This is a genomic window from Bradyrhizobium sp. AZCC 2262, assembly GCF_036924535.1.
Lineage (GTDB): Bacteria > Pseudomonadota > Alphaproteobacteria > Rhizobiales > Xanthobacteraceae > Bradyrhizobium.
The window spans coordinates 972,451-1,030,121 of sequence record NZ_JAZHRT010000001.1 but is presented as its reverse complement, the minus strand read 5'-3'; the positions used below and the strand labels follow the sequence as shown (position 1 = coordinate 1,030,121).

Here is a 57,671-nt window from a genome sequence, read left to right as displayed (position 1 = left end):
GAGAATGTAGAGAACGACGAGTTGTGGCGCGAAAAGCTGCTGTAGCATTTTCCGGTTCCTGTACCCGTGATGCGCGGATTTGATCCGCGGCCAGGAAATTCGGGGTTGGTGTTGGTTCCGCTTGGTTACATTTCGGCCTTATTTACCAATGCTCCCGCCCCGTCATCAAGGCTCCGGAAACGAGTTCAAGAAAACGTCAACGCGGCGGCTACACCGGGAAACGGCAAGCGCAGCCCGGATGAGCGAGCGTCCGCCGCAGCTCGAAGCGCGTCGGCGGAAGCGTAACCCACCGTTCGTTGCGCCAAGGCGGCGAATGACGCCTGCGCTCATCCGCGCTACGGACTGATTTGCTTCGCGCACAAGGGCAACTTCATGCGGCGGCATGCGACACAATGGCACGACGGGCAAATCACCGAAAACCTGTCCAGCCCTTCGCGCAAAAATATTCTGCTTTCGTTCTCACCCAAATCAGCCGCATAACTCCGCCCGTCTCACGGCGGATGAGGGGCGTTGGCCATCGTCACGAACGCGCAGTGAGATGCGATGGACGCGAGAGCCAAGACTGACGTGTGTGGCTCAAGCGTACGGCGAAGTCGTATGGTTCGGGCGCCGCGGTGCTGGCGTTAAGTTGGCGGGATCTGTCTCGCTGGCGACGGAGGCAAAAGAGCCGTTCTCCGGGAAGAGCACGAAGTAAGTCGTAAAGCCATTGCGCAGGGAAGGCCGGAATGCTCCCGCTGCCCTGTATGCTCGTGTGCACTTTTGTTTGCGCAAATCGCACGCGAGACCGCGGGTGCAGCAAGCACCCGGTCTTCCCTGCGCCCTCTGAACAAGAGGGCGGGAAGTTCACAAGCAAACCTCGGACGCAATGCGCCGCGAGGTCGCGAAACTATGTCCCCCGTCATTGCGCCCGCAATTGAACAGGCACGACAATTGAATCCGAAAATCGAAGAGGCGAGCTCCTCAGCCCCGCAGCGCCTGCAGGCCCTTGAAGGTCAGGCGCTTCGGGTCGCGGACGCCGGCCAGATAGAATTTGCGGATGAAGGCGGCGGCCGCCTCGCGGTCGCAATCGGTCAGCGCCACGATGGCATCGACGGCAATTCGCTGGGCGTCCATGGGCTTCCTCGTGCTGTCAGGGGCCACAAGCCACGCAGCGTAAGGGTGCGCCGGTTAATTCGGCGTTAACCGTGAGGACACCTTGAACGATTCGCGCTCGCATACGTATACGCGAAACGACGCATGGGGCGTCCGGACGCACCTCGCGCGGCGGAACCGCTCACGAATACTGCATTACCCCGTCGTCGACCTTGCCGTAGCGCAGGGTGACGATGTCGAGCGCGTAATTCTGGTACAGCCGCCACGGCCGCTTCGAGCCCTGCTTGGGCAGCTTGGCGATCGAGCGCTGCACATAGCCCGACGAGAAATCCAGCGACGGCAGTTCGGTGACGTCAGGATCGACATTATGCGGCATGCACTGCTTGTAGCCGTTGCGGTCCATGTAGTTGATCAGCCGGCAGACATATTCGCAGGTGAGATCGCATTTCAGCGTCCACGACGCGTTGGTGTAGCCGAACGCCGAGGCCATGTTCGGGATATCCGAATACATCATGCCCTTGTAGTTCAGCGTTCGCGCGAAATCGACCGTGCGGCCGTCGACGCTGACCTCGAGGCCGCCGAGCACCTGCAGGTTCAACCCCGTGGCGGTGACGATGATGTCGGCCTCGATCTCACTGCCGTCCTTCAGCTTGATACCACCCTTGGTGAAGGTGTCGATCTCATGGGTGACGACGGAGGCGCGCTTGTCGCGGATCGACTTGAACAGGTCGCCATCGGGCACCAGGCAGAGCCGCTGCTCCCACGGATTGTAGCGCGGCGTGAAGTGCTTGGCCACGTCGTATTCCGGCCCCAGCGCCATCTTGACGCCGCCGAGGATCAGTTCCTTGGCGCGATCCGGCTTGCGGCGGCAGAGCTGGAAGAAATACATGCCGAACAGCACGTTGCGCCAACGGATCATGTGATAGGCGAGTTTTGCCGAGAGATTCCTGCGGAGCTTGTTGGCGAGCGCATCTTCCGCCGGCCGCGCCACCACGTAAGTCGGCGAGCGCTGCAGCATGGTGACGTGCGAGGCGGTCTTCGCCATCTCCGGCACCAGCGTCACCGCCGTGGCGCCCGAGCCGATCACGACGACGCGCTTGCCGGCATAGTCGAGATCCCCAGGCCAATTCTGCGGATGCACGATCTGGCCGGCGAAGTCAGCCGTGCCGGAAAATTCCGGCGTGTAGCCTTCCTCGTATTTGTAATAGCCCGAGCACATGAACAGGAAATTGCAGGTGAAGCTGACGATTTCGGTCGCGCCCTCGCCCACCGTGCGTTCGGCTTCCACGGTCCAGCGCGAATCCGGCGACGACCACGACGCGCGCTTGACGCGATGGTGGAAGCGGATCTTGCTGTCGATGCCGTTGTCGACAGCGGTCTCGCAGACGTAGTTCAGAATCCGCGGCCCGTCGGCGATCGCCTTCGGCTCGGTCCACGGTTTGAACGAATAGCCGAGCGTATACATGTCCGAGTCGGAGCGGATGCCGGGATAGCGAAACAGATCCCAGGTGCCGCCGATGCAGTCGCGTCCCTCCAGGATCACGTAACTCTTGCCGGGACATTTCTCCTGCAGGTGATAGCCCGCGCCGATGCCGGACAAACCTGCGCCGACGATGAGGACGTCGAAATGTTCTGCCGTATCGGTCATGACGATCTCCCTGCTGCCCGATCTAATGGGCAGAGGAGAGAAATTGCAACTCGCATTGTCAGGTTGCCGCGACGATACAGGCTGTATCGAAATTCATTGCTGAAGCTCAACTATCGCAGGCTGTGCGACCGACCAGCAAAAAGCCCCGGATCGCTCCGGGGCTTGTTGAGGCTCTGCTGTTTGCTTCAGGGCGGCGTCCGCAGCGCGGACTGCCTGAAATCAATACCGGTAATGATCCGACTTGAACGGGCCTTCCTGCTTGACGCCGATATAGTCGGCCTGGTCCTTGCGCAGTTCGGTCAGCTTGACGCCGATCTTGGCGAGATGGAGCCGGGCTACCTTTTCGTCGAGCGACTTCGGCAGCACGTAGACTTCCTTCTTGTACTTGCCGTCCTTGTTGTTGGCCCAGAGTTCGATCTGCGCCAGCGTCTGGTTGGTGAACGACGCCGACATCACGAAGGACGGATGGCCCATGGCGTTGCCGAGGTTCACCAGGCGGCCTTCCGACAGCAGGATGATGCGGTGCTTGTCGGGGAATTCGATCTCGTCGACCTGCGGCTTGATGTTGGTCCACTTCAGGTTACGAAGGCCTGCGATCTGGATCTCGTTGTCGAAGTGGCCGATGTTGCAGACAATGGCGCGATCCTTCATCGCGCGCATGTGCTCGATGGTAATGATGTCCTTGTTGCCGGTCGCGGTGACGAAGATGTCGGCGCGCGGCGCGGCATCTTCCATGGTCACGACCTCATAGCCCTCCATCGCCGCCTGCAACGCGCAGATCGGATCGACTTCGGAGACCATGACGCGGCAGCCGGCCTGGCGCAGCGAGGCGGCCGACCCCTTGCCGACGTCGCCGAAGCCCGCGACCATCGCGGTCTTGCCGGACATCATGACGTCGGTGCCGCGACGGATGCCGTCGACCAGCGATTCACGGCAGCCATAGAGGTTGTCGAACTTCGACTTGGTGACGCTGTCGTTGACGTTGATCGCCGGCCACAGCAGCGTGCCCGCCTTCTGCATGTCATAGAGACGATGCACGCCCGTGGTCGTTTCTTCGGAAACGCCCTTGATGCTCTTGGCGATCTCGGCGAAGTAGCCCTTGGGCTTTTCCTTGAGCTGCTTCTTGAGCAGGGCGAAGAAGACTTCCTCTTCTTCCGAACCCGGCTTGTCCAGGAACTTGGTGTCGCCGTTCTCGGCGCGCAAACCGAGATGGACATACATCGTGGCGTCGCCGCCGTCGTCGAGGATCATGTTGGGGTGACCGCCGCCGTGCCAGTCGAACAGCTTTGCGGTGTAGTCCCAGTATTCGGCCAGTGTTTCGCCCTTGACGGCAAACACCGGAATGCCGGCAGCGGCAATCGCCGCCGCCGCATGGTCCTGTGTCGAATAAATGTTGCAGGACACCCAGCGGATGTCGGCACCGAGCGCGGCCAGCGTTTCGATCAGCACGCCGGTCTGGATCGTCATGTGAAGCGAGCCCGCGATACGCGCGCCCTTCAAAGGTTGTTTGGGGCCGTATTCCTCGCGTGTTGCCATCAGACCCGGCATCTCGGTTTCCGCCAGCGAGAGTTCCTTGCGGCCGAAATCGGCGAGCGAGATGTCCTTGACGATGTAGTCGGTGAAGGCGGGCTTCTTGGCGGCGGCTGTCATGCGAGGTTCCTGTTTTCTAGCTCGTCATTCCGGGTCGCCCAAAAGAGCCGAACCCGGAATCTCGAAATGATGGATAGGGATTCCGGGTTCGCTCGCTGTCGCGAGCGCCCCGGAATGACGCAGGGATTAGATCGCGCTCTTGAGCGCGTCGACCAGATCGGTTTTTTCCCAGGAGAACCCGCCGTCCTTGTCCGGCGTGCGGCCAAAATGACCGTAGGACGCGGTCCGCGCGTAGATCGGCTTGTTGAGATCGAGATGCTTGCGGATGCCGCGCGGCGTCAGATCCATCGCCTCGCGCACGGCCTCCTCCAGCTTGTCCTCCGGCACCTTTCCGGTGCCGTGGGTGTCGATATAGATCGACAGCGGCCGCGCCACGCCGATCGCATAAGCAAGCTGCAGCGTGCAGCGGTCGGCGAAGCCGGCAGCAACGATGTTCTTGGCGACATAGCGCGCGGCATACGCCGCCGAACGGTCCACCTTGGTCGGGTCCTTGCCGGAGAACGCGCCGCCGCCATGCGGGGCCGCGCCGCCATAGGTGTCGACGATGATCTTGCGGCCGGTCAGGCCGGCGTCGCCATCGGGACCGCCAATATAGAACTTGCCGGTCGGGTTGATGTGCCAGACGGTCTTGCCGTTGATCCAGCCTTCCGGCAGCGCCTGGCGCACATAAGGCTCGACGCGCTCGCGAACCTGGTTCGAGGTCATGTCCTCGACGAGGTGCTGATGCGAGACCACGATCTCGCGCACGCCGACCGGTTTGCCGTTCTCATATTGCACGGTGACCTGGCTCTTGGAGTCCGGACCCAGCACCTTCTCCTTGCCGGAGTGGCGTGCTTCCGAGATCAGCCGCAGGATCTTGTGGGCGTAGAAGATCGGCGCCGGCATCAGGTCCGGCGTTTCATTGGTGGCGTAGCCGAACATGATGCCCTGGTCGCCCGCGCCCTCTTCCTTGTTGGTGCCGGGCTGCAGCGCATCGACGCCCTGCGCGATGTCGGCGGATTGCGGATGCAGCAGGATTTCGATGTCGGCCTTCTCCCAGTGGAAGCCGTCCTGCTCGTAACCAATGTCCTTGATCGCAGCGCGAATGACGCTTTCGATCTGGTCGTTGGTGACGGATGCGGGTCCGCGGGTTTCACCGGCAACCACGACCTTGTTGGTGGTGGCAAGCGTTTCGCAGGCTGCGCGAATCGCCCAGGGGTCGATGCCGGCCTTGGGGCCTTCACGGAAAAACAAATCGACGATCTCGTCGGAAATCCGGTCGCAAACCTTGTCCGGGTGACCCTCGGAAACCGACTCGCTGGTGAACAGATAGGACGCGCGCATCAACCAACCCCTTGTTCCCGCCGGATCCCGGCGGCTGTCTGTGTTGTCTATCCCGGAATGTCAGTCGCGACGGCGCGAAATGACGTAGGATTCGTCGTAAAACCAAAGCCCATTGTGCTTGCGCAGAACCTCTCTGGTGGCATCGAGGGTTCGGCTGTTTTCAGTCATTTCCGTCAACCGGTCGTCTTCGATCTGGGCGACATACACCGCCGCATTCCACGCTGCAAAGGCCGTCGAGGTTCCGATCGAGCCGGTGACCTCGTTGGGCAGCGCTTCCATATCATAACGGAAGATCGAACGGTTATCGGCGTAGACATTAAAGTTGAGGTCGCGCCCGGCCGACCCCAGCTCGTATTTCACCGCGCGCAATAGCTCATGACGGCTCACCGCGAAAGGATTTTCTCCGGGCCAGACCGACTGGATGATTTCCAGGCCGGGATCCTGCCCGTGAGAGTGAATTCCAATCAAGCGGCCCCCTGCCCGCAAAGACCTAGCCAGCGGCGCAATGATCCGCTTGGCGCGGAAATTCACAGAGGATTTTGCCCGATAGGGCTGGGAAGCGATCACAAGGTCAAAATTGGCCTCGGTCCGGCCCGCCCGCGGGATGATCGAATCAAGCAGGAACCGGTGATCCTCCCGGTACACGACCAGCGCCACCGGGCGTTCATAGGTCGGCATGCCCGATTTGGGGCTGATATTGGCCCGCCAGTTTTGTTCCAGAAATGGCCCAAGTTCTGCGATCTGGGCCTCGAATTCGCCCGAAGAGGCCCCGCGCAGGGCGACCTCATGCCAGATCATGCCCGCCGCCGCGGCCGGCGAGGCCGGCGTCAGCCAGGGCGCCTCGGCGTAATACATGTTGGTGAGGACAAAGACGGTCGCCGGGTGCTCGAACAGCCGGTCCGGCACCTTGTCGAGCGTCAGCCGGACGTCCTCCAGGCTCAACTCCTTGCCAGCGATATAGAACGGCATGTGGGGAAAGCGGCCGTGCATCGAGCGCATCACCCGCGCCAGCACCGTGCCGTCGCCGACGCCGGCGTCGAACACCCGCAGCGCCGGCGGGCGGGGATGAAGGCTCGCGAGCTCCAGCCCCACTCGCTCCGCAATCACCCGCTTTTCGCTGCAGGTATGGACGAACAGCAGGTATTTCTGACGGTTCTCGAAAAACCTGAAATTGCCCCGCGGATCGCGCTTTTCTGGCGGCACTTCGAGGCCCCGTGGCGGCGGCAGCGCGCCGGTGGACGCCGCGATATAGGCCTGGATGCGGTCCAGCGTGTCGATCGTGATGCGCTTGCCCTCGCGCAACCGATGCACCAGCTTGCCGTCGTTGACCACCCGGCGGCCAAACGTCGTCTCCGCCATGTCGGACTGGCGGCAGAAGTCGGTGATCTGGCTGAGGATCTGGTCGTTCTTCATCGGGCAAGGGTTTTGGGAAACGTCGGTGGGCAGCTTCAGGCGACGGCCCCGTCCTACCACGATCTGCCCACCAAAGGAAAGCCCGCCGCTAGCAGTCAGCAGGCACTAGCGCCCGGCCTTGAACCCCCGCTCCGCGAGGGGCAACAAAGCGGTATCCGCCACTCGCGACCGCCATTCACGGGGACCTGATGCGCCGCGCAATCCTGATGCTTAGCCTGCTCGCCGCCGCGCTGTGGTCGGCGCCTTCCCTCGCCCAATCGCGCGCGCAACTCGGACCGCTCTGCACCACCGACACCACGCCGGCGGATCAGCAGATCGACGCCTGCAACAAGATCATCGCGCTGAAAGTGTTTGCCGGCGAGAAGCTCGCGACCATCTATTTCTGGCGCGCGGTCGGCTGGAACAAGAAGGGCAACTACAACCAGGTGATCGCGGACGCCTCCGAAGCGATCCGCCTGCATCCCAGCGTTGCCCTCTACAATTTGCGCGGCTCGGCCTATTACGACAAGGGCGAGGACGACATCGCCATCGCGGATTTCAACGACGCGCTGCGGATCGGGCCGCCGAGCGGCATCATCTTTCACAACCGCGGCAACGCCTGGCGCTCCAAGGGCGAATACGCCAAGGCGATCGCCGACTACGATCAATCGATCAAGCTCGGTCCGCCGTCAGCGTTCTCCTGGCAGAACCGCGGCATTTCGAAACGCGCACTCGGCGATCTCGATGGCGCGCTGGCCGACATCAACGAAGCGATCCGGCTTGATCCGACATTGCCGCAGCCGTTGACCAGCCGCGCGGTGATCTGGCGCGCCAAGGGCGATCTCGATCGCGCCATCGCCGACACGACCGAGGCGATCCGGCTCGCGAAAGCAAAAGCGCCGGCCAACATCATGACGCCGCCCGGCAGCGTGCTGATCTCGGCCTATAGCCATCGCGCGCTCGCCTATGAGGCCAAAGGCGATTTCGACCGCGCCAGGCAGGATTATGCCGCGGCACTCGAAGGCAAGGCCTCCGACGCCGGCAGCAAGGCCAACCAGGCAACCGCGAAGGTTCGACTGTCGCTATTGTCAGAGACGCCACCACCCGCGCCGCGAACGGCAACCGCAGCGCCAGTGCCGTCAGTCAGCAAAGCCGCGCCGGCTTCACCGGTGGGAGCGGCGAGCCGGTCGCCGCCTGCCGCGGCAGAGCAGCGCAAACGCGCAGATACCGGCAGAGAGACCGTCAGGCGCGTCGCGCTGGTGATCGGCAACAACGCCTATGCGCATGTCAGGCCGCTGCCCAATCCGGCCAATGATGCGCGCGCGATGGCAAAAAGCCTGCGCGACATCGGATTCGTGGTGACGGAAGGCACCGACCTCGACCGCACGGCGATGCAGGCGACGATCCGCGACTTTCTGCGCGATGCCGCGCGGTCGCAGGTGGCGGTGGTCTACTACGCCGGTCACGGCGTGCAGATCGACGGCCGCAACTACCTGGTGCCAATCGACATCGAGTTTCGCGCCGGCAGCGGCATGACGGAATCGATGATGGACATGGATACGATCATGGCCGGCCTCGACGATCAGGTCCGCACCAACATCCTGATCCTCGATGCCTGCCGCAACAACCCGATGGCGCCGAAGCTTGCTTCCGCAGGTCCAGCCCGTGACATCGAAGCCGGCTCGGGGCTCGCCGCGCCTGCTACGCTCGGGGCCGGCTCGACCTTGGGTGCGGGCACGCTGATCGCATTCGCAACAGCGCCCGGACAGGTCGCGCTCGACGGCGAAGGCCCCAACAGTCCGTTCTCGGCCGCGCTGACCCGCCATATCGGCACGCCCGGGCTGGAGGTGCAGCAGATGCTGACGCGGGTACGGGCCGAGGTGGTCGCGGCCACCAAGGGCAAGCAGGTGCCGTGGTCGAACTCGTCGCTGCTGGGCGAGGTTTATCTTGCGGAGAAGTGAGGGTGCGCTCGCGTATCGTCATTCCGGGATGGTGCGCAGCACCAGACCCGGAATCTCGAGATTCCGGGTTCGATGCTTTGCATCGCCCCGGAATGACGTGCCTTCAGTTGCTCTACTCCTCCACACGCTGCGCAACGAAGGTGCCGTTCGGCTGATGGAAGATCACCTCATCGATCGTGATCCCCTCGCCGCGAAATTCGACGACGAAGCCCTCCAGCTCGACGATGCGGAACCTTCTTCCCTGCTCGGGCGCGAGGCGATAGGCCGGCTGGTAGTCGGGCTTCAGCACAAGGCGGTTTTCGCTGTCCAGCGTGACACGATGCGTTATCGCGCCGCTCTTGAAGTGGCCGACGCATCGTGCGCGGAACGCGGGGTCGGTGCAGTCGCCAGCCGCAAGGCGTGCAAAAACGATGTCCTTTACCATCGGCTCCAGCGGCGTCGACAGGCTGACAATGTTGCCATCGCGATCGGTCAGGAAGGTGATGGCGAGCCGGTCCGGCAGCAGGCGGTCCGGCACCTCGGGCAGTTCGAACGTCTCGTAGTGGCGGTGCATCAAGGGCGCGAACATGCCGCGCCACGTCCAGCGCAGTGCGCCGTCCTGTTCCCTGACCGACATCACGCCGTAGGCAGGATGCTCGTAATCGCCGGCATAGGCCGCGAGTTCGTGCGCCGGCTGCGTGTTCTTGTGACGCGCCTTCTCCCGCGCGTCCTTGTCGGCCTGCATATGGGCGATGAATTCGTCGCGCTGCTTGCGAGAGCGTGCGCGCCACTCGACCGGCTCGCGGCCGCGCAGCCGGTCGATGATGTACCAGGTCAGCGTCGACGGCACTTCGCTTGGACTGCGATTGGTGAAGACGGCAATTCCGATGCCGAAGTCCGGCACCAGCGTCATCAGCGTCCCCCAGCCGGGCCAGCCGCCGCCGTGAAACACCAGCCGGTCACCGCGATAGCTGTTCAACTGGAAACCAAGGCCATAATGCGCATCGCCGAATTCAGCGTGGCCCGGCGCGGTGTTGTAGACTCGCGGCGCATGCAATTCGCCGATCAGCGCTGCCGGCAGCAGACGCTCGCCGTCGAACTCGCCTTTACCCAGATGCAGCCGCATCCAGTTCGCGAGGCCGGTGACCGAGGTGTTGATCGCGCCTGCCGCCGTGGTGCGGATCGGCAGACGCATGGCCGGCAGCCTCGTATCCTCGTGCATCATATACGGCCGCGCCGCTTCATCCGAGGCCTCAAGATCGTCCAGACCGAAGCCGACGGTCATGCCGAGCCGATCTGTCAGCCGTGTGCGGATGAACGCCTCAAAACTTCGTCCGCTGAGGCGTTCGATGAGCAGACCCGCGACGTTGTAGCAGAGGTTGTTGTATTGCCAGGCTGTGCGGATATCGCGGCTCAATTCAAGATGCCGCATGACACCGAGCATTTCGGACGGTGCCCGATCGCCTGCAAAATGCACCCAGTCATGGCGCGGCAACCCCGACTGATGGCAGAGCAGGTCGCGCACCGTGACCCGCTCGGTCGCGACCGTGTCGCTCAGGCGAAACTCGGGCATGTAGTCGCGCACCGGCCTGGTCCAGTCGAGCCGCCCCTCATGGTGCAGCAGCGCGATGGCGCTCGCGGTGAAAGATTTGGTGATCGAGCAGATCACGAACTGCGTCGCCGGCGTAACCGGCAGGCCCGCCTCGACATCGCGTTGACCATAGGCCCGCGTCAGCGCCACCTTGCCATCCTGCACCACGGCGAGCGCTACGCCCGGTACCTTCCAGTCGGCCATGACTTCGGCGGCGAGATGATCGAGATCGGAGACAATCGCGGAAATCGGCGTGGTGGGTGCCTCGGCAGATGAATGAGACATTGAAGCTTCTCGGCCTGAACAGCAGATGGCGCCTGTCCGGGATGAGGCGCGGCGACAGCATGGTGTTTGTCCAACCGGGTTGCTAGCGCGGAAGCTCGTTGAGGCAGGTCAGCATGTCGCTCATCCCATATGCTACAAATCGTAGTGCTACAAATTATAGCAGAAAACCAAGTTGCCGTCCAGATTGCAGATGGAGGAGCCCTTGATGAACCTGTCTATCCGGCGGAGAAATAATCAGGCCGCGCGCGCCACATAGGCCGTCGCGGCCTTCGCGATCCGCTGCGCCTCGATGCCGATTTCGCGCAATTGCCCGGTCGGCACCGTGATCTGGCCGCAGAAGTAAAGCCCCGGCACGTTGGTCGCCGATCCCGTGACCAGCGGCATGCCATGGCTATCGAACACGCCCTCGACACCAGGCACCAGCCGGCGCAGATCGGGACGGAATCCGGTTGCGAGGATGACGGCGTCGAATTTTTCGGTGCTTGCATCGCTGAATACGACACCCTCGGCCGTGAAGCGATCGACACCGCCGCGCACCTTGATCGAGCCGTCCCTGATTTTGGCGAGCGTGCCGATATCGATCAGCGGCACGCGCCCGTCCTCTTCAATCATCTGGCGCGGTCCCTTCGCGGCACGCCTGAGGCCGAGCTTCTCGAAATCGCCCACGGCCAGCCGCAGCACCGGCGCGTTGATGAAATCGACGAGACGCGCGGGCAACCGCCGGTACAGGATCGCCCACGACAGAATCGGAAAGCCGAGCAGATCGCGCGGGATGATCTGGACCGGACTGCGAACGGCCAAGGCGACATCGACGCCGCCATTAGCAAGATCGAGCGCGATCTCGCCGCCGGAATTGCCGAAACCGATGACGAGCACGCGCTGGCCGGAAAACGCCTCGGGATTTCGATAGTTGCTGCTGTGAACGACCGCGCCCGAATAGATATCCATTCCCGGCCAGGACGGACGGTAGGGCGCGCCCGCTATGCCGGTCGCCACCACCACGACCGGCGCCGAGATCGCATCAAGTGACGTATCGACAAGCCAGCGCACGCCATCGCGCCGGAGGCGCGAGACCTTGGTGCCGAAGACCGGCTTGATCTGAAACCGGGCCGCGTAGTTTTCGAGGTAGGAGACCATCTGCGCCCGCGACGGATAGGCCGGATAGTCCGGCGGCATCGGCATCCCCGGCAGGCCGGAATGGTTGCGGTCGGTGTGGAGATGAAGCCGGTCGTAATGCCGCCGCCACACCGCGCCGACCTGGCCGGCTTTCTCCAGCACCATCACGTCAAGCCCCGCCGCGCGCATCGTCACGGCGCAAGCGAGCCCCGCGGGGCCCGCACCGATAATGATGGCGTCACGGGTTGGCGTTATGAAATCCCTCCCGCCGTCGCGCAACGATGGAGAAGCGCTTACTTCCCCCACACCTCGTTCGCGACTTCGACCGCGAGGCTCAGCTTGGCCCATTGCTCTTCCTCGGACAGGATGTTGCCTTCCTCAGTCGATGCGAAGCCGCATTGCGGCGACACCGCGAGCTGGTCGAGCGGCGCGAATTTGGCGGCCTCTTCGAGGCGGCGCTTGATGTCGTCCTTCTTCTCCAACTCGCCGAACTTCGAGGTGATGACGCCGACCACGACGACCTTGTTGCCCTTCGGCAAATAGCGCAGCGGCTCGAAGCCGCCGGCACGGTCGGAATCATATTCGAGGAAATAGCCGTCGTAATTGGTGCCGACCAGCATGGTCTCGGCCACCGGCTCGTAGCCGCCGGACGAGATCCAGGTCGAGCGGAAATTGCCGCGGCAGACATGCGTGGTGACCACCATGTCGGCCGGCCGCTCGGCCAGCGCATAGTTGATGACGCGCGCGTAGATTTCCTGCAGGCCATCGGGGTTGTCGCCGCGCTCGCGCGCCTTCTGCAACTCGTCCTGCGAACAGAGATAGGCCCACACGGTATCGTCGAACTGCAGGTAGCGGCAGCCGGCGTCGTAGAACGCCTTTACCGCCTTGCGATAGGTCTTGCCGAGGTCGAGGTAGAACTCCTCGAGGTCGGGATAGACCTCCTTCGAGATCGCCTTGCGACCGCCGCGGAAATGCAGCACGGCGGGCGACGGGATCGTCATCTTCGCCGTGACGTGGGCCGTGTCGGTATGCTTCTTCAGGAAGCGGAAATGATCCAGCATCGGATGGTTGTCGGGGAAGTCGAGCTTGCCGATCACGCGGACGGCGTCGTGCCTCGTCTCCACGCCAGCGAACTGGATGCCCGTGTCGGGATGGAACAATTCGCAGCCGGTGAGCTTGGCCAGAAAATCGAAATGCCACCAGGAGCGGCGGAATTCGCCGTCGGTCGCGAGCTTCAGGCCGATGGAAGCCTGCTTGTGTACGACCTTTTCGATCTCGAGGTCCTCGGCCTTGCGCAGGTCCTCCGCGGTGATCTCGCCCTTCTCCAGTCTGGCGCGCGCTTCCTTGATGCGCGGTGGCCGCAACAGGCTGCCGACCTCGTCGGCGCGGAACGGGGCTTTGGTTCTCTGCATGGTCTCAACTCCCATCAAATCTAGTGCGCGGCGGCGCCGGCAACGCCGAGATAGCGTTCGAGCACCGCGGGATCGGCCTTCAACGCGTCGCTTGGCGCATCATGCACGATCGCGCCGCGTTCCAATATCACAACCCGATCGGCCAGCCCCAGAATCTTTCGCGCATTCTGCTCGACGATGATCGAACAGATGCCCCCCGAGCGGGTGATGGTGCCGAGCGCCCGGAGCAATTCCTCGACGATGATGGGCGCCAGCCCCTCGGTCGGCTCGTCGAGCAGCAAAACCCTGGGATTGAGGGTCAGCGCGCGGCCGATCGCCAGCATCTGCTGCTCGCCGCCGGAGAGCTGGTTGCCGAAATTGCTGCGGCGTTCCTTCAGCCGCGGAAACATTTCGTAAACCTTGTCCACGGTCCAGAGGCCCGGCTGGGCCACGGCGGTCATGTTTTCCTCGACTGTCAGCGAGCGAAAAATGTTGCGTTCCTGCGGCACCCAGCCGATCCCTGCCCGCGCCCGCTGGTCCGGGCGCATCGTGGTGATGTCCAGCCCGTCAAGCGCAAGGCTGCCGCCGAAGCGGCGGGTAATGCCGACGATCGAATTGATCAGCGTGGTCTTGCCGGTGCCGTTGCGGCCCAACAGTGCCAGCACCTGGCCTTCGCCGAGCGATAGCGACATCGAGGGCAGGACGACGGCCTCGCCGTAGCCGGCGCGCAGGGCATCGATGGCGAGAAGCTCAGACATCGGCAGCCTCACCGAGATAGACCGCCTTGACCTGCGGATCCCTGGCCACCTCGTCGGGCGGTCCCTCCACCAGCATGGCGCCGTTGACGAGGACGGAAATACGGTCGGCGAATGAGAACACCAGATCCATGTCGTGCTCGATCAGCAGCACGGTGACGTCGCGCGGCAGGGCGGCAACCGCGGCCAGAATATCGTGGCGCTCGCTCTCGGGCACGCCGGCGGCGGGCTCGTCGAGCAGTAGGACCCGCGGCCGGGTCGCAATCGCGACCGCGATCTCGAGCAGCCGCTGCTTGCCGTAAGGCAGCGTCGCGGTCAGTTCGTTCATCACGTCTAGCAGGTGAAAGCGCGCCAGCGTCTCCGCTATCTCCTCGTTGACATCGTCGCGCGTGCCCATCCGCCGCCACCAGTCGCCGCCGCGGCCGAGCCGTTCGGAAACCGCGAGCCCTACGGTTTCGAGCGGGGTCAGGTCGGCATAGAGCTGGTTGATCTGGAAAGTGCGCGAGAGCCCGCGCAGCACTCGCGTATGAACCGGCAGATCGGTGATGTCATTGCCCTCGAGCAGGATCCGTCCTCCATTCGGCTTGAGCACGCCGGTCAGGAGGTTGATGACGGTGGTCTTGCCGGCGCCGTTCGGCCCGATCAAGGCGTGGCGGGCGCCCTGCTTGACCTGCAGCGACAGCTCGCGCGTGACCCTCAAGCCGCCGAAGGATTTCTCCAGCCCCTTGGTTTCCAGCGCGATCGTCATGGCGCATCGCTTTCGGGAACGGCGACGCCGGCCTTGCGTCCGAAGACCTGACGGATCACGAGGTTCGGCCCCCAAAGCACCCAGCGATGGATGCGTTCGCGGCCGACCAGCACGATCACGACCAGGACGAGCCCGATCCAGAACAGCCAGTATTGCGGCGTAATGGTCTGAAACAGTTCCTGCAGCATCTTGAAGACAACCGCGCCGATCAGCCCACCGTAGAGATAGCCGGTGCCGCCGATCACGAGCACCAGCATCAGATCGGCCGAGCGCTCGAACGAGAACACGTCCAGCGATGCCAGCGCCGTGGTCTGGGTGAACAGCGCCCCGGCGATGCCGGCATAGAACGCTGCCACCGTATAGATCGCGATCAGGCGGCGGTTGACCGGAACGCCGATGGCTGATGCCCGCAAGGGATTGTTCTTGATCGCGCGCAATGACAGGCCGAACGGCGAATTCACGATCCGCCGCGCCAACAAGAACAGCAGGAACAGCACGATCAGCGAATAGAAGAAGCCGGTCTTGCCGAACATGTCGAACGCAAACAGGCCGAGGATCGGCTGCATCTCGATGCCCTGCAGCCCGTCGGTCCCGCCGGTGACGTTGGAGAAGCGCTCCGCCAGCGCTTCGAGTAACAATGCGATGCCGAGCGTCACCATCAGCCGGGTCAGGTCGACGCCGCGGATAACGAGGAAGCTGGTCAGAAAGCCGAGCGCCATCGCGATGAGGCCGGCGACGACCAGCGCGATCACCGGCTCATTGATGATGCCATGCAGGGCCAGTAGCCCCGCCAAATAGGCGCCGACGCCGAAGAAAGCGGCGTGCCCCAGCGAGACGATGCCGGCATAACCCAGGATCAGATCGAGCGACAGCGCGAACAATGCCAGCCGAATGATGTCGGTCATGATCAGGTAGCGGGACGGAAACAGGAACGCGCAGGAGGCCGCCAGAATCCAGAACGCGATCTCGCCCGGGCGCCAGCGGGCGCGGGCGATGGCATAAGATGAGACGTCGGTTGCTGCGGTCATCGCGGGCTCATCGCGCGGCGGCGCGGCCGAACAGGCCGTTCGGACGCCAGATCAGGATCGCGATCATGATGGTGTAGATGACGAACGGGCCCATCTTCGGCACGTAATACTTTCCGGCAACGTCGCCGATGCCGAGCAGAAGCGAAGCGAGGAACGGCCCAGTGATGCTGGAGGAGCCGCCGACGGTGACCACGATCAGGAAGTAGATCATGAATTTCAGCGGAAAATACGGATCGAGCCCGAGGATTTCGGCGCTGAGCGCCCCGCCCAGCCCCGCAAGGCCGCACCCGAAGGCGAAGGTGAACGCGAATACCTGCGGCACGTTGATGCCGAGGCCGCTTGCCGCGCGAGGATCATCGACGGCCGCGCGCAGCCGGCTGCCAAACCGGGTCTTCGCCAGGATCAATTGCAGCGCCACCGTGAGCAGGCCGCAGATCACGATGATCATCAGCCGGTAGCGGCCGATGCCGACGCCGAAGAAATCGAACTGGCCTTCGAGCGCCGCCGGCAGCTTGATGAAGATCCGCGACGATCCCATGATATAGTCCACCGCCGCCACCGACATGAAGGTCAGGCCGATGGTGAACAGCACCTGGTCGAGATGGCTGCGGGTGTAGAGATGACGGTACAGCGTGCGCTCCAGCACCACGCCGATCGCCGCGGCCGAGACAAAGGCGAGCGGAAGTGCTGCGAAGAACGGCCAGCCGGAATTGTTCACCAGCACCGCGCAGATATAGCCACCGGTCATGGCGAAGGCGCCATGGGCGAGGTTGACGAAATTCATCAGCCCGAGCGTCACCGCCAGCCCGCAGGCCAGCACGAACAGCAGCATGCCGTAGGCGACACCGTCGAACAGGATGGTGAAGAGCGTGGTCATGGGATGGGACGGACCTCTAATAGAAACTCGTCATTCCGGGATGGTCCAAAGGACCAGACCCGGAATCTCGAGATCCCGGGTTCGCGCTGACGCGCGCCCCGGGATGACGGCTTCGCCGTCACTTCTTGGTCTTGCCGGAATCCTTCACCGCCTCGAAGGTCGCGAATTCGACGTTGTAGAGTTCGCCGTCGACCTTCTCGACCTTGCGGATGTAGATGTTCTGCACGATGTCGCGGGTTTCCGGATCGATCGAGATCGGGCCGCGCGGGCTTTCCCACTTCATGCCCTTCATTGCCTCGATCAGCGCATCGCCGTCGGTCTTGCCGCCGGTCTTCTTCAGCGCCTCGTAGATCAGGCGGATGCCGTCATAGCCGCCGACCGCCATGAAGCCCGGGCGCGAGCCGAAAGCCTTCTTGTAGGCGGTGACGAAATCCTTATTGGCAGCCGAGGGATGCGCCGCGGAGTAAAGATGCGCTGTCACCGTGCCGAGCGCCGCATCACCCATCTGGTTGAGCAGGTCGTCGTCCATCACGTCGCCGGGGCCGATCACCTTGATGCCCGCCTTGTCGAGCCCGCGCTCGGCATATTGCTTCATGAAGTTACCGCCCTGTCCTGCCGGCACGAACACGAACACGGCGTCCGGCTTGGAGTCCTTCATGCGCTGCAGGAACGGAGCAAAATCAGGGTTTTGCAGCGGCACCTTCACCTCTTCCACGATCTCACCGCCGCCGGCGGTGAAGTTCTGCTTGAAGAAGTTCAAGGCGTCGTTGCCGGGCGCATAGTCGGAGGTCAGCGTCGCCACCTTCTTGATGCCGTTCTTGGCGGCCCAGTCCCCGATGATGGTCGACGACTGCGCCAGCGTGAAGGAAGTGCGCACGATATAGGGCGAACGCTCTGTGATGATCGAGGTGCCCGCCGCCATCACGATTTCCGGAACCTTGGCCTGCGTCGCCAAGGGTGCTGCGGCAAGGGCTGCCGGGGTCACGCCGAAACCCGCGATGAAATTGACCTTGTCGTTGACGATCAGTTCCTGCGCCATGCGCTTGGTATTGTCGGGAACCGCCGCGTCATCCTTCAGGATGACTTCGATCTTCCTGCCGGCGACGGTATCGCCGTTCTGCTGCATGTAGAGCTTGACCGCATTGTCGATCTGCTTGCCGGTCGACGCCTGGCCGCCGGTCATCGGCAGGATCAGGCCGATCTTGACGGTCTCCTGGGCGTGAGCCGGTGCGAACGCCAGCATCCCGGCGACGGCGCCTGCGGCCAGCAATATGTGACTGCGAATAGACATTAGCATTCCTCCCCCTGATCGGCCTTGTGTCCTCGAACCGAGTCCCCGGCCCTTGATCTCACCATAACCCAGATTTTTCGGCCGGGTAGCGCGGCAACATGGCGTACCTGGCCGCCCTTTTGTCAATCGGACCATTGGCGCGGCGAAGAGGCCAGGCCAGCCGGACTGTCGTGAAATACGCGACGGTACTATAATATGATCCAATCTCGCCGCCCGTCGCCCTCCCGTGCGAGGCCGCCTATTTGTACGATTGTACAAATGAAATGTCCCTGTCAACAAAGAAGCGCCCTCGCCGGTTCCTGGAGGCCGCGCCCTAAATCCATCATCCTTAAAGGGTCAGGTCGTAAGCTACTGCCGATGCCAACCTGCGCGCGCCATATTGTCACGATCGTCACCGTCGCCCTCGCGGGCTGCGGCCTGGGCAGTTGCGGCACGATCAACGAGAAACTCGCGGCCGGTGTCAGCGACGCCATTCCGGCTGCGATCGGAGGCATGCCCGCGGACGCGCCACCGCGCCCCGGCACTGCAAAGTACGATGAGTACATGCGGGAGCGCGAGCGGAAGCGCCTGCTGCCGGCATCCGAACGGGGCGAGGAAACCAAGCCCGCGCCCGCGTCGAAGGGCCCGGCTCGCTAGAGCCTGATCAATGATCAGGCTCTAGATCTTTTTTTGACGCGTTTTCTTCACGCGAACCGGTACCCGCCCCCGGATCAAGTCCGAGGGCATGCTTCGCTCGAAAACGCTATGTCAGTCCATGAACACGACAGTCTTGCGGCCATTGAGGATCACGCGGTCCTCGAGATGATGGCGCATGGCGCGCGCCAGCACGCGGCGCTCGATGTCGCGGCCCTTGCGCGAGAGGTCTTCCGGGGTGTCGCGGTGGCTGATGCGCTCGACGTCCTGGTCGATGATCGGGCCTTCGTCGAGGTCGCGCGTGACGTAATGCGCGGTGGCGCCGATCAGCTTGACGCCGCGCTCATGGGCCTGGTGATAGGGCCGCGCGCCCTTGAAGCCCGGCAGGAACGAGTGGTGGATGTTGATGCAGCGCCCCGACAGTCTTGCCGACATCTCATCCGACAGGATCTGCATGTAACGCGCCAGCACCACGAGATCGGTCCTGGTGTCCTGAGCCAGTTTCCAGACCGCCTCTTCCTGCTCGCGCTTGGTTTCCTTCGTCACCGGCATGTAGTGGAACGGGATCTCGCCAAAATCGAGATTGCCATAGGTCTCGCGCGGATGGTTGGAGACAACAGCGGTCGGGATCATCTCGAGTTCGCCGGTACGCCAGCGATAGAGGATATCGACCAGGCAATGATCCGATTTGGAGACCAGCAGCATCACCCGGCGGCGATTGGCGCGGTCGCGCATCTGCCATTCCATGCCGAAGCGGTCGGCGATCGCGGTGAAGCCGGTCTGCAGGGCCTGCAATTCGACCGCGAGATCGGCAGCGGTGAACACCACCCGCATGAAGAATTTTCCGGTTTCGATGTCGTCGAACTGCTGGGCGTCCAGGATGTTCTGCCCGTTATGGGCGAGAAAGGTCGACACCGCGGAAACGATGCCGGGACGATCCGGGCAGGACAGGGTCAGGACAAACTGGTGATCGGGCATGGCGAAGCTGACTACAATTCGGGCAAAAGGGTGAAGCGGCGATTTGCGGCCCTGCTCTATCACCGCGCATGCGCTTGCGCCAATCCCGAAACCGGAGTCAGGATGAACAAAGCGCGAAGCAGAAGCGTTGGAGCGATCTCATGGCTGACAGATTGAACGGTTACCGCATCCTGATCCTGGAAACGCGCGAGGAAGCGCAGTTTTCCCGCCTGCTCACCGAGCAGGGCGCCGACGTGCTGCAATGTCCGATGTTCACTATCCACGACGCGCCGGACCCGGCGCCGGTCGAAGCCTGGATCGGACGGTGCATTGAAAAGCCCTTCGACGATCTGGTGCTGATGACCGGCGAAGGCCTGCGCCGGCTGATGAAGGTCGTCCGGCGCATCGGCGTCGAACCGGAATTCATTGCCTCCCTCGGCAAGCCGCGCAAATTCGCGCGCGGCCCCAAGCCCGGCAAAGCGCTGCGCGAAATCGGTCTGGAACCGCAGATGACGACGGAGAAGCCGACCTCCGAAGGCGTCGCCGAGATGCTGTCGCGCCTCGATCTGCGCGGCCACCGCCTCGGACTGCAGCTTTATCCGGACAAGGATCACAGCGTCCTGATCGGCGCGATCAAGGCGCAAGGCGCCGAGGTCGATACCGTGCTGCCCTATGCCTATGACGCGCAGGCCGCCGACGCCAATATCATCACCGCGATCGACGAGATGGCGGCGGGCCGCATCGACGCGATCGCGCTGACCAATCTCGGCCAGATCCGCCGCCTGATCGAGGTCGCGCGCGCGCGAGGCTGCGAGGACCGACTACGTGAGGGGTTGGAGCATACGCCAATCGCTTCCGTCGGACCGGCCGTGTCGGACGAACTCAAGTCGCACGGGCTGCGCACCGATATCTATCCGGCGGAGGACGCTTTTTTCATGAGGCCGCTGATCTCGGCGATGGCGGCGGCGCTTGGCAAGAACCCGCCGCGTGCGGCCAGTTGATCTAAGCCGCCCAATGGCGAAGACGTCACGCCGCTAACCAAAGAACGGGAACGGAAGACACGATAATTCCGACGTGGAGATCGGCACGCGCGACACGCCATAACGCAAGCAGACAGCCGGCTTGTTATTTCTCCTTAGGCCTACAAAAGGTATAGGCAGAATAGGGAGGCATTATTTTCGCGGGAGCCGATGCCAAACGCTCTTGCGACAGGCCGAGCCCGTCCCCGGACAGGCCCTCACGGACACGAGATGTTGCGTTCGGGTCATCGCTCCCCGCACCATTAATACCCGAACTGACGCCAACGATCTCCCCGGCATGTCGATAGACCTGATGCCGATGAGCGGGCAAATTTTCTGGCTTTAGAGTGACGGTTTCCAATCCCCCAGTCTGGCCATACGGCCTGTCTTCCAGATCGGTTCCCTTGCCAGCACCAATAACGAACCTGCCTCGCAGCTCAGTTACTTCGCGCCAGTCGTCCGGACATTTCTCGGGTCCCAATGAAAAGCTACTATTGCGTTTGGCGGAAATTTCGAGGCCTCTTTTGCTATACGAACAACGCGCTCCTCAAGGAGTGTATAGAGATGCCACATCCCAATTGCGCCGAGCAAAACCAAGCCAAGCGCCAGCCAGATTTGGTTGTCCGCCAATACTTGCTTTAGGCTAGGTTTCGCTGGCTGTTCCTTATCTTTCGGGGCAGCGTTCTCGTGTTGCGCCATGATCCCTCCCCAAGTGATCACTCGGGACGACTATGCTGTCGCAGTTTTTTTCTGCACGTGGTACGTCTTGCATCAGACTTTATTGACAGAGCCTACATCAAACCCAAATAGCGGCCGATGCTCGTCCCGAATTTTACTTTTCCGTCTCAGTGGAAATCAGCCAAGAACGCTTTCGATAAGATATTGCGTTGAACAGCAATTAACTCGTGTCATTATGCATCGACACATCTAAAAATAGCAAGGCTCGGATCGAGATCAATGGCGGCGGCGCTCGGCAAGATGCCGCCGCGCGCGGCGGCGAGAAGCTAGTCCACCTTGGCGCCGGCGAACTTGACCACCTTGCCCCATTTCTCGGTTTCATCGGCCACCAGCTTGCCGAAGTCGGCGGGTGAGCCCGGCAACATCATTGCGCCGATCTCGGTAAAGCGCGCCTTTGCCTTCGGATCAGCCAGGATTTCATTGACCGCCTTGTTGAGCCTGTCGACGATTTCCGCCGGCGTGCCCTTTGGCGCGGCGAGGCCATACCAGGCGCTTGCCTCGTAGCCCGGCAGAAAATCGGCGACCAGCGGCAAATCCGGCAGCACTTCCGATCGTGTCGTGCTGGTGACTGCAAGGCCGCGCAGCTTGCCGGACTTGACGTGCTCGGCGCAGGTCGGGATGTTGTCGAACATCACATGCATCTGGCCGGACAGCATGTCGGTGAGCGCCGGCGCGCCGCCGCGGTACGGCACATGCTGCATGTTGATCCCAGTCAGCATCTTGAACAATTCGCCCGACATGTGGATCGTCGACCCATTGCCTGAAGACGCCATGTTGAGCTTGCCGGGATTGGCCTTGGCATAGGCGATCAATTCGGGAATCGATTTGATCGGCAGTGACGGGTGCACCACCACGACGTTGGGAAAGCGAATGATGCCGGCGATCGGCTCCATCTCCTTCATGAAATCGAACGGCAGCTTGTCGTAAAGCGTGGCGTTGATGGCGTTGGCCGGCGCGACCAGCAGCAGCGTGTAGCCATCCGGCGTGGCGCGCAGCGCCTGCTCGGTCGCTATGTTGGTGCCGCCGCCCGGCCGGTTCTCGATGATGAAGGACTGCCCGAGCTTTTCCGAGAGCCACTGTCCCATCAGGCGCGCCGTGAGGTCCGCCGAGCCGCCCGGGGTATAGCCGATGACGAGGCGAACCGGCCGCGCGGGATAGGCCTGCGCGCTCGCGCCTCCGGATGTGAGGGGAAGCGCAGCCGCACCGGCTGCGAGTTGCAAAAATTGACGACGCTGAAATTTCTTCATGTTTCCTCCAACGCACTGGCGGCTCTTGTGGCCACCTGGGCACGTGCATCCTAGAGCCTTTTCGGTTCTGATTGAATCAGAACCGAGCTCTAGATTCTTGTTTTGACGCGTTTTCTTGACGCGAACCGGTATCCACTTCGCTCAAAAACGCTATGACCGCGCAGCGTCGTGAAGCCGACAGATATTCTCAGTCCGGAGGCGGAGGGTTTACCGCGTCACTTCGTCTCGCCGAGGAACGCCTGATAGGCGAGCCCGATGCCCTTTTCCAGCGGCGTGCTGGCGCGCCAGCCGAGTTTCGCCAGCCGGCTGACATCGAGCAGCTTGCGCGGCGTGCCGTCCGGCCGCGAAGTGTCAAAGCTGATCTGGCCGGTATAGCCGACCGTCGCCGCGACCACGCGGGCGAATTCGGCGATCGTGATGTCCTCGCCGGTGCCGATATTGACCAGTTCGTCAGCGGAATAGGTCCTCATCAAATGGATGCAGGCATCCGCGAGATCATCGACATAGAGGAATTCGCGCCGTGGCGTGCCGGTGCCCCAGACCACGACCTCCTTGGCGCCAGACAGCTTCGCCTCGTGGAAACGGCGGATCAGCGCGGCCACGACATGGCTGTATTCGGGATGATAATTGTCGCCGCTGCCATACAGATTGGTCGGCATCACGTTGATGAAGTCGGCGCCGTACTGGCGGCGATAGGCCTCCACCATCTTGATCCCGGCGATCTTGGCAATCGCGTAGGGCTCGTTGGTCGGTTCCAGCGCCCCCGTCAGCATGGCATCCTCGCGCAACGGCTGCGGCGCCAGCTTGGGATAGATGCAGGACGAGCCCAGGAACATCAGCTTCTCGGCGCCGCTGGCATGCGCCGCGTGAATCACGTTCGTCGCAATCGCCAGATTGTCATAGAGGAATTCGGCGCGCAGCGTGTTGTTGGCGGCGATGCCGCCGACCTTGGCCGCGGCCAGAAACACCACCTGCGGGCGTTTGGCGGCGAACCATGCGTTGACTGCGGTTTGATCGCGCAGATCGACTTCGCTGCGGGTCGCGGTCAGCAACTCGATATTTTCGGCAGCCAGCCTGCGCACCAGCGCGGAGCCTACCATGCCGCGGTGACCGGCGACGTAGACGGTCTTGCCTTTCAGCTCAAACGGAAGGCTTGCCATTGGCGGCCTCCCGCCGGGCTTCTTCGAGATCGCTCGCGACCATCTCCTTGACCATCTGGGTGAAGGACGTTTTGGGCTTCCAGCCCAGCTTCTCCCGCGCCTTGCTGGCGTCACCGACCAGAAGATCGACTTCGGTCGGCCGGAAATAGATGGGATCGATCCTGACCAGGGTCTTGCCGGACTTCACATCGATAGCGGTCTCGTCGACCCCCTTGCCGCGCCATTCGATGCGGCGGCCGACTTCGGCAAATGCCAGCTCGACGAACTCGCGGACCGAACGGGTCTCGCCGGTCGCCAGCACGAAATCATCGGGGGCGTCCGCCTGCAGGATCTTGTGCATGCCCTCGACATAGTCCCGCGCGTGGCCCCAGTCGCGCTTGGCCTCCAGGTTGCCGAGATAGAGGGTGTCTTCCAGGCCGGTTTCGATGCGGGCGACGCTGCGCGTGATCTTGCGCGTGACGAAGGTCTCGCCGCGGATCGGGCTCTCATGATTGAACAGGATGCCGTTCGAGGCATACATGCCATAGGCCTCGCGGTAATTGACCGTGATCCAGTAGCCATACAGCTTGGCGACGCCGTAAGGAGAACGCGGGTAGAACGGCGTGGATTCCTTCTGCGGCACCTCCTGGGCGAGACCGTAGAGTTCGGAGGTCGAGGCCTGATAGAACCGCGTCTCCTTCTCCATGCCGAGAATGCGGATCGCTTCCAGGAGCCGCAACACGCCGATGGCGTCGGCGTTGGCGGTGTATTCCGGACTTTCGAAACTGACGCCGACATGGCTCTGGGCGGCGAGGTTGTAGATCTCGGTCGGCCTGATCTGCTGCATCAGCCGGATCAGATTGGTCGAATCGGTCATGTCGCCGTAATGCAGCAGGAACGGCATCTTGCGGGAATGCGGGTCCTGGTAGAGGTGATCGATGCGCGCGGTGTTGAACGAGGACGACCGTCGCTTGATGCCGTGGACTTCATAGCCGAGGCCGAGCAGATATTCGGCAAGATAGGCGCCGTCCTGGCCGGTGACGCCTGTGATCAGCGCCACGCGCTTTGGATTTTGAGCCGTCATAGTCTCTCCAAGAGCCTGCCAGGCCCGGGGGATAATAAACCCCCAGGCCTCAGGGCCCCCGCGTCTCGGCTACGCCGGAAGCGCCCTGCGCGGCGCAGGCCATAGCATCCGCGAGAGGCATAGTCTAATCCAAAAGCCGCTCAATTTCAGACCCTTAGGCCGAGCGCCGTCCGCATCGACTGATGGTAGTGGATCATGGCCGGCTCGTTGCGACCGTAGACGGTGTGCGTCTGCGCGCCCGAGGTCAGGCCGATCTGAATGCTGCGCCCGGTTGGGAAATCCTCGCCCGTAACAACATCGAGGACGAGCTGCATGTTCTTGTCCCAATGGATGCGCTCTTCCTCGGTGCTCGGCGCCTTCGGCACGTAAAGCCCAAGGTCCATGACAGAGAGATCCGCGCGCCCCTCGCGGGGAAACACCCGCGCGAGTTCGACATGGTCACCCTGCACGAGGACAACGGTATTGGGAAACAGCGAATAGACCAGCGTCGTATTCCACATCAAATCCCATTTGTCCTCGGGCTCGGCCTTGAGCCGCTCGAGCTTCCTGCGCGGAAACGTGAGGCGGTGGTTGAGACCGAACGCCTCGAAATCAGTCACGTTGCCATGCAGGATGTCGCGCAGGGAATCGCGGTGCAGGAAGCCGACGTGGTAGCCCTCGTTGAACGTATCGACGACAATCTTCCAGTTCATGGTCTCCGGGATCAGACGCCGGTCGTAGAACGACCAGGACGCAAATCCAAACGAAGCGAGCTCCTCGGCGAGACCCCCAAGCCAGGGATCGATGTCGAAATTCGTCGAACCGTCCGCGGTCGGGATCACCCACACCAGACCGTACTTTTCACACAGCGGCAGTTCGACAAGAGAAGCGCGTTCGCTGCGCACGTCAGGAAAGCAGCGCTCGTCGGGAATGCCCATCAGTTGGCCTGCGAGGTCGTAGGTCCAGGCATGATAGGGGCATGAGAACAGCCGCGCCTTGCCGCAGCCCTGGGCTACCTTGGCGCCGCGATGGCGACACACGTTCAGGAATGCGCGCAATTTGCCGTCGCGTCCCCGCACGATCAGAACGGGCAAGCCGGCATGGTCGTCGGTGCTGAAGCTGCCCGGCGCGGGCCAGTCCGAAGCAAAACCCATGACCAGCGGATGCCTGCGAAACAGAACCCGCTGTTCCTCGGCGAGGCGCTCGGCGTCCGTGTAGGCCGACACCTCGTTGCGCCAGGGGCTATCCGCCATCGCCGTGGTCCGGGTCTCCACGTAATGCAACAGCCGCTTCAAAAGGTTGATCTGATCCTGCCTGCTCATCGGACATCTCCGGCTGGCCGTGGTCTCAAAACCGATCATTAGTGATACGGTGCCGTATCAATATCACTTGCCGTTCCGACTTTCAATACGGTACCGTATCGCTCGCGAACACAACAACGAGAGCGACCGGCAACATGGCGCCCTCGCTCAATTTTGCGGGACGTCGAGGCTGGTCTTACTCGCCATGATGGCGCAAGCGTTCGAGCTCGATGATGGTGACGCCGCCATATTCGAGCCGCAGCAAGCCTTCCTTCTCCAGCCGCTTCAGGCACTGGTTGGCGTTTTGCCGCGAAATACCGGATAGCGCTCCGATTTCTTCCTGCGTGATCTCGAGATGGCGCGTCATGTCCGGATAGAGAATCGGGTTGAACAGCGAGGCGATCGAGCGCGCGACGCGGCTGGTGGCATCGAGCGTGCGGCCATGTTCCAGCGCCCCGATGAACTGGCCGACCCGCTCGTTGAGCTGCCGGACGAGAAAGCGGTTGAACGCGACGCTGTTCTCGAACAACCAGAAGAAGGTGCTACGATCCATCAGCGCCAGCCTTGTATCGCGCAACGCCACCACATCGTAACGGCGCAACTCGCTCTTGAGCATAGAGCCCTCCCCGAACCAGGCCCCCGCGGTCATGCCGGCCAAAGTCACAGCCTTGCCGCTGCTCGACACGGTACCCATTCGGGCAAGACCCGTGACAATGCCGGTCCAGTAGTCGAAGGGATCTCCCCGCATGAAAACATATTCGTTGGCGCGAAAGGATTTCTCCACGATGCCGGCGCGGGCGATCTCGATTTCCCGTTCGCTCAGTTCGCGCGACCAGGCCGCGATGCGCTTGAGGTAATCCGCAGCAATCATGATCGCATCGACCGTCGCGTCCTCAACATGTTGCACCGCAGCAGAAGTGCTGTCTTGCAAAATTTCCCGACGAATTGTCAGGCAAAAGACATTTCAAACTATCGCATTGCCCTAAGGAGGGCCACCTCGTCACGCGCCGCCTATGGCGCGCTGGCGGGGTGCGACACTACCACGCGTGAGGCGGGGCATCGGCCGGCACCCATAGTCGGATGGCCTGCCCGTCACTGCCGATGTAGGATCGCGCATGCGATTGCAAACGATAGATATTGCAAAACGATAGATAAAGAGCGCAACCCAAGCGCCATATCCGGAGGGAATGAGTGGCTTACACGTTGGAAGTGCGCGGGGTTTCGCTGCGCTTCGGTGGCGTTCGTGCGCTGACCGAGGTCTCATTCGGCGTGAACGAGGGCGAATTGTTCTCGATCATCGGCCCGAACGGCGCCGGCAAAACCTCAATCGTCAATTGCATTTCCGGACGTTACAAGCCGACCGAAGGCCAGCTGTTCTACCGCGGCAAGGACATCACCGGCCTCAATCCGAATGCACGGCCCCGGCTAGGCATCGGCCGGACCTTCCAGAACCTGGCGCTGTTCCACCATATGAGCGTGCTCGACAACATCATGGTCGGGCGGCACCACCTGTTGAAGAACAATTTCATCACGGGATCGCTGTACTGGCTGACGGGGGCGCGGCGCGAGGAACTCGAACACCGCCGCAAGGTGGAGGAGATCATCGACTTCCTCGACCTGCAGTCGGTGCGCAAGGCCACCGCCGGCACCCTGCCCTACGGCCTGCGCAAGCGCGTCGAGCTCGCCCGCGCGATGGCGCTGGAGCCGCAACTGATCCTGCTCGACGAGCCGATGGCCGGCATGAACTTCGAGGAAAAGGAGGACATGGCCCGCTACATCGTCGATCTCAACGAAGAGTTCGGCATGACCGTGATGATGATCGAGCATGACATGGGCGTGGTGATGGATATCTCTCACCGTGTCATGGTGCTGGATTTCGGCCGCAAGATCGCCGAGGGCGATCCGACGTCCGTGCTCGCCGATCCCCATGTGAAGCGCGCCTATCTCGGTGAAGAGGACGAGGCTCTCGTCGACCCCGACGACAAGCCCGCCACTCCGGAGTGCGCGGCATGATGGATTACGCCGGACGCGTCGCCCAGGCAGATACTTTTCCAAAACTGTTGCGCCTCAATGCCAGGGAGCACGGCGGCGAGATTGCGTTGCGCGAAAAGGATCTCGGGCTGTGGCGCGTCTTCACCTGGAACGACTACCAGACGCGCGTGCACGATTTCGCGCTCGGCCTGCTCGAACTGGGTCTTAAGCGCGGCGACGTCATCGGCATCATCGGCGACAACCGGCCGGACTGGGTGGCGGCGGAAATCGCAACGCACGCCATCGGCGCCATGAGCCTCGGCCTCTATCGCGACGTGCTGGACGAGGAAGCGGCCTACCTTCTCAGCTATGGCGACGCCAAACTGGTGTTCGCCGAAGACGAGGAGCAGGTCGACAAGCTGCTGGCGCTGGCCGACCGCGCGCCCAACCTCAAGCATATCGTCTATTCCGATCCGCGCGGCATGCGGAAATATGACGATCCGCGGCTGATGGAAGCCGAGAAGCTCGCCACGATGGGGCGCGACCGCGCCGCGCGCGAGGCCGGCCTTTACGACCGGCTGGTCGACGCGACAAGCAGCGAGGATGTCGCGATCCTCTGCACCACCTCTGGGACCACGGCCAACCCCAAGCTCGCGATGCTGGCGGCCGGGCGCGTGCTGAAACATTGCGCGACCTATCTGGCCTTTGACCCGAAGGGGCCGGACGATGAATACGTTTCGGTGCTGCCGCTGCCCTGGATCATGGAACAGATCTACGCGCTCGGCAAAGGGCTGCTGTGCCGGATGAAGGTCAACTTCGTCGAAGAGCCCGAGACCATGATGCACGATTTCCGCGAGATCGCGCCGACTTTCGTGCTGTTCGCGCCGCGGCTTTGGGAATCGATCGCCGCCGATGTGCGCGCCGGCGTGATGGATTCTTCGCCGCTGAAACAAAGGCTCTTCGACATCGGCATGAAGGCGGGACTTTCGGCGCTCGCCCAGGACAAGCGTTCGATGTTCGCCGACCAGTTGCTGTTCCGCGCGCTGCGCGACCGCCTGGGCTTCACGCGGCTGCGCTCGGCTGCGACCGGTGGCGCCGCGCTCGGACCGGATACCTTCAAGTTCTTCCAGGCCATGGGCGTGCCGCTCCGTACGCTTTACGGCCAAACCGAGATGCTGGGGGCGTACACGCTGCATCCATCCGGCAAGGTCGATCCGGATACGACCGGCGTGCCGATGGCCGACGACATCGAGCTCCGCGTCGACAATCCGGACGTCAACGGCGTCGGCGAAATCGTGGTGCGTCATCCCAACATGTTCCTGGGCTATTTCAAGAATCCGGAAGCATCAGTCGCCGACATCAAGGACGGCTGGATGCACTCCGGCGACGCCGGCTATTTCAACCGCGACAAACAGCTCGTGGTCATCGACCGCATCAAGGATCTCGCCGAGACCTCGCGCGGCGAGCGCTTCTCGCCGCAATATCTGGAAAACAAGCTGAAGTTCTCGCCCTATGTCGCCGAGGCCGTGGTGCTCGGCGCCGGCCGCGATGCGCTGGCCGCGATGATCTGCATTCGCTACTCGATCATCTCGAAATGGGCGGAGAAGAACCGCATCTCGTTCACCACCTACACCGACCTCTCCTCGCGCCCCGAGGTCTATGCGCTGCTGCGCAAGGAAGTCGAAGCCGTCAACGCCACGCTGCCACCGGCGCAACGCATCTCGCGCTTCCTCCTGCTCTACAAGGAACTCGATGCCGACGACGGTGAACTGACGCGCACCCGAAAGGTCCGACGCAGCGTCATCAACGAAAAATACGCGGATATTATCGACGCGATCTATGGCGGCAAGCGCGACATTCCCGTCGACACCATGATCCGCTTCCAGGACGGCACCACCCAGCGCATCCGCACCACGCTTCGGGTAGTCGATCTCGGCGGGCACGCGCTGATGGCGGAGGCCGCGGAATGAACACCCAGCTCCTGATCCAGCTCCTAGTCAACGGCCTCGTGGTCGGCACGCTCTATGGCGTGGTCGCGATGTCGTTCGTGCTGATCTACAAGGCGACGCAGGTCGTGAACTTCGCGCAGGGCGAACTGCTGCTGGTCGGCGCCTGGGTATGCTGGTGGCTGCTCACCAAATATCAGGTCCCGTTCTATCTGGGCATGCCGATCACGCTGGTCTTCATGTTCCTGTTCGGCATCGCGATCCAGATCTTCATCCTGCGCCCCATGATCGGCGAGCCGATCATTTCCGTGATCATGGTGACGATCGCGCTGTCGATGGTATTCGCCGCGCTGATGAAGTGGATATTCGGCGTCAACCTGCAGCCGTTCCCGCGGATCTTCCAGACCCAGAACATCAATATCCTCGGATTGCAGGTGCAGACGGTCTATCTGATGAGCCTCGCGGTTTCGGTGGCGATGATGGTGGGAATGGCGTGGTTCTTCCGCTTCTCCAAATATGGTCTGGCGATGCGCGCCACCGCGTTCAACCAGCAGGTAGCGCAGTCGCTCGGCATCTCCGTGAAAAGCGTATTCGCGATGGCCTGGGCGATTTCGGCCACCGTCTCCGCCGTCGCGGGCGTGGTGGTCGCCGTCGTCAACGGCGTCTCGGCCGGGCTGTCCGCCTATGGCGTCAAGGTGTTTCCGGCGGCGATCCTAGGCGGTCTCGACAGCGTCGGCGGCGCGGTGCTGGGCGGCATTATCATCGGCCTTCTGGAGAATTTCGCACATTTTCTCGACAGCGAATATCTGCACTGGGGCAATCTCTACGAGATCGCGCCGTTCTATGCGCTGATCATCATTTTGATGATCAAGCCGTATGGCCTGTTCGGCACCAAAGACATCGAGCGGGTGTAAGCAAATCATGGCAGGCCAGACTTTCATTCCCGCCGGCGATTTCCGCACCAGCTACGCGGCGGATACCACCGTGTTTCCGACCACGACCAGCCGCAACGCCATGATCGTGGGCATCGTCCTGATCTGCTTTGCACCTCACATCCTGAACGAATACAGCCTCAGCCTCCTGATCCAGATCGGCATCTTCGGCATCGCAGCGCTTGGGCTGAACATCGTCGTCGGCTTCACCGGCCAGATCTCGATCGGCCACGCCGCTTTCTTCGGCTTCGGCGCCTTCACGTCAGCCTATCTCTCGAACCGGTTCGGCATTCCCGTGTTCTTCTGCATTCCGCTCGCGGGCGTCGTGACGGCGGCGGTCGGCCTGATCTTCGGCCTGCCCGCCGCGCGGCTGAAAGGGCTCTATCTCGCGATCGCGACGCTGGCGGCGCAGTACATCCTGCTCGACTTCTTCGCGCGCGCCGAATGGTTCACCGGCGGCAGTGTTCCCGCCAGCGCCGAACCGTTCTCGCTCTTCGGCTATTCGCTGCGCGGCGACAAGAAATACTTCTACGTCGTGCTCGCCTATGTCGTCGTCTGCTATCTCCTCGTGACGAATCTGATCCGTACCCGCGACGGGCGCGCATTGGTCGCCGTGCGCGACCATTATCTGTCTGCCGAGATCATGGGCATCAACCTGACAAAATACCGGACGCTGTCGTTCGGCCTCGCCGCCTTCTTTGCCGGCGTCGGCGGCGCGCTCTATGCGCATTACAATCAGGTCGTCTCCAACGAAGGTTTCGGCATCGATCGCTCGATCATCTTCCTTGCGATGATCATCATCGGCGGGCTCGGCTCGATCATGGGCACGCTGATGGGCACGGCCTTCATGGTGCTGCTGCCGGAATCGATGGAATGGCTCAGCGTCGCGCTGCGCGGCAGTCCGATCGATCAATTTCTCGGACTAAAGAACAACATCGCTTTCTTGCGCGAGATGGCCATTGGCGTGATCATCATCGTCTTTCTGGTGTTCGAGCCGGATGGACTCGCGCATCGATGGCGTCAGATCAAGGCATACTGGAAACTCTACCCGTTCTCACATTGAGGTCGGAACGGGACGGACAACAAGAAGACCTCGAGAAATAACCGGAGGATTAGTCTATGACGATGAAGACTCTACTGAGCACCGCCTCGCTGGCTTTGCTGTTGGGTAGCACCGCGGCATCAGCCCAGGCGCCGATCTCGCTGGGGCATCTCGCCGACTATTCGGGCGCCACCTCTGACGTCGGAACGCCGTTCGGACAGGGTGTCGCGGACACCTATGCATGGATCAACAAGAATGGCGGCATCAGCGGCGCCAAGGTCAATGTCGACACCGTCGATTACGGCTATCAGGTGCCGCGCGCCATCGCCCAGTACAAGAAATGGTCGGGCTCCGACAAGGTCGCCGCCATTCTCGGCTGGGGCACCGCCGACACCGAGGCACTGACGGGATTCCTGGCCCAGGACAAGATCCCCGATATTTCGGCATCCTATGCCGCCGCACTCTCCGACCCGACGGGTGCCGGCGGCAAGGCCAAGCCCGCACCCTATAATTTTTTCTACGGCCCGAGCTATTCGGACGCGGTTCGCGGCATGCTGACCTGGGCAGCCGAGGACTGGAAAGCGAAGGGCAAGCCGGGCAAGCCGAAGTTCGTCCATATGGGTGCCAACCACCCCTACCCGAACGCACCCAAGGCGGCGGGTGAAGCAATGGCCGCCGAACTCGGCTTCGACCTGCTGCCGCCGATCGTGTTCGCCCTGACGCCTGGCGACTACAGCGCGCAGTGCCTGACCCTGAAGAGCTCGGGCGCCAACTACGCTTATCTGGGCAACACCGCCGGCTCGAACATCTCCGTGCTCAACGCATGCAAGGCCGCGGGCGTCGACGTGCAGTTCCTCGGCAACGTCTGGGGCATGGACGAGAACGCCGCCAAGGCCGCCGGCGCTGCCGCCGATGGCGTGGTGTTCCCGCTGCGCACCGCGGTGGCATGGGGCGGCAACGCGCCCGGCATGAAGACCTTCATGGAAATCTCCAAGATGTCGGATGCGGCCGGCACCGCCTACCGTCCCGTGCACTACCTCGCCGGCGTCTGCACCGCGCTCTACATGAAGGAAGCCGTCGAATGGGCTGCCAAGAACGGCGGCGCCACCGGCGAGAACGTCAAGAAGGGTTTTTATCAGAAGAAGGATTGGGTGCCCGCCGGCGGCGAAGGCATCTGCAATCCCTCGACCTTCACCGAGACGGATCACCGCGGCACGCTCAAGGTTGATCTCTATCGCATGAAGGTCGCCGGCGCGACCGATGCTCCGCTCAACGATCTAGTCAAGAACGGCGGCATCAAGATGGAGAAGGTGAAGACGATCGACCTGCCGCGCAAGCCCGAGTGGCTCGGCTGGTAATGTCAGGCGCGCCTGCAGGCGCCTCAACACTCAACTGTCATCCCCCACGAAGGCGGGGATGCAGTACGCCGCGGCGTCTCGGTCGATCGCAGTCGCCTCTGGAATACTGGATCACCCGCATGCGCGGGTGATGACGGCGGTGGGTGGAGCGGGACGACCCGCTCCACTAACAACGCCAGGATCGGAAACATGACTGAAGCAACCGTAATCAATCGTCCCGCGACGGCGGCGGCACAGGCCGCCCCGTTGCTCAGCGTCCGCAACATCGAGGTGGTCTACGACAAGGTCATCCTGGTGCTGCGCGGCCTCAGCCTCGACGTGCAAAAGGGCGCGATCGTAGCCCTGCTCGGGGCCAATGGCGCCGGCAAGTCGACGACGCTGAAGGCGATCTCGGGCCTTCTCAAGACCGAAGACGGCGAAGTCATCCGCGGCGAGATCCTTTTCGACGGCGCGCGCATCGACGGCATCGATCCCGACAAGATCGTCCGCCGCGGCATCTTCCAGGTGATGGAAGGCCGCCGCATCATCTCCGACATGACCTCGATCGAGAATCTGAAGCTCGGCGCCTTCACCCGCACCGACAACGAGGTCGGCGACGACATCGACATGGTCTTCAGATATTTCCCTCGCCTGAAAGAGCGCACCGGGCTGGCCGGCTATCTCTCCGGAGGCGAGCAGCAGATGCTGGCGATCGGTCGCGCGCTGATGGCGCGGCCCAAGATGATCCTGATGGACGAGCCGTCGATGGGCCTGTCCCCGCTCCTGGTCAAGGAGGTGTTTGCCATCATCAAGGAGATCAACCGCGACCTCGGCGTCACCATCTTGCTGGTGGAGCAGAACGCGCGCGCGGCGCTGTCGGTCGCAAGCCACGGCTACATCATGGAACAGGGCAAGGTGGTGCTCGACGGCACCGCCGACGAATTGCGCGACAACGAGGACGTCAAGGAATTCTACCTCGGCGGCGCCGGCGACCAGCGCAAGAGCTTCAAAAACCTGAAAAGCTTCAAGCGGCGAAAGCGGTGGCTGTGACCGCCACCTATCATCTAGCCGATAACCTGCTCCGCTTCCGTCACCGCGCAAAGCACATGGTAGAACGAAGACGCAGGAATGGTCGCGACCAGCGAGTTGCCGTCGCGATCGAACTGGTCGTACCAGCCGCCCGCCACGGGATGGCTGAGATAATGCCGTTCGAGCCGCGCCAACGCCGCGCGCGCTTCATCTGCGGCTCCCGCCTCGCCCGCTTCAGCCTGCGCGATCCACGCCTTTGCGATTTCGGTCTGCGGCCACAGCCGGCGCGTATGCCGCCTGATGTTGCCGCCGGCGTCGCCTTCGTCGATCAGGCAGCCGGTCGCCGCGTCACGATAGCGCAGCGCCGACGCCAGCAATTCGCCGCGGTAGCGGCCGGTCGGGCAGCCGGTGATGCGTTCAAAGCCCTTCAACAGCCAGGCCCACTCCGCCTGATGCCCCGGCTCGACGCTGATGGGCTCGATCTTCGACCAGTCCTCTTCGAAATACTCGCCAAGCACCTGCCGTTGCTTGTCGTAGAGATTGGCCAGAAACAGGCTGAAGAAATTCCCGGCCCTGTTCTGGAATACCATGTCGTGCGTGGCGTCGAACGCCGCGATCATCGCTTCGAACAGATGCATCTGCGGGTTCTGCCGCCGCGGCAGCGAGACCGGCAATCCTTCGTGCACCCCGCCATGCGGCGAGCGCAGCTCCGTATCGACGAAATGGCACAGCGCATCGATCTCGGCGCGGATTTGCGCGTCACGATCGAGCGCGTGGACGGTTGCCAACGCCAACAGCACGAAGGCGTGGTCGTAGGAATCGCGCAACGGATCCAGCACGGCGCCATCCGGCGTCAAGGTGTGGACAAAGCCCGGCCTGCCGTCAGGGGCTTTCGCTTTCGCCAAGAGATGATCCAAGCCCTTCAGCGCGATCGCGCGGCCGTCGGGATACCAGCCCATTTGCGCCGCCTTGGCGTAGCAATAGATCTGGCGCGCCTGCACAAAGACCCGGCGCGGCGCCAGGCGGTCCGCGCGGCCGTCCGGATCGAGCCGATCGATAAAACCGCCCGCTACGTCGTCCCAGCCTTCGGTCGACCACAGCGGCAGGCAATGGTCGATCATGCGAAGCTTCAGCCTCGCGACGATATCGGCCGAATCCAGCGTATCTGCCGCCGCAGCGGTATCTCTTTCAGCCATTGCGTTCCCTGGAACATCAACACCGGTAGAAGCCGTCTGATAGCACGTCAGAGGCGGCGCGCAATCGGCCCTCACCTGAGGCATCAGCCATGACTGACCACTATGACGCCCTTGAAACGCGCGATCCGGGCCTACGCGAAACGGAGCTGTTTTCCCGCCTCCCTGACGTCCTGCGCAAGGCGCTCGCCGCGCCGGCCTATGCCGAGCGCCTGAGGGGCATCGATCCGGCCGCCGTGACAGGCCGGGCCGCGCTTGCCGACTTGCCAGTGCTGCGCAAGTCGGAACTCCCTGCCCTCCACAAGGCCGCGCCACCCTTCGGCGGCTTTGTTGCCGGACCCTTGGGTTCGTTCGGGCGGCTGTTTACCTCACCGGGCCCGATCTTCGAACCGGAGCCCGTTCACGCCGACCCCTGGCGCGGCGCGCGGGCGTTGTTCGCGGCCGGCTTCCGGCCCGGCGACGTCGTGCTCAACACCTTCAGCTATCATCTGACGCCCGGTGGCTTCATTTTCGACGCCTCGGCGCGGGCGCTGGGCTGTGCGGTGATTCCGGCCGGCCCCGGCAATACCGAACAGCAGTTCGAGCTGATCGAGGCCTATCGGCCGGTCGGCTATAGCGGGACGCCTGATTTCCTCAAGATCCTGCTCGATGCTGCCGCCAGCGCCGGGCGCGACGTCTCCTCGATCAAGCGCGCGCTGGTTTCCGGCGCGGCGTTTCCGAAATCGTTGCAGGACGAAGTCAAGTCGCGCGGCGTCGATGCCTATCAGGCGTTCGGCACCGCCGACCTCGGCATGGTCGCGTTCGAGACGCCGGCGCGCGAGGGCATGGTCGTCAACGAGGACCTGATCATGGAAATCGTGCGTCCCGGCACCGGTGATCCCGTAGCTATCGGCGACGTCGGCGAGATCGTCGTCACCTCGCTCGACCCGCAGCATCCCTGGATCCGGCTCGCGCTCGGGGACCTCACCGCGGCGATGCCGGGCGCAAGCCCGTGCGGACGCACCAACATGCGCATCAAGGGCTGGATGGGCCGCGCCGACCAGACCACCAAGGTCAAGGGCATGTTCGTGCGCCCCGAACAGGTCGCCGAGATCGGCAAGCGCCATCCCGAACTCGGAAGGCTGCGCCTCGTCGTCACGCGATCCGGCGAGAGTGATCTGATGACGCTGAAGGCGGAGACGGCAGCGCCGGCCGAGACGCTGCAGAGCGAGCTCGCTGCAACACTGCGCGCGGTGACCAAGCTCGGCGGCAATGTGGAACTGGTCGGAGCCGGCGCGCTGCCGAACGACGGCAAGGTGATATCAGACGAACGATAAGTGCACCCGCCCCGCTTCAGAACTTGCGAACGAGATCAATCACTTCGTCCTGCTGCTCGCGGGTGATCTCCGCGAACATTGGCAGCGACAGGATTTTCCCCTGATCGCTGGATGCATTGGGAAATTGCTCGGGACGATGGCCGAACCGCTGATACGCGGCCAGGAACGGCAGTGCGGTCGGATAGTTAATCGCGGTCTGCACGCCATTGGCGTTCAGATGTGCGGCCAGCGCATCGCGGCGCGGATGCCTGATCGTGTAGAGATGATAGACATGGCTGCGGTCCGGCGCGACCTCCGGCACCAAGACGTCCTCGATCTGGTTGAGGCCGGCGTCATAAACCTTGGCCGCGCTCTGCCGCGCTTCCGTCCACTGGGCCAAGTGCGGCAGTTTCGCCGATAGGATCGCTGCCTGCATGCCGTCGAGCCGGCTATTGATGCCTTCGATGTGATGCTGATGCTTCACCACACCGCCGTGACGCGCCAGCATGGTCATGTGTTCGGCCAGCCGATCGTCATTGGACATGACCGCGCCGGCATCGCCCATCGCGCCGAGATTCTTGCCCGGATAGAAAGAATAGGTCGCGGCCGTGCCGAACGTCCCGACCTGCTTGCCTTTATAGCGGGCCAGGTGCGCCTGCGCGCAATCCTCGATCACCCAGAGCCCGTGCTTGTTGGCGATCGCCATGATCGCGTCCATGTCCGCCGGCTGTCCGTACAGATGCACCGGAATGATTCCGACGGTGCGTGGTGTGATCGCGGCCTCGATCGCCGCCGGATCGATCGTGAACGTCGCGCCATCGGTATCGCAGAACACCACGGTGGCGCCGGCGTGCGTAATCATCGCCGACGTGCTGATCCAGGAATGCGCCGTTGTGATCACCTCGTCACCCGGCTTGACCTTCAGCGCAGCCATCGCGAGATACAGCGCATCGGTGCCGTTGGCGCAGGAGACGCAATGCCTGACGTCGACGGCCGCGGCGAACTCCCGTTCGAAGGCATCGACGTAGGACCCGCGAATGAAGGCGTTGTCGCGGATGACGGAGGCAATCGCGCCGTCGATCTCGCTTTTGATGGTCTGATACTGCAGTTGCAGATCCGCGAAAGGCACCGGCATCGGTCGTCTTCCCTACTTGTCCGCCAGCAGCCGGCGCGCCGGATTGCCCACATATGTCCCCGACGCCGTGATGTCCTTGGTTACCACCGCGCCCGCACCGATGACAACGTCATCGGCGATCCTGACCGGCATGATCGTGGCGTTGGAGCCGATCGAGACGCGGTTGCCGATCACGGTCTCGCGCCACAAGTCCCTGTTGCCGCGGGCCGGGCCGCCGGTCGAGAACGTATCGTTCACGAACATCACGCCATGGCCGACAAAGCAGTCTTCGCCGATAGTGACGAGTTCGCAGATGAAGGCATGAGACTGCACCCGCGTGCGGGCGCCAACCACGACGCCTTTCTGGATTTCGGTGAACGGCCCGACAAAGCAGTCGTCGCCGATTCTGCAGCCGTAGAGATTGCACGGCTCGACGATTCTGACGCCTGTGCCGAAATCAACGTCGCGCACGCCCGCCTGATGTATCTCTGGCCGGTTCACGAGGCGACACCAAGCCGGCCCAGCCGCGGCGCGAAGCGAAGCGGCACCTCGGCGCCGGTCTCGATCGATTCGTAGAGCGCGGAAATCAATTCCAGGCTCTTGCGCCCTTCGAGGCCGTCGACGAGCGCCGAACGCTGGTTCACCAGGCAGTCGATCACGTGCTGGTAGTAGGCCTGATGGCCGAAGCCGTAGACATTCGGCGGATTGACGGAAAATTTCTCGATCACGTCCCTATCGGACGGAAGCTCTTCGACAAAGCGCCAGTGCCGGATCTGGTTGACGGCGAAGCCCGCAATTTCGACCGTCCCCTTCTCGCCGAGAATCGAAAGCGAGCCTTCGAGGTCGGTCGGCCGGATAGCCGTCGTCGCCTCGATGATCCCGAGTGCGCCGTTGCGGAATTTCAGCGTTGCGACCGCCGTGTCTTCGGCTTCGATCTTTGCCAGCGCCGTGACGGCACGGGCATGAACGCTGACGACGTCGCCGAAGAACCATTCCAGCATGTCGACGTGGTGACTGGCCTGGTTGGAGAGCACGCCGCCGTCATAGGCCCAGGTGCCGCGCCAGGCATCCTGATCGTAATAGGCCTGGTCGCGGCACCAGCGGACGCGGACCGTGCCGAGAATCAATCGGCCGAAGCGGCCGGCCTCCAGCGCCTCGCGCGCCTTCACGACAGGAACGTTGAAGCGATTCTGCTTGACGACGAACAGCTTGACCCCGGCTTCGTCGCAGGCGCGGATCATGTCGTCGGCATCCTGCAGCCGCAGCGCCATCGGCTTCTCGACGACGACGTGCTTTCCGGCCTTCGCGCAGGCGATGACATGGTCGGGATGCATCCCGCTCGGCGTCAGCACCGTCACCGCGTCGATGTCCTTCCGGGCGAGGAAGTCATCCATACCATAAATCGCAGGAATGCCGAACTTCGACGCAATCGCGTCGGCGCGGTTACGAACGGCGTCACAAACGGCAACGAGCCCGGCTCCGTCGATATGATTACCGCCCAAAAGTTCCGAATGGCGCTTTGCGATACGCCCGCATCCGAGCAGGCCGAATCTGATCATGGGAAGCCTTGTTCCATTAGCCGTCAGAATCGACGTTAGCCGCCTGATTGACCGCAGCCAACCCTTCAGGGCAGTGTAAGCCCACGACTCTCGCCGGCGCCGGCGGATTTTCATCCGTCCGAAGGTGTTGACAATGATCCTGGAAGACTGCACCACGCGGTGTGCCCCGCCAACGGCGGGATTAAACCTCATCGGATGGGGTTAAATGGCTCGACGGGATCCCAGCTCCCAAACGCTGCCTGGTGGCACCGTATCCCCCTTCTTATGCGGGAGAGAAGGATCCCGCCAACCTTTGGTTGCGTCCATACGATTCGCTGGCCTATATTAAGAAGATTGGCAGCGGGCCTATTCCAAACGCAAAGCTGGTTTTTCAGATTAGATGCAACAGGAAACTCAGCGGCGAAAAAGCGTTCCCGGGCTGATGAACTCACGTCCCATACCTGCTTGCGACGGAGCCGGTCCCCGGTCGAGCGCCGTGTCGGACTCGCAGGATAGCCGCGACAGCAAGAAAACCAGGGTGCTCGTCACCGGCGCCGACGGGTTTGTCGGACGTCATCTGGTTCCGTATCTTGTTGCGCAGGGCTATAGCGTGATCGCTGCATCGAGAGTGGTGACCTCCTTCGACAATCCGGACGTGACCGCCGTTCCGCTTTCGGATCTCTCGCGGTTGTTCGACTGGCAACCCCTGCTGGACCAATGCGACGCCGTCGTTCATCTTGCCGGCATTGCTCACAAATACGCCGGCGACGATTTTTATGATCGCGTCAATCATCGCGCGACGTCGGCGCTGGCACGAGCGATATCGCGCGGCCCGACAAAGCATCTGGTGTTCATTTCCTCGATCGCCGCCCAGTCCGGCTCTTATGCGGATCACGACCTCACCGAGGATGATTTTCCGACGCCGAACAACGCGTATGGACGATCCAAATTTGCCGCCGAACAGGCGATACGCGCGGCCGGAATTTCGTTTACAATCCTGCGTCCCGTCGTGATCTATGGCGAAGGCGAGAAGGGAAACTTCGCGACCGTCCACCGGCTTTCGCGCCTGCCGATTCCGCTTCCCTTCGGGGCGCTATGTGCGCAGCGATCCGTGCTGTCGATCCAGAATTTCAACTCGGCCGTTACGACCGCGCTGAGCAATCCCCGCGCGCAGGGCGAGACCTTCATCGTATCCAACCCGGCACCGGTGACGGTCGCACATCTCATCGCGCGTCACCGTGCGAGCTACGGCAGACCACCCTGGCTGCTGCCGGTACCTCAAAGCTGGGTCAAGCTGACACTCCAGGCCACCGGCCAGGGTGCGATTTGGGAGCGGATCGGCCAACCCCTGGTCGCTCCACCAGCCAAGCTCATATCGATCGGCTGGGAGCCGTCCTGAACGGTCTTCGCTTCACCACAAGCACCTTTGGAGAATGCAGGTACCGCGTTCAGGCTGAACGATAAATGCCAAACACCACCGGATCGGTGCGCGCGTGCTGCCCTCAATTGCCTCAGGATGTGGCGATGGGTCGCTGCTTTTGCAGTTGAGACAAGTCTTTGATCAAGAGATCAAAGAAACGGGATTGCCGGATAGTTAACATCATCGCGGGTGACGCCTCGGACCGGCGCGAAGCTACTACGCATGAACTTTCCTCACTGACGGCTTTGTGAACCGCCTCAATGATCCGGCCTATCGTTTCTTGGTCCGCGCTATCAATACGCGTCCCCTGAGTGTCCAACAGCGGAGCGATATTATCGATAATCCACGCTGAAACGTCGGGCTCATGCATTGAACCGCCGTTTATTAGACGCAACGCTACGGCCTGCGCCTCTCTTTCTATGAGCAACTCACGAACGGTCTCTGTCAACGTAACAGACCCAAGACAGTGTGCAGCCAGCTGTGTAGACAAAGCCATATTTTCCGGTCGATCGATAGCGTCCAGAAAGTCTCTTATCTCTGTAGCGAGTGGCCTGATGCGGGTGCGAGCTTCCAAGTTTGGCTGGTCCGCGCCATCAATCGCGATCCGGCCGGGCTCCGTTGTAAAGTCGATTTCTGCAGTCCCGCCGTCCTGAAACGCCAGTCTGAGGGCGCGCTTTCGTGCCGTTGCTCTTCTTGCAAACACAATGGTTGCTCGCGAAGAGCCCACATCTATTTCCAGTTCCACGGCGCCGAGGGGTCGAGGTTTCGCAGCACGAAGCTGCGGTTCATATTCATTTTGAATCACCCTCAGTATTGACCAAAGATGAGGTATGGCTTCATCCGCCTTGTTTGCAGTCAAGTTCAGAAACTTTGCTTCCCCGTGTCGCATCTCAAAATCGGGATCAATCCATTCCAGTTCAATCCTGTCGATCTGGCGGCCAATCCACAACTGTCGGAAATAGTGTAAAAAATCCGCCTTGAGCAAATGTAGCGCCACGCAAAGCGCAATGTTGCGCTGCTCAGCAAGTTCAATCAGGTGCTTTGCACTTTGACCGCTCAGCGCTAGCGGTTTTTCGACAAGCGTAGGCACCCCGTTTCGTAGTAAAATTTCCGCGGTTGATGCGTGGTTGGAGTCGGCCGTGACTACGATAGCCGCGTCGGGCTTTTCTGCGAGCGCCGCATTCAGGCTGGAGAACAATTCGAACGTCGGGGCTGCGCCGGGATTCTGTGCAATGAAGGTATCGACGGCCGCGCTGTTGTGGCGGGTGACCCAGAGAACTCGCTCGATCCGCCCCGAAAACTGTGCCAACACTCCGGCGTGGGTGCGCGCCCATCTCCCGCCACCAATCAGAGCCAGACAGATTCCAGGCATTGTGCATTCCATCCCGCCATGGCGCGAATTTATCCTGTGTGCGCCGCTAGGCTCCGGCGTAGTCGCGAATTTGACCGAGTGTAAAGTCCTGCATCGACGAAGCCTGATGCCGCAAGTCTGCCTGGTACCACGCAGCCGTGAGCTTCAAAGCATCTTCAAAGTTCAGCCGTGGCCGCCAGCCCAACTTGAAATGTGCTTTCGACGAATCGAGTTTCAGGAAGGTCGCCTCATGCGGGTTGTCGCCGCCCGCATCCTTCCATTGCGCTTCATTCCCCCAGACGGCTACCAGCTTCTCGACCAGACTTGCCACGTTCTGCTCGCTATCGGTGCCCGGTCCGAAATTCCAGCCGCCCGCAACGGCCGCGGCTTTGTCGAAGAGTTGTTCCGCCAGAAGCAGATATCCTGCAAGCGGCTCCAGAACGTGCTGCCATGGACGAATGGCATGCGGATTGCGGATTTCGAGAACCTGGCCCGCAGCAAATGCCCGGACCGCATCGGGAATGAGCCGATCCTTCGCCCAGTCTCCTCCGCCGATGACGTTGCCGGCTCGAGCCGACGCCGCGGGCGGCTCACCAAAGCTTTGGTTATAGGACGACATCAGGAGTTCGGCGCAGCCCTTGCTGGTGCTGTAGGGGTCGTGGCCTCCCATCGGCTCGTTCTCACGATATCCCCATACCCACTCACGGTTTTCGTAGCACTTGTCGCTTGTCACAATGACAAGCGACCGAACCATGTTCGCACCGGCAGCCTTTGACTTGATATTATGCTGTCTGACGGCCTCCAGCACGTTGAGCGTGCCCATCACGTTGGTTGAGACCGTGCCGATCGGATCTACATAGGATTCTCGCAGGACAGATTGCGCTGCCAGATGCAAGACGACTTCCGGTTTGGTCCTTTGCAACACACCCAAAACGGCTTCGAAATTCCGGATATCGCCGCGCGTATCATCCAGAATGCCCGCTACGTCGCCTCGCTCAAAAAGAGAAGGACTGGTGGGAGGCGCGAGGGCGAAGCCGAACACGCGCGCCTGCATGACCGACAACCACAGGCTCAGCCACGAACCCTTGAAGCCAGTGTGGCCGGTTACGAGGACGCGCCTGCCGCGCCAGAAGTCCGGGTTTGTTCCCACGTGCGCCACGGCGGCTTGCCCTCTTTCCAAAGATTTTCGAGCAGATTTCGCTCTCGCAAAGTGTCCATTGACTGCCAGAAACCCTCATGGCGAAAGACCCGCAGTTCATCGCGCTTCGCCAGTTGTTCCAGCGGTTCGCGTTCCCAGATGGTGAAGTCGCCGGAAATCAAATCGACAGCCCGGGGACTGACGACAAAAAAGCCGCCGTTGATCCAGCCGCCATCTCCCAGCGGTTTCTCGGTGAACCCCGTCACGGTGGAATCCTGCAACTGGAGACTACCGAAGCGTCCGGGCGGACGGACTCCGGTCACCGTCGCAAGCTTGCCATGCGAATGATGAAAATCGATGAGCTTCCGGATGTCGATATCAGCAACGCCATCGCCATAGGTAAGACAAAACGCGTCGTCATCTCGTATGTAAGGCAGCGCCCGCTTGATGCGACCGCCCGTTTCGGTCTCGGCGCCGGTATCGACCAGCGTCACCCGCCAAGGCTCCGATCTCTTGGCATGAAAATCGATGTGGTTGTTCTTGAGATCGATCGTGACGTCGGAGGTGTGCAGGAGATATTGCGAGAAATACTCCTTGATCAAATACCCTTTGTATCCAAGGCAAATCACGAACTCATTGATGCCGTACGAAGAGTAGATCTTCATGATGTGCCAGAGCATGGGATGCCCGCCGATTTCCACCATCGGCTTTGGCCGCACGATTGTCTCTTCGCTCAGACGGCTACCGAGGCCACCGGCGAGGATCATCACTTTCATGACACCAACTGCTTCATGCTCAGGACCCGCGCTGTCGCCGGTGCACCTTCGTCTCGCCCCCTGTGCGAGACGCTCAAATCGAAAGTATGCGAAGCTCAGGCATAGGCATCACCAGCTTGGACTTCAGACCCCTCGCCCGAAGTTGCGCCGCGATGGGCTCGCCATAATGCCAAGCGAGCAACACCACGTAATCCGGCTGCTCGCGAATGAGGCGCTCGTTGTCGACCACTGGAATATGCTTGCCCGGCAGATACAAACCAAGCTTGAGTGACGTCGGCTGCTCACAAATATAGGGCATCAGCATGCGGTCGATACCGACGTAGTTCAGCAGCGTACTGCAGCGGCCGGGGCATGAGTTGCCGACGAAGCTCAGGCCCTTCTCCTTGCAATCGAGCGCCAGGTTCAGAAGGTCAAGTTTGACTTTCTCTGCCAGCGCACGAAAACCTGCATAGCATTCGGGGCGTGAAAGTCCGAAGTCGTCTTCCGCCTTCAGCAGCTTTGCAATCGACGGCTTTACCGGTCTTCCCTTCCCTTTCGCCACGTAAACGCGAATGTTGCCACCGTAGCGGCTTACCCTGCGCGCATCGACGCACGTAAAGTCGAAAAACTCGAACAGCTTGACGATCGATTTTAGAGAATAAGTTCGCAGATGCTCATGATAGATCGTGTCAAACTGACCGCCCTCGATCACGTCGAGCAAGTAGTGGTTCTCGAGGATAAACACGCCATCGTCGGCGAGCAATCGCTCCAGGCCGCGAATGAAGCTACCGAGCTTCGCCACATGCGCGAATACGTTGGTGGCAGTCGCCACCTTCGCGTGCCCGTGCGTCTCCACGATCTTCTGCGCGGTATCTTCATCGAAAAACGCTTGCAGCGTGTCGATGCCCTGCTCCTGGGCAATGCGCGCGATGTTGGTGGGTTCGACGCCGAGCACGCGCATACCGCGCTGTTTGAAACCGGAGAGCAGCGTGCCATCGTTCGATCCGATATCGACGACCAACTGACCGGATTCGAGCGCGAGATCGGACACCGCGTCTTGAACGAACGCATCCTGATAGATTGCCAGTTCTTTGGTGATGCCGGATCGATACGGATACTCAGGATGAAAAACCACCTCGCCGGGGATCACGTAATCAATCTGCGAAAGCGTGCAGTCCCGGCACCACACCTGGCGGAGCGGATAGCTCGTCTCGGGAGCGTCGAGTTGTGTCTCGGAAGGAAGCGAGTCGCACAAAGGCTGATGGCCGAGGTCAATGACGAGCTCCAGGCGCTTGGACCCGCAGACTTGACAGCACTTTAGCTTTCCGGATGGGATGTCATGGTTTGGAGTATCGAGCATTTAAACCCTTAACCGCCGTGGATTGTAGTACATAAGCATGCGATCTCCCCAGAAGCCGACCTCGCCAGCGGGGGTGGTCGGCGCAGCGGATAGGCACCCGACCAATTACTGGAAACACAACACCTAATCAAGCTTATGCGGTTGGGGTAGACTAGCCCATTCGGCGGCTGGAGACCCGCTGCAGCCGACGACCCAAGCTTTGCCCTTCCGCCACCATCTGGTAATGAAACGCGGATTGTCGAACGGACGCAGGTGGCGTAGGAACCTGTAGAATGACCCCTAAAATGCGTATTGAAGGCCAGCAAAAACTTATCTCGGTTCTGATCCCCGTATACAACGAGGAAGGGAACATCAAGAGGGCCTACGAAGCGGTTCGCGATACGTTCGACCTGCTGAAAGATCGCTACACCTTCGAAATCATCTTTACCGACAATCACAGCACCGACGGTTCGATTGCGATCATATCGGAGTTGGCGAAGAGCGATACGCGAGTCCGGGCAGTCCGGTTCGCAAGAAATTTTGGATTTCAGAGGTCCGTCCTCACCGGTTATCGGCTCGCGTCCGGCGATGCCGCGATTCAACTGGATTGCGACCTGCAGGATCCGCCCAGCCTGTTTCCGAAATTTCTGGACCTTTGGGAACAGGGGCACGACGTCGTCGTCGGCATCAGGCATTTCCGGCAGGAGAGCCAGCTCTTGCAGTGGGCCCGCCGATCTTACTACCGCCTGCTCAAGAGCGTTTCCGATGACAACCTGATGCTTGATAGCGGAGACTTTCGCCTGATCGATCGTTCGCTGCTGGATCAACTGCATCTGATCGACGATGCTGCCCCCTATACCCGCGGCCTCACCTCAATGCTCGCCACCAGGCAGATCGGCGTGCCCTACGACCGGCAGGTTCGGCAATCCGGCGAAAGCAAATTTCCAGTTGGAAAGCTGATGGCTTTGGCGATCGATGGATTGATCACCCATTCGATTTTCCCACTGCGCCTGGCCGCCTATATCGGGATCGGAACCTCAGTGCTCACTTGCCTGGCGAGCTTCGTTTATATCTTCTCGCGCCTCTTTTTTGGATTTAACTGGCCGGCGGGCTTTGCGACGACTACTGTCCTGTTGCTTTTCGGCATCAGCCTGAACGGAATCTTCCTCGGTATTATCGGCGAGTATGTCGGACGTATCTACAATCAGGTGCGATCGCGTCCCACGACGGTTGTCGAATACAGCGTAAATCTGTCCAAAAAACCGCTCGACGTTTTCGGCACCGATACCCAACAATCCGTTGACACCTTACGGTCGCTGACGGAAGTCGTAAGTCATCGTACCGGGACGGGCCAGATGCCATGAAGGAATTCGATCACTACCGCGATGGCTACAGCCAGCAGATCAACCAGGCGATCGCCTTCAGCGGTCAGACGCAGGATTTCTACACTGCGGTAAAGGCGCGCTGCCTGCTTGATATCTTTTCCAGACTTCGGCCGTCGAAGTCTGTCTCGGAAGCGGCCTCGGGCGATGCCGGGCCGGCCCTCGAAGTGCTCGACGTCGGCTGCGGTCAGGGGCTGATCCACCCTTACCTCCATCCGTCCAAGAGTAATCTGAAGCTGACGGGAATTGACGTTGCAGGCACCGTCATCGACGAGGCCAAGGCAGCCAATCCGCATGTTCACTACGACGTCTATGACGGCGAACGGCTCCCTTACGGCGGTGATACTTTTGACGCCGCCTTCGCGATCGCCGTGATGCATCACGTGCCGCCGGCCAACTGGGCGTCCTTCCTTGCGGAAATGAGCCGTGTGGTACGCCCCGGCGGCCTGGTTGCAATCGTCGAACACAATCCGATCAATCCACTTACACAGTGGATCGTAAGAAGCTGCCCGTTCGACGAGAACGCGGTATTGCTGCGCTCCGGCCGACTGGCGAGGCTGTTTCGGGCGACCGGGCTGGTTGAGCTGGAGCGAAGGTTCATCATCTTCACGCCGTTCGATAGCGCGTTTTTCCGCCAGCTTGACGCTGGCCTGAGTTGGCTACCCCTCGGCGCGCAATATTGCATGGCCGCGCGTGTTCCGACCTGAACGCCATAGACCTGGAGTAACGGGCCTGGCTGGCGGGACAGATAGTGACCGGCGCGCGCAGGTGCTTAAACTGGTGCGCTTCGGCGCCGTAGGACTGTCCTCGTCGCTGCTTTATGGATTGCTCGTGAGCGCCTTGCTTCGCTTGCACGACGGATTGATAGCAGTTCATTGCGTCGCCTATGCGCTGGCCATCCCGTACAGTTACTTCGCGCAGCGCGGATTTACCTTTCGCAGCAGCCGCTCGCACAAGGTGTCGTTCCCGAGATTTCTTCTGACGAACATTTTCAGCTTCCTGCTCAGTACGGGCATCGTTGCGATGGCGGCCGCCTTGCAGCTTCCGGCCGCGATTGCGGTCGCTGCGGTAATCATCATTGTCCCTCTGATTAATTACCTATGCTTGAACGCATGGGTTTTTCCCGACCGCACTTCCGCCCTGTCCTGAACTATCCTTGAGAAAACGCGCATGACCGACGGAGCACAGCCCATTCCGCTCGACGCAAAGGGATCGTCAGGTTCGCCAGCCTGGTTAACCGACATCGCTCCAATCGTGTCGAACGCAGCGCTCGCGGTGCTCGGATTTCTCTGGCTGGTGGTGCTAGCGAAAGCCTGCGGCTTCCAGCCTCGGCTCCGCAATTTTGTTGTTTTCGCCGCCAGCATTTCGTTGCTGCCAGTGGCTTCCGCCGCAATCGCATACTGGGGTGGTCCGGACGACCGTAAGCCGGCAAATCGCGTTTTCGAAAGCATCAATATCTGGTGCGCCGTACTGGTTCTGTCGGCGCTCGCCATTACCGGCATCGCCACTTGGAAAAGTGGAACGCTTGGGTTTTGGAGGGGAAATGCCTTACCTGTTGCGCAAGTTGTATTGGCGCTGCATCTTGCACTTCTCGCCGCGGTCGCTTGGCTAAGACGAGCAAAACCGGCGCTTTCGAAATGCACAGAGGCAGTGGTCCTGCGTTGCAGTCCGCGGTCGGTGCAAACGGTGGCTTTCGCCTATGCCTTCGCTATAGCTACCGTTTCTCTCTTCCGTGTCGAGCCTGAGAACAGGCATTTCAACGGACTGTTCAGTGCATTCTTCCCCTCAATAGCTGGCGGCTTCCCCGATTGGTCACAGGTTGGCGTCGCCGCGCTACTCGCCAGCTTCTCGATGGCAGTTGGACTATGTCTTCTGATCATCGAGCAGCGGCTCGAACGAAAGAATCCGACAGCGCTTCTGCGGATTCAAAAGTTGGCATTGCCGCTGGCTGCTGGCGCTGCCGTTGTACTGTGCTTCGATTTTTCGCTTCCGACCGACGTCCTCCACTACATGACGAACATCGGCCCCGCCCGACATTTGATGGGCGGCGGAACGTTGATGGTAGACACCTTTTCGCAGTATGGGCCGGGTCCTGTGCTCCTGACTTATCTGGCGTTTCAGCTTGGCCAGCCGTCGTTTGCGGTCGCCAACATCGCGGTCCAGTTTTGTAATATTCTATTCTATGTCCTGTTCCTCGTCATGCTGTGGCAGCCCACGCGGTACAGGCTTGCAGCGCTGTGGCTGGGGCTGATTGTTCTGTTGTCCTGGCTGTCGGGATGGGCCTACGGCGAGGGCAACGTCAATACCGCCCCCTCGGTGCTGGGGGTGCGGTATTTACCGGTGATGCTCATGGCCGTCGCGCTGGCCTCCGGAGCGGAAGGAAGCCGCCGCTCTCTTCTGATATTTCTCGCGTCGTTTCTCGCTGCTTTATGGAGCGCGGAAGCAATCGCGGGAACACTGGCCCTGCACTGCGGGTTTCTCACATTGATCAATTTGCGCGACCGAAGCTACGGTAGGCTCGTAGCCGATCTCGCGTCGGCTTGCCTGCCGGTCATCTGTGGTCTGGTGGCGATGTCGCTAAGCATCTTTGTGGTATCGGGAAAGCTGCCGGCATTCACAATCTATCTGGGTTACTTCGCCAGCTACAATCCGGTTGCTGCTTTCTGGTCTGTGCCTTTCGACGGGACGTTCTGGAGTTGGACCCCATTTCTGCTGACAATCGTCGTGGTTATGGGAATTTGTTGGCTCACGGTTTTCAACGGGCAACAGAATGGGCTGCCGTATCGCAGCAATTATTGGCTGCGGCGTGCCTTGCCCGCAGCGCTATTGACCGCGATCACTTCCGCATATTTTGCCGGTCGCGCGGTGGACTTTGTGATCCTCATCGCGTTGTTGCCTCTCTCTCTCCTGCTCATTCCAGGTATCCTTTGGCTCGCCAACGTGGCCGCTGGGCGCGACCGCGTTGCAATTAGCCTATCGGCAATTCCGTTGCTCGCATTGCTCTGGATGTCGAGCTTCTCGTCGCTTTACCTGTTTCGCGTTGGGTCTCCTTATTCGCTTGTCGTACAGCAATGCCGCGATCATGGCCGCTGCACGCCTGCCGCTCTTGGCCGGGGCATTTCCGAGACGTTGCGCAGCCAGCTCACCTTGGAGCCGCGCGCAGATATCTGGGCAATGACTCCATATGACCGGCAGGTCCTGGGCGATGCGAAACGTCTCATTGACCGTTTTGCCGCCGCAGATGCGGAAGTTACGGTACTCCTGGGCGAAAACGGAGCCGGCGTCCAGACGCTTAGCGATACCGCGCTACTGTTCGCGAGCAAATGGCATACCTGGCCGCGATCCTTTACCTTCACCGACGAATTGGTTCAAGAGCTCGTTGCACGCATTCTAGCGGCGCCAGTGGCGCTTCAGACCGGAAGCGTGATCATCTTGCGACAGGATGAAACAAATCTGGGACTTCTGGAAAGCAGCCTGTTGAAATTGATTCGATCAACCGGATCCCTTTGTGTGCTTGAGGGAAGCACGCCGGAGGTCGCCGCCTATCGCTTCTGGAAGAATGGCACTCCGCAGCCGACCGGCGGCTGCATGGAACGGCCTGTCAATACACCCACGAAAATTTCGGACGCGGAGAACGAGGCACTTCAGGCGCTACCCGGGTTCATCGGCAATATTCAAAGCTCGGGTGATGCCTTGCCCGCTGGCCTCATCGACCTCGCCACCCTCAGACGTGCAGGCGTCAACGTTCCTTCACCATTTGTACGCGGAGGACGGCTGGTGTCTTTTTGGGGGGAGGCAACCCTCTCCAAAGCCGGAAAGCGTCTGACGCTGGATTTATTCGGACCTCGTCGCTCGGTGTGTCGCAACCTGTTGGCCGGCTTTAGCCGAATTTCAGGAGTCGCGCGTGTAGCAACCACTGCGACGCTGGCGGACGAGCAGATCGCGCCGGTGACAGACGAACAAGCCGCAAAAGCCTGCGCGCCACTCACCGGATTTGTCCGACTGGTCCTAGATTTAGATCCCTGATGAGCAACGACTGTGATCGCGATTCCTGAGGTCTCTTTACTAACAACGAAACGCCGGTTAGGCGAAACAGCTGACTGGCATAGCAGGGTTCGCCTTGCTGATTATCGCGAGCGATCTAATGGATACAGCGGGATTAAACCACATACCAAGTCAAACTATGCTATCTGAGCTTGCTTGCTCGCGATCACAATCTTGAAAGGCATCTACCTCGTGATTCGGACCGCTCCGGCCAGATGGGTTCATCGGCAGTCCACTCCGACGGATATCGCAGAGATTTCTCTGCTCTCGACGCCGCCGAAAGACTTCCACGTAAAATACTGGGCGCTGCTGGTGTTCGCAGTCCTGGCTGCGTATGGGCCGCTAACACTCATCAACCAGGCGTTTTGGGACGATTGGGTTCTTCTCGCCCACTCCGATGCGGGCACCTTGTGGGAGCTTTTCAAGCAGGTGGGGCGCCGCGAACAGTTCGTGTTGATGGCGCCCTTTGCCGTTATTGGCGAGCCACGCGCCATCATCATAGCGGTGCTGCTGCTGTCTTGCGTGTTGGCGCCGCTGACTTACACCATTATCCGGCGGACCACGCAGTGGCCTGCCGTTGACGCATTCTGGGCAGCGCTGCTCACGGCGCTCGTGCCGCTCAATCAGGCACGGTTTATCCTGTCGACCGTGCCTTACGCATTCTCCTGCGTCTTCTTCGCGCTGTCGATCGTCGTTTTGCTGCGCGATCTAGACGCCTCTTCAGTCGGACGGCGGGTACTGATCGTACTTCTTCTTGTGATGGCCTTCTCGACGAATTCGTTTCTGGTACTTTCGTGGATCGCCCCCGCGATCGTCGCGATCGATGCGTGGCGAAAGGCTGGACACTCGCCTTCCTTCAAGCAGCGCGCGGGCGCAACCATCCGCGGTGTAGTAAGCAGGAGCGAACTCATCTTGCTACCGTTGGTGTATTGGCCGGCAAAGAAAATTCTTGAGCCAACTTATGGCCTCTATGCCGACTACAACAAGTTTCGCATGGGCGTGCCGGCCGCGCTGAAGCAAACTATCATCACGTTTATCGACCAATTCCGTGAGAGCGTCCGCGTTCTCACTCCCGCATGGGCGGATCTCGCCGAACTAATCATCGCGGCCGCTGTGGCTATCGCGTTGTTCGCTGCCGTGGCGCGGATCTGGCGTCTGCCGCTCAGCACGGCAAACGAGCCTCCAGATAACTCGCGCCGGATCGTCAGCGGTCTGACATTGGCTATCGCGCTGGCGCTCATAGTGTCCGCGCTGTTCCCCTACGTGATCGTCGGTCAACCTCCTCGCTTCAGCGGGCTGTGGGAAACGCGCCACCAAACGACGCTCATGATGGTGAGCGGATTTGCATTATTTGCGTTTCTGCGGCTGATCGTGCCGCGGCCGTTTTTATGGAAGGCAGCCGCCACCATTGCCGCGGTTTTTTTGGTGGCCGACATCTCGGTCACGCAGAAGCTTGTTGCCGATGCGCTGGAGACGCGCGCGGTCATCAAGCTGTTCAAGCAGAATCCATCGCCACCGGGGACGATGATGCTGGTTCTGGAAAATGACCGCGACTATCGCGCGCTCGGCCGCTTCTTCCCGTTCTATGAACTTTCCTATCTGGTCAATGCCGACGGGACGAGCAATCCGAGGTTAGCCATCTCAAACCAGGAGGTAATCGACCCGTCGACAGGCAATTACGCCAAAGCGCCCGTTCCGGCGGTGATCACGGCCTTGGTCGGAATTTGCGAGAAGTTACGATCACACCCGGCATACGGCCTCGGCGGCTTTGTTTCAAACGGCCAGATCGAGACGGTCAAACTTATTGCGAATCGAAGACCGCCCGGACTTTTTCAGACGATCAGCGAAGCCATTCGAGCGACTAGAGCAGAGCCGCCCCAGGACTTGACAGCAATGGTCAGAAAAGAAAGTGATACCGCATCCATCGGAGGCGCCTGTGTCTCGCCTTGCTGTAGTAACCAGTGAAGCCGGCCTTTTCCGGCAATGGCTGGGACACGTTGGTCCGGCATCCCTATCGGACCGTGCGCTCCGTACTTCGTTCGATGCGATGGCGCATCCCTCCTGGTTTCTCGGTGTGGGTTGGAACCCGCATGAGCTGTCTTCGGGCTAAGGAAAGCGCTGGGCTGATATTCCGGCCGGGTTGAGCAGGGACCATCCGGTCCAGAATGCCCGGCGTGAGCAACTTGCGCGACCCTCACAGCTGCCGTATTTAACCGGAGCAGACCCGCCGAGCTTCCGAGCGCGGCTACCTACCCCCCAACCGAGGCCGGATTGGCCGCCTTTTGGACCCGAAAAAATTGCTGGATCGGACAGTCGTCACCATCGCCGAAAGCGACACGATCGAGCAGGCATTCCAGCGGCTCAACGCCAATATGCTTGGAATTCTGTTTGCGCGTGACGCTCAGGGCCGCGTGATCGGTGCCGTCACGGACGGCGACATCCGCCGTCGGCTGCTGACGGGCATATCGATCCAGGACGAGGTGGCGAGCTGCATCAACCGCAACTTCGTATGGGCGCGCGCCGGTGCGCCCCGCGAACAGATTCTCAAGCTGCTGGACCAGCGGGTCCATGTCGTTCCGATCCTCGACGCCGACCGCCGTCTGGTGGACGTGTTCAGCCGCGATCTCTTCAATCTCGGCGAAGAGAGCGAAGTATTTGCGCGGGCGCGCTCGCCGGTTCGAATCAGTTTCTCCGGCGGCGGCACCGACCTCACGCATTATTTCGTCGACAATGACGGCGGCGCCGTTATCAACGCGACCATTGCGATGTACGCGCATGCGACGTTGCGGCGGCGAAACGACAAGCGAATCCGGCTCTACTCGCATGATTTTCGCTGCACGGTCGAAGCCGAAAATCTCGCCAGCCTCGGCAACGAAGGCGAACTGGCATTGATCAAGTCCGTAGTGCGCCTGATACAGCCGGCCTACGGCTTCGATCTCGACATTTCGGCCGATTTTCCGGTCGGCTCCGGCCTCGGCGGTTCGGCGGTGGTTTCGTCCGCCATCATCGGCTGCTTCAACGAATTCCGCTCCGACCGGTGGGACCGCCACGAGATCGCGGAAATGGCCTTCCAGGCCGAGCGCTTGATGCTGAACATTCCCGGCGGCTGGCAGGACCAGTACGCCACCGTGTTCGGCGGTTTCAATCACATGGAGTTTTCGTCGGAGCAGAACACCATCGTTCCGCTTCGCCTCGAGCCCAATATCATAGCCGAGCTCGAGGAAAGCCTGGTGCTTTGCTACACCGGCTCCAACCATGACTCAGGCTCGATCCACCGCGACCAGAAGCAGCAGCACGAGACGAGCGACGCCGTCGCGGCCGCGGCCAAGCAAAAGGAAGTGACGCGCGAGATCCGGCATCATCTGCTGCGCGGCCAGCTTCTGGAATGCGGCCGCCTGATCGACGAGGCATGGCACGCCAAGCGCCGCCTCAGCCCGCTGATCAGTTCCGTCCAGCTCGACGCGATCTATGATCTCGCAAAAGCCAACGGGGCGGTCGGCGGCAAGCTGCTGGGCGCCGGCGGCGGCGGCTACTTCATTTTCTTCGTCCGCCCGTTTCGGCGCTATCCGCTGATTGCGGCGCTGGAGCAGAAAGGCCTGTCCTGCTCCCGCATCGCCTTCGAGGAACATGGGCTGCGGACCTGGAAATCGCGCATTCCCGGAGCACCGGCCAAGGGCGGCGGCGCATAAGACTGGACACCGAGAAGGTTCATGAACTCAACCAACCAGGCGGCTAGGATCCGGATCGGCAATCGTTCGATCGGCGCTGGCCAGCCGTGCTATGTCATTGCGGAAGTCGGCAACAACCATAACGGCGATTTCGATCGCGCCATCGCACTGGTCGACGCCGCAGTCGCAGCCGGCGCGGATTGTGCAAAATTCCAGATGCGCAAGCTGGACGAGGTCTACCGCGCCTCGAGCCTTTCCGGCAAAGACGACGACCTCGCCGTAGAATACACCCTCGACCTCTTGCGCCGCTTCGAACTGACCACCGAGCAGCAGCGCCGCGTGGCGGCCTATTGCGCCTCAAAGAACATCCAATACCTCTGCACGCCCTGGGATGCATCGAGCGTCGCGACGCTGGAGACGTTCGGCGTTCAGGCCTACAAGGTCGCCTCCGCGGACCTGACCAACCTGCCCTTGCTGGCGAAACTGGCGGCGACCGGCAAGACGCTGATCGTCTCGACCGGCATGAGCACGACGGATGAAATTCGGGCCGCGGCGAAATTCCTCGACGACCGCTCGGCGCCTTACGTGCTGCTGCATTGCCAGAGCACCTACCCCGCCGCGCTTCACAATATTCACCTGCGCTTCATGGAGACGCTGCGGGAGATCCATCCCTTCGTCGGCTATTCCGGTCACGAGCGCGGGATCGCGGTTTCGATCGGCGCGGTCGCGATGGGCGCGGCCGTGATCGAACGCCACATCACGCTCGATCGCGGAATGGAAGGCCCGGACCACGCGGCCAGCCTCGAGCCGGAGGAGTTCAAGGCGCTGGTGTCGGGCATTCGCGAGGTGGAAGCAGCCCGTGGCGAAAAGCTTGCGGAACGTGCACTGAGCCAGGGCGAACTGATCAACCGCGAGAATCTCGCCAAGAGCCTGGTGGCGGCCCGCGACATTGCGGCCGGCACTGTCGTCACCGAGAGCGATGTCGCCGTCAAAAGCCCGGGCCAGGGCCTTTCGCCGCTGAAAATGCCGGCCCTGATCGGCCGGCGTCTCAACCGCGCAATGGCAAGAGACGACTACTTCTTTCAGAGCGACCTCGCCAACGGACCCACAACCGCGCGTCGCTATCGTTTCGACCGGCCGTGGGGCGTGCCGGTCCGCTATCACGACGCGCAGCGGTTTCTGGAAATCTGCCAGCCCGACATCATCGAATTCCATCTCAGCTACAGCGACATGGAGCGCGATCCGGCCGCCTACCTGTCCGGCACCTACGAGCTCGGATTCGTCGTGCACGCGCCCGAACTGTTTGCGGGCAGCAAGCTGATGGATCTGGCGACATCAGATGAAGGGCTGCGCCGCTATTCGCTGGAGCAGACCCAGGCCGTCATCGACATCACGCGCGGATTGAAGAAATTCTTTCCCAAGACCAGGCGTCCGCCGATCGTCGCCAATATCGGCGGCTTCACCATGGACGAGCCGCTGTCGCCGGAACGGAAGGCGGAGTGCTATCGCATCTTCGCCGCCAGTCTCGCGGAACTCGATCTCGACGGCGTCGAACTGATCCCGCAGACCATGGCGCCGTTCCCATGGCATTTCGGCGGGCAGCGCCACCAGAACATCTTCATTTTCCCTGACGAGTCGGCCGCGTTCTGCGCGGAGCATGATCTGCGGATGTGCGTCGACATCTCCCACACCAAGCTCGCCGCCAATCATTTCGGCTTCGATTTCGGTGAAGGCCTCGCCCAGCTCGGTCCACATACCGCCCATCTCCACTTCGGCGATGCCAAGGGTCTCGACGGCGAAGGCCTGCAGATCGGCGAAGGCGAGATCGACTTCGACCAGATCGGCGCCGTCCTGCGCAAGCACGCTCCCGACGCCTCGTTCATCCCCGAAATATGGCAGGGCCACAAGAATATGGGCGAAGGATTCTGGACGGCGCTCGAGCGCCTCGAGGGCCGCATATGACGAGGGTGACGCCCGGGCGGACGCTGGCCGTGATCGCGGCGCGCGGCGGCTCCAAGGGAATTCCGCACAAGAACCTGATCGATCTGTGCGGCAAGCCGCTGATCGCCTGGACCGTCATGCAGGCCGCAGCCGCACGCGGTGTCGACGTCGTCGCGGTTTCTTCCGACAGCGACGAAATCCTTGCCGCCGCAGAGACCGCCGGGGCGGTCGGCGTCCGACGCCCGGAAGACATCTCCGGCGATCTGGCGTCATCGGAGTCGGCATGGCTCCACGCACTGGAGCAGCTCGATGGAAAGCTTGGTCCATTCGGACGGGTCGTCGCGCTGCAGGCGACGTCGCCGATCCGGGAATCCAGCGACATCGAACAGGCGTTCGCGACGTTCGAGCGGGAAGAACTCGACAGCCTGCTGTCGGTCTGCGAGGTCGAGGACTACTTCAACTGGCGCATCGGCGCCGACGGGCCGGAGCCGATCAACTACGATTTCCGCAATCGGCGGATGCGGCAGCAGATCGAAAAGCGGTATTTGGAGAACGGCTCGTTCTACGTTCTAATTCCCTCGCTGCTGCGCGAGCAAAGTAACCGGCTCGGCGGCAAAATCGGAATGCATCTGATGGAGCGCCACAAAATGTTCCAGATCGATCGCCCGGAAGACGTCAAGCTTTGTGCGGCCATCATGCGCAGCTACGGCTATGCATAACCCCGCAGCCTTTTCGCTGGCAGGCAAGACCGCCGTCGTTACCGGTTCGTCGCGCGGCATTGGGGCTGCTATCGCGAGCGGCCTGCAGGCGAGCGGCGCAAAAGTATTCGGCCTCAGCCGGAGCGGCACGGCGCCCTCGCATGTCACGGCGGTCAAATGCGATCTGGCCGATGATGCCGCGATCCGGTCCGTTTTCGATGATCTCGCCAAAACCGGAGAACGACTCGACGTGCTGGTCAATGCGGCGGGCATCAGCCTTCCCGCCTCCGCGACGATCAGCGAACTCCAGAGAT

The 57,671-nt window shown here is 61.6% G+C and carries 49 protein-coding genes (2 of these 49 only partly in view); 20 read left to right on the top strand and 29 right to left on the bottom strand.

Going from position 1 to position 57,671, the window contains the following annotated elements:
• The 6 genes from V1283_RS04660 to V1283_RS04635 all read right to left on the bottom strand — a co-directional run.
• A protein-coding gene (locus V1283_RS04660) for an aspartyl/asparaginyl beta-hydroxylase domain-containing protein (protein ID WP_334385277.1) crosses the window boundary here: on the bottom strand, positions 1-48 show its 5' portion. The gene continues 882 nt to the left of window position 1, outside the view; the window shows 48 of its 930 coding nt (coding positions 1-48); its start codon is at positions 46-48; the stop codon falls past the left edge of the window.
• Between the two features lie 912 nt (positions 49-960).
• Entirely contained in the window at positions 961-1,113 is a 153-nt protein-coding gene (locus V1283_RS04655; protein ID WP_214492169.1) for a hypothetical protein, read from the bottom strand.
• Between the two features lie 160 nt (positions 1,114-1,273).
• Positions 1,274-2,740: a flavin-containing monooxygenase gene (locus V1283_RS04650; protein ID WP_334385276.1), complete on the bottom strand. Its 1,467-nt coding sequence runs from the start codon at positions 2,738-2,740 to the stop codon at positions 1,274-1,276.
• A 219-nt stretch (positions 2,741-2,959) separates the two neighbouring features.
• The gene (gene ahcY, locus V1283_RS04645; protein WP_334385275.1) at positions 2,960-4,390 is read right to left on the bottom strand and encodes an adenosylhomocysteinase; all 1,431 of its coding nucleotides are present in this window, start codon (positions 4,388-4,390) and stop codon (positions 2,960-2,962) included.
• 126 nt (positions 4,391-4,516) lie between these two features.
• On the bottom strand, positions 4,517-5,713 hold the full coding sequence (gene metK, locus V1283_RS04640; RefSeq protein ID WP_334385273.1) for a methionine adenosyltransferase: 1,197 nt from the start codon (positions 5,711-5,713) through the stop codon (positions 4,517-4,519).
• Between the two features lie 60 nt (positions 5,714-5,773).
• Positions 5,774-7,126, bottom strand: coding sequence for a hypothetical protein (locus V1283_RS04635; RefSeq protein WP_334385272.1), 1,353 nt, complete (start codon positions 7,124-7,126; stop codon positions 5,774-5,776).
• Positions 7,127-7,314: 188 nt separating this feature from the next.
• Between V1283_RS04635 and V1283_RS04630 the strand changes: the two genes are divergently transcribed.
• Positions 7,315-9,066, top strand: a complete 1,752-nt coding sequence (locus V1283_RS04630; RefSeq protein ID WP_334385271.1) for a caspase family protein — start codon at positions 7,315-7,317, stop codon at positions 9,064-9,066.
• Positions 9,067-9,178: 112 nt separating this feature from the next.
• Here the strand turns inward: V1283_RS04630 and V1283_RS04625 are convergent, their stop codons facing one another.
• From V1283_RS04625 to V1283_RS04590, 8 genes are all read right to left on the bottom strand, one after another.
• A complete protein-coding gene (locus tag V1283_RS04625; protein WP_334385270.1) occupies positions 9,179-10,921 on the bottom strand; it encodes a serine hydrolase in 1,743 nt (580 codons plus the stop codon).
• Between the two features lie 234 nt (positions 10,922-11,155).
• On the bottom strand, positions 11,156-12,316 hold the full coding sequence (locus tag V1283_RS04620; protein WP_334392951.1) for a flavin-containing monooxygenase: 1,161 nt from the start codon (positions 12,314-12,316) through the stop codon (positions 11,156-11,158).
• 14 nt (positions 12,317-12,330) lie between these two features.
• On the bottom strand, positions 12,331-13,449 hold the full coding sequence (locus tag V1283_RS04615; protein WP_334385269.1) for a cobalamin-independent methionine synthase II family protein: 1,119 nt from the start codon (positions 13,447-13,449) through the stop codon (positions 12,331-12,333).
• A gap of 20 nt (positions 13,450-13,469) precedes the next feature.
• Positions 13,470-14,186 carry an ABC transporter ATP-binding protein gene (locus V1283_RS04610; protein ID WP_334385268.1) on the bottom strand — a complete coding sequence of 239 codons (717 nt, stop codon included), beginning with the start codon at positions 14,184-14,186 and terminating at the stop codon, positions 13,470-13,472.
• On the bottom strand, positions 14,179-14,931 hold the full coding sequence (locus V1283_RS04605) for an ABC transporter ATP-binding protein (protein ID WP_334385267.1): 753 nt from the start codon (positions 14,929-14,931) through the stop codon (positions 14,179-14,181). Before V1283_RS04605 ends, V1283_RS04610 begins: the two co-directional genes overlap by 8 nt.
• Positions 14,928-15,959, bottom strand: a complete 1,032-nt coding sequence (locus tag V1283_RS04600) for a branched-chain amino acid ABC transporter permease (RefSeq protein ID WP_334385266.1) — start codon at positions 15,957-15,959, stop codon at positions 14,928-14,930. The genes V1283_RS04605 and V1283_RS04600 overlap by 4 nt, the downstream gene beginning before the upstream one ends.
• Before the next feature lie 7 nt (positions 15,960-15,966).
• Positions 15,967-16,836, bottom strand: coding sequence for a branched-chain amino acid ABC transporter permease (locus V1283_RS04595; protein ID WP_334385265.1), 870 nt, complete (start codon positions 16,834-16,836; stop codon positions 15,967-15,969).
• A gap of 118 nt (positions 16,837-16,954) precedes the next feature.
• On the bottom strand, positions 16,955-18,079 hold the full coding sequence (locus tag V1283_RS04590) for an ABC transporter substrate-binding protein (RefSeq protein WP_442895843.1): 1,125 nt from the start codon (positions 18,077-18,079) through the stop codon (positions 16,955-16,957).
• A 405-nt stretch (positions 18,080-18,484) separates the two neighbouring features.
• Here V1283_RS04590 and V1283_RS04585 point away from each other — a divergent pair, with 405 nt between their 5' ends.
• Entirely contained in the window at positions 18,485-18,763 is a 279-nt protein-coding gene (locus tag V1283_RS04585) for a hypothetical protein (RefSeq protein WP_334385263.1), read from the top strand.
• 111 nt (positions 18,764-18,874) lie between these two features.
• On the opposite strand, the gene purU is transcribed toward V1283_RS04585, so the two are convergent.
• A complete protein-coding gene (gene purU / locus V1283_RS04580; protein WP_334385262.1) occupies positions 18,875-19,738 on the bottom strand; it encodes a formyltetrahydrofolate deformylase in 864 nt (287 codons plus the stop codon).
• Positions 19,739-19,878: 140 nt separating this feature from the next.
• Here purU and V1283_RS04575 point away from each other — a divergent pair, with 140 nt between their 5' ends.
• Positions 19,879-20,718, top strand: coding sequence for a uroporphyrinogen-III synthase (locus V1283_RS04575; RefSeq protein WP_334385261.1), 840 nt, complete (start codon positions 19,879-19,881; stop codon positions 20,716-20,718).
• A 459-nt stretch (positions 20,719-21,177) separates the two neighbouring features.
• Here V1283_RS04575 and V1283_RS04570 read toward each other — a convergent pair whose 3' ends face one another.
• From V1283_RS04570 to V1283_RS04545, 6 genes are all read right to left on the bottom strand, one after another.
• On the bottom strand, positions 21,178-21,435 hold the full coding sequence (locus V1283_RS04570; protein WP_334385260.1) for a hypothetical protein: 258 nt from the start codon (positions 21,433-21,435) through the stop codon (positions 21,178-21,180).
• 305 nt (positions 21,436-21,740) lie between these two features.
• Entirely contained in the window at positions 21,741-22,721 is a 981-nt protein-coding gene (locus V1283_RS04565) for a Bug family tripartite tricarboxylate transporter substrate binding protein (RefSeq protein ID WP_334385259.1), read from the bottom strand.
• A gap of 215 nt (positions 22,722-22,936) precedes the next feature.
• The gene (fcl, locus tag V1283_RS04560) at positions 22,937-23,881 is read right to left on the bottom strand and encodes a GDP-L-fucose synthase (RefSeq protein ID WP_334385258.1); all 945 of its coding nucleotides are present in this window, start codon (positions 23,879-23,881) and stop codon (positions 22,937-22,939) included.
• The gene (gmd, locus tag V1283_RS04555) at positions 23,862-24,944 is read right to left on the bottom strand and encodes a GDP-mannose 4,6-dehydratase (RefSeq protein ID WP_334385257.1); all 1,083 of its coding nucleotides are present in this window, start codon (positions 24,942-24,944) and stop codon (positions 23,862-23,864) included. Before gmd ends, fcl begins: the two co-directional genes overlap by 20 nt.
• Positions 24,945-25,090: 146 nt before the next feature.
• On the bottom strand, positions 25,091-26,245 hold the full coding sequence (locus V1283_RS04550) for an aromatic ring-hydroxylating oxygenase subunit alpha (RefSeq protein ID WP_334385256.1): 1,155 nt from the start codon (positions 26,243-26,245) through the stop codon (positions 25,091-25,093).
• Between the two features lie 175 nt (positions 26,246-26,420).
• Positions 26,421-27,095, bottom strand: a complete 675-nt coding sequence (locus V1283_RS04545; RefSeq protein WP_334385255.1) for a Crp/Fnr family transcriptional regulator — start codon at positions 27,093-27,095, stop codon at positions 26,421-26,423.
• A 320-nt stretch (positions 27,096-27,415) separates the two neighbouring features.
• Between V1283_RS04545 and V1283_RS04540 the strand changes: the two genes are divergently transcribed.
• The 6 genes from V1283_RS04540 (at position 27,416) to V1283_RS04515 (ending at position 34,502) form a co-directional block, all read left to right on the top strand.
• On the top strand, positions 27,416-28,237 hold the full coding sequence (locus V1283_RS04540) for an ABC transporter ATP-binding protein (protein WP_334385254.1): 822 nt from the start codon (positions 27,416-27,418) through the stop codon (positions 28,235-28,237).
• Positions 28,234-30,165 (top strand): long-chain fatty acid--CoA ligase, encoded by a 1,932-nt coding sequence (locus V1283_RS04535; RefSeq protein WP_334385253.1) that lies wholly within the window; start codon positions 28,234-28,236, stop codon positions 30,163-30,165. The genes V1283_RS04540 and V1283_RS04535 overlap by 4 nt, the downstream gene beginning before the upstream one ends.
• Positions 30,162-31,055 carry a branched-chain amino acid ABC transporter permease gene (locus V1283_RS04530; RefSeq protein WP_334385252.1) on the top strand — a complete coding sequence of 298 codons (894 nt, stop codon included), beginning with the start codon at positions 30,162-30,164 and terminating at the stop codon, positions 31,053-31,055. Before V1283_RS04535 ends, V1283_RS04530 begins: the two co-directional genes overlap by 4 nt.
• Positions 31,056-31,062: 7 nt before the next feature.
• Positions 31,063-32,136 (top strand): branched-chain amino acid ABC transporter permease, encoded by a 1,074-nt coding sequence (locus V1283_RS04525; protein ID WP_334385251.1) that lies wholly within the window; start codon positions 31,063-31,065, stop codon positions 32,134-32,136.
• 56 nt (positions 32,137-32,192) lie between these two features.
• Complete coding sequence (locus tag V1283_RS04520) at positions 32,193-33,473, top strand: ABC transporter substrate-binding protein (protein WP_334385249.1); 1,281 nt, start codon at positions 32,193-32,195, stop codon at positions 33,471-33,473.
• 189 nt (positions 33,474-33,662) lie between these two features.
• Positions 33,663-34,502: an ABC transporter ATP-binding protein gene (locus tag V1283_RS04515; protein WP_334385248.1), complete on the top strand. Its 840-nt coding sequence runs from the start codon at positions 33,663-33,665 to the stop codon at positions 34,500-34,502.
• Positions 34,503-34,516: 14 nt separating this feature from the next.
• Here V1283_RS04515 and V1283_RS04510 read toward each other — a convergent pair whose 3' ends face one another.
• Positions 34,517-35,677 carry an AGE family epimerase/isomerase gene (locus tag V1283_RS04510; RefSeq protein WP_334385247.1) on the bottom strand — a complete coding sequence of 387 codons (1,161 nt, stop codon included), beginning with the start codon at positions 35,675-35,677 and terminating at the stop codon, positions 34,517-34,519.
• Positions 35,678-35,766: 89 nt separating this feature from the next.
• Between V1283_RS04510 and V1283_RS04505 the strand changes: the two genes are divergently transcribed.
• Positions 35,767-36,990 carry a phenylacetate--CoA ligase family protein gene (locus V1283_RS04505; protein ID WP_334385246.1) on the top strand — a complete coding sequence of 408 codons (1,224 nt, stop codon included), beginning with the start codon at positions 35,767-35,769 and terminating at the stop codon, positions 36,988-36,990.
• A 16-nt stretch (positions 36,991-37,006) separates the two neighbouring features.
• Here the strand turns inward: V1283_RS04505 and V1283_RS04500 are convergent, their stop codons facing one another.
• Genes V1283_RS04500 through V1283_RS04490 form a run of 3 tightly spaced genes read right to left on the bottom strand, consistent with a single transcriptional unit; the run spans position 37,007 to position 39,642 of the window.
• The gene (locus tag V1283_RS04500) at positions 37,007-38,104 is read right to left on the bottom strand and encodes a DegT/DnrJ/EryC1/StrS family aminotransferase (RefSeq protein ID WP_334385245.1); all 1,098 of its coding nucleotides are present in this window, start codon (positions 38,102-38,104) and stop codon (positions 37,007-37,009) included.
• Between the two features lie 12 nt (positions 38,105-38,116).
• A complete protein-coding gene (locus tag V1283_RS04495; protein ID WP_334385244.1) occupies positions 38,117-38,584 on the bottom strand; it encodes an acyltransferase in 468 nt (155 codons plus the stop codon).
• Positions 38,581-39,642, bottom strand: coding sequence for a Gfo/Idh/MocA family protein (locus V1283_RS04490; RefSeq protein WP_334385243.1), 1,062 nt, complete (start codon positions 39,640-39,642; stop codon positions 38,581-38,583). The genes V1283_RS04495 and V1283_RS04490 overlap by 4 nt, the downstream gene beginning before the upstream one ends.
• A gap of 475 nt (positions 39,643-40,117) precedes the next feature.
• Here V1283_RS04490 and V1283_RS04485 point away from each other — a divergent pair, with 475 nt between their 5' ends.
• Entirely contained in the window at positions 40,118-41,020 is a 903-nt protein-coding gene (locus V1283_RS04485; protein ID WP_334385242.1) for an NAD-dependent epimerase/dehydratase family protein, read from the top strand.
• Between the two features lie 112 nt (positions 41,021-41,132).
• Here the strand turns inward: V1283_RS04485 and V1283_RS04480 are convergent, their stop codons facing one another.
• From V1283_RS04480 to V1283_RS04465, 4 genes are all read right to left on the bottom strand, one after another.
• Entirely contained in the window at positions 41,133-42,413 is a 1,281-nt protein-coding gene (locus V1283_RS04480) for a Gfo/Idh/MocA family oxidoreductase (RefSeq protein ID WP_334385241.1), read from the bottom strand.
• 46 nt (positions 42,414-42,459) lie between these two features.
• Complete coding sequence (gene rfbG, locus V1283_RS04475) at positions 42,460-43,542, bottom strand: CDP-glucose 4,6-dehydratase (RefSeq protein WP_334392950.1); 1,083 nt, start codon at positions 43,540-43,542, stop codon at positions 42,460-42,462.
• Positions 43,497-44,306: a glucose-1-phosphate cytidylyltransferase gene (gene rfbF, locus V1283_RS04470; protein ID WP_334385240.1), complete on the bottom strand. Its 810-nt coding sequence runs from the start codon at positions 44,304-44,306 to the stop codon at positions 43,497-43,499. The genes rfbG and rfbF overlap by 46 nt, the downstream gene beginning before the upstream one ends.
• A 73-nt stretch (positions 44,307-44,379) precedes the next feature.
• A complete protein-coding gene (locus tag V1283_RS04465) occupies positions 44,380-45,645 on the bottom strand; it encodes a class I SAM-dependent methyltransferase (RefSeq protein ID WP_334385238.1) in 1,266 nt (421 codons plus the stop codon).
• A gap of 272 nt (positions 45,646-45,917) precedes the next feature.
• Between V1283_RS04465 and V1283_RS04460 the strand changes: the two genes are divergently transcribed.
• The 9 genes from V1283_RS04460 to V1283_RS04420 form a co-directional block, all read left to right on the top strand.
• Positions 45,918-46,988, top strand: coding sequence for a glycosyltransferase family 2 protein (locus tag V1283_RS04460; protein ID WP_334385237.1), 1,071 nt, complete (start codon positions 45,918-45,920; stop codon positions 46,986-46,988).
• Complete coding sequence (locus V1283_RS04455) at positions 46,985-47,713, top strand: class I SAM-dependent methyltransferase (protein ID WP_334385236.1); 729 nt, start codon at positions 46,985-46,987, stop codon at positions 47,711-47,713. Before V1283_RS04460 ends, V1283_RS04455 begins: the two co-directional genes overlap by 4 nt.
• 61 nt (positions 47,714-47,774) lie before the next feature.
• Positions 47,775-48,155: a GtrA family protein gene (locus V1283_RS04450; protein WP_334385235.1), complete on the top strand. Its 381-nt coding sequence runs from the start codon at positions 47,775-47,777 to the stop codon at positions 48,153-48,155.
• 21 nt (positions 48,156-48,176) lie between these two features.
• Complete coding sequence (locus V1283_RS04445; RefSeq protein WP_334385234.1) at positions 48,177-51,032, top strand: hypothetical protein; 2,856 nt, start codon at positions 48,177-48,179, stop codon at positions 51,030-51,032.
• Positions 51,033-51,224: 192 nt separating this feature from the next.
• Positions 51,225-53,015 (top strand): hypothetical protein, encoded by a 1,791-nt coding sequence (locus tag V1283_RS04440; protein WP_334385233.1) that lies wholly within the window; start codon positions 51,225-51,227, stop codon positions 53,013-53,015.
• A gap of 332 nt (positions 53,016-53,347) precedes the next feature.
• Entirely contained in the window at positions 53,348-54,739 is a 1,392-nt protein-coding gene (locus V1283_RS04435) for a GHMP family kinase ATP-binding protein (protein WP_334385232.1), read from the top strand.
• 21 nt (positions 54,740-54,760) lie between these two features.
• Complete coding sequence (locus tag V1283_RS04430) at positions 54,761-56,680, top strand: N-acetylneuraminate synthase family protein (protein ID WP_334385231.1); 1,920 nt, start codon at positions 54,761-54,763, stop codon at positions 56,678-56,680.
• Positions 56,677-57,378, top strand: a complete 702-nt coding sequence (locus V1283_RS04425; protein ID WP_334385230.1) for an acylneuraminate cytidylyltransferase family protein — start codon at positions 56,677-56,679, stop codon at positions 57,376-57,378. The genes V1283_RS04430 and V1283_RS04425 overlap by 4 nt, the downstream gene beginning before the upstream one ends.
• Positions 57,371-57,671, top strand: partial view of an SDR family oxidoreductase gene (locus tag V1283_RS04420; RefSeq protein WP_334385229.1) — the start only. It continues 464 nt past the right edge of the window; the window shows 301 of its 765 coding nt (coding positions 1-301); it begins with the start codon at positions 57,371-57,373; its stop codon lies off the right edge, out of view. Before V1283_RS04425 ends, V1283_RS04420 begins: the two co-directional genes overlap by 8 nt.

Bases quoted from the DNA above. Each gene is read 5' to 3' on its own strand.
- V1283_RS04655 (WP_214492169.1), bottom strand. From the start codon at position 1,113: ATGGACGCCCAGCGAATTGCCGTCGATGCCATCGTGGCGCTGACCGAT.
- V1283_RS04650 (WP_334385276.1), bottom strand. From the start codon at position 2,740: ATGACCGATACGGCAGAACATTTCGACGTCCTCATCGTCGGCGCAGGT.
- ahcY (WP_334385275.1), bottom strand. From the start codon at position 4,390: ATGACAGCCGCCGCCAAGAAGCCCGCCTTCACCGACTACATCGTCAAG.
- metK (WP_334385273.1), bottom strand. From the start codon at position 5,713: ATGCGCGCGTCCTATCTGTTCACCAGCGAGTCGGTTTCCGAGGGTCAC.
- V1283_RS04635 (WP_334385272.1), bottom strand. From the start codon at position 7,126: ATGAAGAACGACCAGATCCTCAGCCAGATCACCGACTTCTGCCGCCAG.
- V1283_RS04630 (WP_334385271.1), top strand. From the start codon at position 7,315: ATGCGCCGCGCAATCCTGATGCTTAGCCTGCTCGCCGCCGCGCTGTGG.
- V1283_RS04625 (WP_334385270.1), bottom strand. From the start codon at position 10,921: ATGTCTCATTCATCTGCCGAGGCACCCACCACGCCGATTTCCGCGATT.
- V1283_RS04615 (WP_334385269.1), bottom strand. From the start codon at position 13,449: ATGCAGAGAACCAAAGCCCCGTTCCGCGCCGACGAGGTCGGCAGCCTG.
- V1283_RS04610 (WP_334385268.1), bottom strand. From the start codon at position 14,186: ATGTCTGAGCTTCTCGCCATCGATGCCCTGCGCGCCGGCTACGGCGAG.
- V1283_RS04605 (WP_334385267.1), bottom strand. From the start codon at position 14,931: ATGACGATCGCGCTGGAAACCAAGGGGCTGGAGAAATCCTTCGGCGGC.
- V1283_RS04600 (WP_334385266.1), bottom strand. From the start codon at position 15,959: ATGACCGCAGCAACCGACGTCTCATCTTATGCCATCGCCCGCGCCCGC.
- V1283_RS04595 (WP_334385265.1), bottom strand. From the start codon at position 16,836: ATGACCACGCTCTTCACCATCCTGTTCGACGGTGTCGCCTACGGCATG.
- V1283_RS04590 (WP_442895843.1), bottom strand. From the start codon at position 18,079: ATGCTGGCGTTCGCACCGGCTCACGCCCAGGAGACCGTCAAGATCGGC.
- V1283_RS04585 (WP_334385263.1), top strand. From the start codon at position 18,485: ATGCCAACCTGCGCGCGCCATATTGTCACGATCGTCACCGTCGCCCTC.
- purU (WP_334385262.1), bottom strand. From the start codon at position 19,738: ATGCCCGATCACCAGTTTGTCCTGACCCTGTCCTGCCCGGATCGTCCC.
- V1283_RS04575 (WP_334385261.1), top strand. From the start codon at position 19,879: ATGGCTGACAGATTGAACGGTTACCGCATCCTGATCCTGGAAACGCGC.
- V1283_RS04570 (WP_334385260.1), bottom strand. From the start codon at position 21,435: ATGGCGCAACACGAGAACGCTGCCCCGAAAGATAAGGAACAGCCAGCG.
- V1283_RS04565 (WP_334385259.1), bottom strand. From the start codon at position 22,721: ATGAAGAAATTTCAGCGTCGTCAATTTTTGCAACTCGCAGCCGGTGCG.
- fcl (WP_334385258.1), bottom strand. From the start codon at position 23,881: ATGGCAAGCCTTCCGTTTGAGCTGAAAGGCAAGACCGTCTACGTCGCC.
- gmd (WP_334385257.1), bottom strand. From the start codon at position 24,944: ATGACGGCTCAAAATCCAAAGCGCGTGGCGCTGATCACAGGCGTCACC.
- V1283_RS04550 (WP_334385256.1), bottom strand. From the start codon at position 26,245: ATGAGCAGGCAGGATCAGATCAACCTTTTGAAGCGGCTGTTGCATTAC.
- V1283_RS04545 (WP_334385255.1), bottom strand. From the start codon at position 27,095: ATGATTGCTGCGGATTACCTCAAGCGCATCGCGGCCTGGTCGCGCGAA.
- V1283_RS04535 (WP_334385253.1), top strand. From the start codon at position 28,234: ATGATGGATTACGCCGGACGCGTCGCCCAGGCAGATACTTTTCCAAAA.
- V1283_RS04530 (WP_334385252.1), top strand. From the start codon at position 30,162: ATGAACACCCAGCTCCTGATCCAGCTCCTAGTCAACGGCCTCGTGGTC.
- V1283_RS04525 (WP_334385251.1), top strand. From the start codon at position 31,063: ATGGCAGGCCAGACTTTCATTCCCGCCGGCGATTTCCGCACCAGCTAC.
- V1283_RS04520 (WP_334385249.1), top strand. From the start codon at position 32,193: ATGACGATGAAGACTCTACTGAGCACCGCCTCGCTGGCTTTGCTGTTG.
- V1283_RS04515 (WP_334385248.1), top strand. From the start codon at position 33,663: ATGACTGAAGCAACCGTAATCAATCGTCCCGCGACGGCGGCGGCACAG.
- V1283_RS04510 (WP_334385247.1), bottom strand. From the start codon at position 35,677: ATGGCTGAAAGAGATACCGCTGCGGCGGCAGATACGCTGGATTCGGCC.
- V1283_RS04505 (WP_334385246.1), top strand. From the start codon at position 35,767: ATGACTGACCACTATGACGCCCTTGAAACGCGCGATCCGGGCCTACGC.
- V1283_RS04500 (WP_334385245.1), bottom strand. From the start codon at position 38,104: ATGCCGGTGCCTTTCGCGGATCTGCAACTGCAGTATCAGACCATCAAA.
- V1283_RS04490 (WP_334385243.1), bottom strand. From the start codon at position 39,642: ATGATCAGATTCGGCCTGCTCGGATGCGGGCGTATCGCAAAGCGCCAT.
- V1283_RS04480 (WP_334385241.1), bottom strand. From the start codon at position 42,413: ATGCCTGGAATCTGTCTGGCTCTGATTGGTGGCGGGAGATGGGCGCGC.
- rfbF (WP_334385240.1), bottom strand. From the start codon at position 44,306: ATGAAAGTGATGATCCTCGCCGGTGGCCTCGGTAGCCGTCTGAGCGAA.
- V1283_RS04465 (WP_334385238.1), bottom strand. From the start codon at position 45,645: ATGCTCGATACTCCAAACCATGACATCCCATCCGGAAAGCTAAAGTGC.
- V1283_RS04460 (WP_334385237.1), top strand. From the start codon at position 45,918: ATGACCCCTAAAATGCGTATTGAAGGCCAGCAAAAACTTATCTCGGTT.
- V1283_RS04455 (WP_334385236.1), top strand. From the start codon at position 46,985: ATGAAGGAATTCGATCACTACCGCGATGGCTACAGCCAGCAGATCAAC.
- V1283_RS04445 (WP_334385234.1), top strand. From the start codon at position 48,177: ATGACCGACGGAGCACAGCCCATTCCGCTCGACGCAAAGGGATCGTCA.
- V1283_RS04430 (WP_334385231.1), top strand. From the start codon at position 54,761: ATGAACTCAACCAACCAGGCGGCTAGGATCCGGATCGGCAATCGTTCG.
- V1283_RS04425 (WP_334385230.1), top strand. From the start codon at position 56,677: ATGACGAGGGTGACGCCCGGGCGGACGCTGGCCGTGATCGCGGCGCGC.